The following is a 57,671-nucleotide window of genomic DNA, read 5'->3' on the forward strand; positions in this document are numbered from 1 at the left end:
TGCATTTTGACCAAGTAGTCAAGTTTTTGATTGTGCCAGAGGTTCAATCATTCGGGAACATAAAACAAGCGGTAACATCCGCAATCTGGAGGCCTGATCACATGTCGCAACCGGCATTGGGAACCAACAACCTTGATGCGTTCTGGATGCCGTTCACGGCAAACCGGCAGTTCAAGCAAAATCCCCGTCTCCTGGTCAGCGCCAAGGATATGCATTTCAAGTCGCATGATGGCCGCGAGATTCTCGATGGAACGGCCGGGCTCTGGTGCTGCAACGCCGGACATGCCCGACCAAAGATCGTCGAGGCCGTACAGAAACAGGTTGCCGAACTCGACTACGCGCCCGCTTTCCAGATGGGCCATCCCAAAGTGTTCGAGCTCGCCGCCCGGCTCGCGGCCATGCTGCCATCGCCGATCGACCATGTATTCTTCACCAATTCCGGTTCGGAATCGGTGGATACGGCGCTGAAAATCGCGCTTGCCTATCACCGCGCCAAGGGTAACGGCACCAAGACCAAGCTGATCGGCCGCGAACGCGGCTATCATGGTGTCGGCTTCGGCGGCATTTCCGTCGGGGGCATTTCCGGTAATCGCAAGACTTTCGGCAATGCGCTGGGCGGCATCGATCACATTCGCCATACGCACGATCCGGCGCGCAATGCCTACACGCGCGGCGAGCCGGAATTTGGTGTCGAGTTTGCCGATGATCTGGAAAAGGTTATCGCCCTGCACGATGCCTCCAACATCGCTGCGGTTATCGTCGAGCCGGTGGCCGGTTCGACCGGTGTGCTCATCCCGCCGAAGGGTTACCTGAAGCGCCTGCGCGAGATCTGCACCAAGCACGACATATTGCTGATCTTCGACGAGGTCATCACCGGTTTCGGCCGTCTTGGAACACCGTTTGCCGTCGATTATTTCGGCGTCATCCCCGACCTCGTAACCACGGCCAAGGGCATTACCAGCGGTGTGATTCCGATGGGCGCGGTCTTCGCTACGAAGGAGATCTATGAAGCGTTCATGACTGGCCCGGAAAACATGATCGAGCTGTTCCACGGCTATACCTATTCCGGCCATCCGATCGCCTGCGCCGCGGCACTGGCGACGCTCGATACCTATGAAGACGAAGGCCTGATGACGAGAGCTGCCGATCTTTCGGAATATTGGGGCGACGCCCTGCACGCGCTGAAAGGCCTGCCGCATGTCATCGACATCCGCAATCTCGGTCTGATCGGCGCCATCGAGTTGCAGCCTATCGACGGCGCACCGACCAAGCGCGCGTTCCAGGCCTTCCTCGACGCCTACGAAAAAGGTGTGCTCATCCGTACGACCGGCGATATCATCGCGCTATCGCCGCCGCTCATCATCAGCAAGGGCCAGATCGAGCATCTTTTCGACACGCTGGCCGACGTTCTGAAGAACCTCGCATAAGGAGCTGCGCCATGACGCTCACGGGAAATCTCAGGATCAACGGCGACCGTCTCTGGGACAGTCTGATGGAGATGGCGAAGATCGGACCGGGCGTTCGTGGCGGCAACAACCGCCAGACACTGACCGACGAAGACGGCGAAGGCCGCCGGCTGTTCCAGTCCTGGTGCGAAAAGGCAGGCCTTGCCATGGGCGTCGACACCATGGGCAATATGTTCTTTACGCGTGCGGGGACCGATCCCGACGCATTGCCGGTCTATGTCGGCAGCCATCTCGATACCCAGCCGACCGGGGGCAAATTTGACGGCGTGCTTGGCGTCCTCGGCGGGCTCGAACTGATCCGTACACTGAATGATCTCAACATCCAGACCAAACATCCCATCGTCGTGGTCAATTGGACCAATGAGGAAGGCACACGCTTTGCGCCTGCCATGCTGGCCTCCGGAGTTTTTGCCGGCATCCACGAACAGGATTGGGCCTACGATCGCGAGGACGCCAAGGGCAAGAAGTTCGGCGACGAACTCGATCGCATCGGCTGGAAGGGCGACGAGAGTGTAGGAGCGCGCAAGATGCATGCGCTGTTCGAGCTGCACATCGAGCAGGGCCCTATTCTCGAAGCCGAGGGCAAGGATATAGGCGTCGTCACCCATGGCCAGGGCCTGTGGTGGCTGCAGATCACCCTGACCGGCAAGGAAAGCCATACCGGTTCGACGCCCATGCCGATGCGCAAGAATGCCGGGCTCGGCATGGCGCGCATCACCGAGCTCGTGCATACCATCGCCATGGCGCACCAGCCGGGTGCCGTCGGGGCAATCGGCCATGTGGACGTCTATCCGAACTCGCGCAACGTCATTCCGGGCAGGGTGGTTTTCACCGTTGATATCCGCTCGCCGGACCTTGCCACACTCAGCGCAATGAAGGCGGAAATCGAGGAGAAGGCGCCGCGGATTGCCAAAGAGCTCGGCCTTGAGATAGCAATCGAGGAGGCCGGTCATTTCGATCCGGTCACCTTCAATGAAGGCTGCGTGACCGCCGTTCGCAACGCCGCCGAACGGCTGGGTTACACACACCGCAATATTGTTTCCGGCGCGGGTCATGATGCCTGCTGGATCAATCGCGTTGCGCCAACTGCCATGGTCATGTGCCCCTGCGTCGACGGACTCAGCCACAATGAGGATGAAGATATTTCGAAGGAATGGGCTGCGGCGGGTGCAGACGTCCTGCTGCATGCGGTTCTGGAGACGGCGGAGATCCAGTCCTGAACAGTTAGCTCAAACATACGGCAACATGTTCGGAAAAAGACCAAGAAGGGGAACGGACACATGGCGACGAAAGTGATCAAGGGCGGTACAATCATTGCCGCCGACCGCACCTATAAGGCGGATGTCCTGATCGGCGGCGAAACCATCGCCGCCATCGGTGCTGATCTTTCCGGCGATGAGACTATAGACGCGACGGGATGCTATCTGATGCCGGGCGGCATAGATCCGCATACCCATCTTGAAATGCCTTTCATGGGCACGCATTCCTCCGACGATTTTGATACGGGCACGGCTGCCGCCCTCGCGGGTGGCACAACCATGGTCGTCGATTTCGTTCTGCCGGGCGCCGATGGTCTGCTCGTTGCCCTGCAGGATTGGTTCCAGAAGGCGGGCAAGGCCCGCACCGACTATTCCTTCCACATGGCGATCACCAGCTGGAACAAGCAGGTTTTCGACGAAATGCCGAAAGTGGTCGAGCGCGGTATCAACACCTTCAAGCATTTCATGGCCTATAAGGGTGCGCTGATGGTGGATGATGACGAGATGTTCGCGTCGTTCATGCGCTGCGCCGAGATCGGCGCCATGCCGCTGGTGCATGCGGAAAATGGCGACGTGGTTGCGCATCTCCAGCAGAAACTGCTGGCTGAAGGCAATACTGGTCCGGAAGCCCATGGCTATTCGCGCCCGCCGGAAGTCGAGGGTGAGGCGGCCAACCGTGCCATCATGATCGCCGATCAGGCCGGGGTGCCGCTCTACATCGTGCATGTCTCCTGTGAGCAGGCGCATGAAGCCATTCGCCGTGCCAGGGCAAAGGGCATGCGGGTCTATGGCGAGCCGCTGGTGCAGCACCTGACGCTCGATGAAAGCGAATACAAGAATGAGGACTGGGACTATGCGGCGCGCCGGGTGATGTCGCCACCTTTCCGCGACAAGATCCATCAGGATGGTCTGTGGGCTGGTCTTGCCTCGGGCAGCCTGCAGGTTGTCGCAACCGACCATTGCGCCTTTACCACGCAGCAAAAGCGCTTTGGCGTGGGCGATTTCACCAAGATCCCGAATGGCACGGGCGGGCTCGAAGACCGCATGCCCGTGCTGTGGACCAGGGGCGTGCGTACCGGGCGCCTGACGCCAAATGAATTTGTGGCTGTTACCTCCACCAATATTGCCCGCATTCTCAATATCTACCCGCGTAAGGGGGCGATCCTCCCGGGTTCCGATGCGGATATCGTCATCTGGGATCCGAACGCATCAAAGGTTATTTCGGCCAAGACCCAGAAATCCGCCATCGACTACAATGTCTTCGAGGGTATCGAAGTAACCGGCCTGCCGCGCATGACGCTGTCACGCGGCCAGATCGCCTTCAAGGATGGCGAGGTGCTGGCGCCAACGGGCAGCGGCCGCTTTGTCGAACGCGAAGCCAATGCCCCGGCAAATCGTGCACTTTCCACTTGGAAGGAATTGACGGCACCGCGTAGAGTGGAACGCGATCCGAAGAATATTCCGGCAGGCGTCTGATGACAGTCGTCGCGCTCCGACCCAAGGCGAAGACGATGGCAGATGCGGCGCCGAAAAATGTGATTGACGTCAAGGACCTGTCGCTGGTCTTCCAGACCAATGACGGACCCGTCAATGCTTTGTCCAACATCAATCTCGCCGTAAACGGCGGCGAGTTCGTCTCCTTCATCGGCCCGTCCGGCTGCGGCAAGACTACGCTGTTGCGAGTGATCGCCGATCTCGAACAGCCGACTTCGGGTACGATCTCCGTCAATGGCATGACGCCATCCGAGGCGCGGCAGAAACGCGGCTATGGCTATGTGTTCCAGGCTGCGGCACTTTACCCGTGGCGCACGATCGGGGGCAATATATCGCTTCCGCTGGAAGTGATGGGTGTGCCCAAGGCGGAACGCAAGGAGCGCATTGCCAGGAACCTGGAGCTGGTCAATCTTTCCGGTTTCGAGAAGAAGTTTCCGTGGCAACTTTCCGGGGGCATGCAGCAGCGCGCCTCCATCGCGCGCGCGCTTTCCTTCGATCCCGATTTGCTGCTGATGGACGAACCGTTTGGTGCGCTCGACGAAATCGTTCGCGATCACCTCAATGAGGAACTGCTGAAGCTCTGGGCGAAGACGCAAAAGACGGTGATCTTTGTCACCCACTCCATCCCGGAGGCGGTTTTCCTTTCCACCAAGATCGTGGTCATGAGTCCTCGGCCCGGCCGGATCCACGAGATCATCGATTGCAACCTCGGTTCGGAACGCACCCTCGATATCCGCGAAACCCCGAAGTTTCTCGAAATCGCCCACCGGGTGCGCGATGGGCTGCGCCACGGTCATTCCTACGACGAGGCGCATCTATGACGCCGAAGCGGGGCGCAGAATGATTATCCGGGCCGCCAAATTGCGCGACATGCCCGAATGCGCGGAGATCGTCAATGCGTGGATCGACGCCACCAACTGGATGCCCCGCGTTCATCCTCGAGAAGAAGTGGTTGAGTTTTATCGGGACACCGTCTTTTCGCGGTTCCAGGTCTTCGTGGCCGAGAATGACAATCACATCGCCGGCATGATCGCCCTTGCTCCGGATAACACTGTCAGCGCTCTCTATGTGCATGACGACTACCGGCATAAGGGGGTCGGCAAGGCGTTGCTCGATCGTGCGAAGACGGAAGCCACCGGGCCGGTGCAGCTATGGACCTTCGTCGCCAACCGCGACGCGCGAGCATTTTATAAGCACGAGGGTTTTGCGGAAGTCAGGCGGACAGAAGGCGATAACGAAGAGAAATTGCCGGATATTCTTTATCGCTGGCAACCGGATAGTGCTGAGGCAAAGCCATGAACTTCATTCGCAACAGTGTCATTCCGGTGGGCACCGTTCTCATTGCAATTCTCGCGCTCTGGTATGTCTTTGCTGTCATTCTCAACGCGCCTTTCGAGCGCGACCAGGCCGCACGCGCCAACACGACGATTTCGACTCGCCAATTGATCGCGAACACCATGGCGCAGGAGCGCCCCGTCCTGCCCGCGCCGCACCAGGTGGCAGCGGAGATCCGCAAGACCGTATTCGATATCAGCCCGACGTCGAAACGCAGCCTTGTCTACCATGGCTGGGTGACGCTTTCCTCGACGCTGCTTGGCTTTGGTCTCGGAACGCTTCTGGGCATTTTGCTGGCGATCGCCATCGTTCATTCGCGCACGCTCGACAAGAGCCTGATGCCGTGGATCATCACCTCGCAAACCGTGCCGATCCTTGCCATCGCGCCGATGATCATCGTCGTGCTCAACGCCGTGAACATCACCGGGCTTCTGCCCAAGGCAATGATCTCGACCTATCTGTCCTTCTTCCCTGTCGCTGTCGGCATGGTGAAGGGCCTGCGCTCGCCGGAGATCATGCACCTCGACCTGATGCGCACCTACAACGCCTCGAAGGCGCAGCTATTCTGGAAGTTGCGCTGGCCGGCATCCATGCCTTACCTCTTTACCTCCATGAAGATTGCCGTTGCCATCAGCCTCGTCGGCGCCATTGTCGGCGAATTGCCGACAGGCGCCGTGGCGGGCATTGGCGCGCGCCTGCTCGCCGGTTCCTATTATGGTCAGACAGTGCAGATATGGGCGGCGCTGATTGCGGCGGCCTTGATGGCGGCTGTTCTTGTCAGTTTGATCGGGCTCATTGCGAACATGGTCAACCGGCGTATGGGGGTGCGGCCATGAAACGCTCACCCCTTGCCATCATCGCCTTCATCCTCGCGGCGGGTTCCCTGGTGCTGCCAACGGGGGCGGATGCTCCGGGGCTCTTCTTCTTTTCGGCGCCCGCCATACTCTTTGCTGCGGCGGCTGTCGCGTTGTTCGTGCCACCTTCAAATACGTCATTGGTCGCCCTGCTTGTGCTGGTTCACGTCGCGGCGTTCTGCCTGATAGGCCTGCTTGGCTCCTTTGAAATTACCGGTCCTGCGGCCGGTTACTGGTGCATGGTGGCGGCCGCGTGGCTCCTGGCCTGGCTCGGCGTGCAAAGGCTTGCTGCACTGAGACTGGCATCGCCCGACGCACAGCGTCTGGTCAATCTCGCCCTGCCCGTGCTGTTCGGGGCATGGCTTTTGATCCTGTGGGAAATCGTCGTGCGCGGCTTCGGCGTACCGGCAATCCTTCTGCCGCCGCCATCGATGATTGCATCGCGCATCGCGTCGTCGGTGCCGACGCTGTGGGCTGACTTCCAGCAGACCTTTTTGAAAGCGGCGATTGCCGGTTATGTCATCGGCTGCGGCTCGGGTTTTCTGGCGGCGATCATCGTCGACCGTGTGCCCTTCCTGCGCAAGGGCCTGCTGCCGATCGGCAATCTCGTCGCGGCGCTTCCCGTCGTCGGCATCGCACCGATCATGGTCATGTGGTTCGGCTCCTACTGGGAATCGAAGGCCGCCGTGGTGGTCATCATGACGTTCTTCCCCATGCTGGTGAACACGGTGGCGGGACTCGCTGCATCGGGCGCGATGGAGCGCGATCTGATGCGCACCTACGGCTCGAGCTATGGCCAGACGCTGCTGAAACTGCGGCTGCCCGCGGCAATGCCGTTCATCTTCAATGCGCTGAAGATCAATTCTACGCTGGCACTGATCGGCGCCATCGTCGCCGAGTTCTTCGGGTCGCCCATCGTTGGCATGGGCTTTCGCATATCGGCCGAGGTTGGCCGCATGAATGTCGACATGGTCTGGGCTGAGATCTTTGTCGCAGCGCTCGCCGGTTCACTGTCCTACGGACTGATTACACTCATAGAAAGGGCTGTCACGTTCTGGCACCCATCCTATCGAACCTAACAACAAGAACAGAGGAGAACTAAACATGAAGAAAACGGTTGCACTCTCACTCGGCCTTGCCATGACCTTGATGGCAAGCTCGGCACTGGCAGCCGACAAGCTGACCTTGCAGCTCAAATGGGTCACGCAGGGCCAGTTTGCCGGCTATTACGTGGCCAAGGACAAGGGTTTCTACGAGGAAGCCGGCCTCGATGTCGAGATCAAGCCAGGCGGTCCGGATGTGGCTCCGCCGCAGGTGATCGCCGGTGGCGGCGCGGATGTGGTGATCGACTGGATGCCCTCAGCTCTGGCAACGCGCGAAAAAGGCCTGCCGCTGGTCAATATCGCCCAGCCCTTCAAGCGTTCCGGCATGATGCTGACCTGCCGCAAGGAAACCGGCATCACCAAGCCGGAGGACTTCAAGGGCAAGACGCTCGGTGTATGGTTCGGCGGCAATGAATATCCGTTCCTGTCCTGGATGAACCATCTCGGTCTCAAGACCGATGGCGGGCCGCAGGGCGTGACCGTTCTCAAGCAGGGCTTCAACGTCGATCCATTGATCCAGAAGCAGGCCGACTGCATCTCGACCATGACCTACAACGAATATTGGCAGGTAATCGATGCCGGGATTCCGGAGGACCAGCTGGTGACGTTCAAATATGAGGACGAGAAAGTCGCTACGCTGGAAGACGGGCTTTACGTACTGCAGAAGAGCCTGGATGATCCCAAGATGGTCGATAAGCTGGCGCGTTTCGTCAAGGCCTCGATGAAGGGCTGGGAATACACCCGTGCCAATCCGGATGAGGCCGCAACGATCGTACTCGACAACGATGCGAGTGGTGCCCAGACCGAAAAACACCAGAAGCGGATGGTGGCGGAAATCAACAAGCTGACGGAAGGCTCCGATGGCGTGCTGGATGTGGCAGCTGCTGACCGCACCGTGGAAACGCTGCTCGGTGGCGGTTCCGATCCGGTCATCACCAAGAAGCCGGAAGGCGCCTGGACGACAAAGATCACCGACGCGGCGAAGTAGGGTCTTATCTCCCCCCTTGTGGGGAGATAATCCAAGAGAGGGATTTGCAGTCATTTCGAAATCCCTCTCTTGCGATTTCCAGCACTTAGCAAGGGCTAAGATGCTGAGATCGCTTTCTCTCCCACAAGGGAGAGATAATGGCACGCTAGTTACTCAGTTCCACTCATCCGGGATTTGACGTACCGCACCCTTTGCGGCACTTGTCGCCATGGCGCCATAGGCGCGCAGCGCTGTGGTAATCTTGCGCTTACGCTTCTCGGACGGCTTCCATGCAGCCGCGCCCCTGGTTTCCATATGCGCGCGCCGGTCGGCCAGAACTGCATCTTCAACGGCAAGATGGATCTTGCGGTTGGGGATGTCGATATCAATGATATCGCCTTCCTCGACGAGGCCGATCAAGCCGCCTTCCGCCGCCTCCGGCGAAACGTGGCCGATGGACAAACCCGAAGATCCTCCCGAGAACCGCCCGTCGGTGATCAGGGCGCAGGCTTTGCCCAGGCCCTTGGACTTCAGATAGCTGGTCGGATAGAGCATTTCCTGCATGCCGGGTCCGCCGCGCGGACCTTCATAGCGGATCAGCACGATATCGCCTGGCTTGATGCCGCCATTGAGGATGCCGAGCACGGCGCTGTCCTGGCTTTCGAAAATGCGGGCAGGGCCGGAGAATTTCAGGATCGATTCGTCGACCCCTGCGGTTTTGACGATGCAGCCGTCTTCGGCGAGATTTCCATAAAGTACCGCCAGTCCGCCGTCCTTTGAATAGGCATGTTCCGCGTTGCGGATGACGCCCTTCTCACGGTCGAGATCGATATCGGCGAAGCGGCGTTCCTGGCTGAATGCGACCTGTGTCGGCACGCCGCCCGGTGCTGCCATGAAGAAATCATGCACGGACTTGTTCTTGGTGCGAACCACATCCCAGCGATCGAGCGCCGCACCCAGATTGGCCGCATGCACCGAATAGACCGAGGTGTCGATCAGACCGGCACGGTCGAGTTCGCCGAGAATGCCCATGATACCGCCCGCATGGTGCACGTCTTCCATGTGCACATTGGCGACCGCAGGCGCCACTTTGCACAAGACAGGCACGCGGCGGGACAAGCGGTCGATATCGCTCATGGTGAAATCGACCTCGCCTTCATGGGCGGCGGCCAGCAGATGCAGGACCGTATTCGTCGAGCCGCCCATGGCGATATCGAGTGTCATGGCGTTTTCAAAAGCTGCAAAGGATGCAATCGAGCGCGGCAGTACGGTCTCGTCGTCCTGCTCGTAGTAACGGCGGGCGAGATCCACCACCAGATGCCCGGCCTCGACGAAGAGACGGCGGCGATCCGCATGGGTTGCCAGTGTCGAGCCGTTGCCCGGCAGCGACAGGCCAAGGGCCTCGGTCAGGCAGTTCATCGAGTTCGCCGTGAACATGCCGGAACAGGAGCCGCAGGTCGGGCAGGCAGAGCGTTCGATCGCCTTGACTTCCTCGTCGGATATACGGTCGTCGGCAGCCGCGACCATGGCATCAACCAGATCGAGCTTCCTTTCCTTGTCTTCCCAGACAACCTTGCCGGCTTCCATCGGGCCACCGGAAACGAACACGACAGGGATGTTGAGGCGCAATGCCGCCATCAGCATGCCGGGGGTGATCTTGTCACAATTGGAAATGCATACCATTGCGTCCGCGCAATGCGCGTTGACCATGTACTCGACGCTGTCGGCGATGATCTCGCGGCTCGGCAGCGAATAGAGCATGCCGTCATGGCCCATGGCGATACCATCATCAACGGCGATCGTGTTGAATTCCTTGGCCACACCGCCAGCGCTCTCGATTTCACGGGCGACGAGCTGGCCAAGATCCTTCAGATGCACGTGACCGGGCACGAACTGGGTGAACGAGTTGACCACCGCGATAATCGGCTTGCCGAAATCCTCGTCCTTCATGCCGGTCGCGCGCCAGAGCCCGCGGGCACCGGCCATGTTTCGACCATGTGTGGTTGTGCGTGAACGATAGGGAGGCATCTTGTGAAAATCCTGATGGTGAATTGCGAGTTGGACAGCATCTCTACAGAAAAACCGCTTCCATGGCAAAGAATGGAATTTTGTTACCCGGATGAGAGCTTTTCATTGCGATGATTACATAGGGGAGCTCATTGCCGCATGAAACGGGACGTAATGTCTCGGTTCTCGTGCGGACCTAGAACGCTGTGAAGGTCATTGTCGTCAGCGAACGGGCAATGCCCTGGATGTCGAGCACATTGTCATTGATGAACTTGCCGATATCCTGATCCTCGGGAATGTAAATCTTCATCAGCAGATCGTAGTCGCCGCTGGTCGAATAGAGTTCCGAGACGATTTCGCGTTCGAAGAGCGCAGCCGCTACCTCATAGGTTTTGCCGGGGAAACATTGCAGCTGCAGGAAGACGGGTTTCATGAATTTACTCCGGAAGGACAGGTTTTGTGCTTCGCCAACATAATGGGTTGGCTCGAGCTTAGCCAGTTGTTCTCTTCTCGCAACTGCGATATAAGCGGCACCGTTCGCACAGGCTATCTGGGAGAGACCGGTAAAACCGGCGCCGATGGAGCAACCGCCCCGGAAACTCTCAGGCAAAAGGACCAGACTAGCGTCGGACATCTGGAGAGAGGCGTGGCCAATTTGGTTTCGCCCACCGAAGGAGAAAGCCCTGACCGGTGATGCACCGGTTACGCTGCCAACGACATGGGTGACAAACACCCGGCGGGCGCGTGAGGGCCAAACTCTCAGGTTCCGTGACAGATGGGGTTTCGTGCCGTTTTGAACGGCGAAACTGAAACCATGTGTTGCTGAAGGACTTCGTCTGTCATGACCAATATCGCCATTATCGGCGCCGGTATCACCGGCGTTACGACCGCTTATGCGCTCGCCCGTCAGGGCTACTCCGTCACTGTTTTCGACCGCAACCGCTATGCCGCGATGGAAACTTCCTTCGCCAATGGCGGTCAGCTTTCGGCGTCGAACGCCGAGGTGTGGAACAGCTGGTCAACCGTTCTCAAGGGCATGAAGTGGATGCTGCGCAAGGATGCGCCGCTGCTGATGAACCCGAAACCATCCTGGCATAAATATTCCTGGATGGCGGAATTCGTGATGAATATTCCGCATTACGAGAAAAACACGATTGCAACGACGAAGCTCGCCATCGAAGCGCGCAAGCGCATGTTCGAGATCGCTGCCGAAGAGAAGATCGATTTCGACCTCGAAAAGCGCGGCATACTGCACATCTACCGCTCGAAATACGGTTATGATCACGCCGTCAAGGTCAACAGGCTGCTGCGGGCTGGCGGCCTTGACCGCCGTGCTGTGACCAATGAGGAAATCAGCTCGATCGAGCCGGCTCTTGATGGTTCGTTCTATGGCGGCTTCTTCACCCCGTCGGATTCGACTGGCGACATCCACAAATTTACCCGTGGGCTTGCCGATGCGTCGGTCCGGCGCGGAGTCCTCTTCGCCGGCGATGCCAATGTGCAGACGCTAAAGCACGGTGCTGACGGCGTCGTCGTTTCCTGGAACAAGGCTTCCGTCACGCCGTCAAAAGTCCAGACAGCGCGCTTCGATGCCGTCGTCATCTGCGCGGGCATCGCCAGCCGCAGGTTCGCGGCGCAGCTTGGTGACCGCGTCAATATTTATCCGGTCAAGGGATACTCGATCACCATCAATCTCAATGACGATGAGAGCCAGAAGTCTGCGCCCTGGGTCAGCCTGCTCGACGATGATGCGAAGATCGTCACCAGCCGTCTCGGCGCCGGGCGCCTGCGCGTTGCCGGAACCGCCGAGTATAATGGCGAGAACCGCGACATTCGCCACGACCGCGTCAAGCCGCTGGTTGACTGGAGCCGGGATCTGTTTCCGGGGATGGACACATCCAACGTCGTGCCATGGGCGGGCTTGCGTCCGATGATGCCGGACATGCTGCCACGGGTCGGCAGCGGCAAGCGCCCCGGCGTATTCTACAATACCGGTCACGGTCATCTGGGCTGGACATTGTCGGCGGCAACGGCGGAGATCGTTGCAGGTCACATCAGTGCCGCAATGCCGGTTGATACAAAGCCGCAAACCGAATGGTTGGCGGCTGCGGAGTAGACAAGATAGGAGCGCCTGTGGATTCAGGCGCTCCTTTTGCTTTTACGCAGCATCAATATCTGTCCTGGAAAAATCATTGCCCTTGTAAAGTAGGGGCAGGCGGTAGTGCCGTGCGCACGCATAGGCAAAACAGTCGCCGAAATTCAGATCGGCGGGATGGCGGTTCTTGCCAAAACGATCAAACGCGGCGATGGCGATGAATGCTGCCTCCGGTGGTATTGAAACCAGTTGGATTTTCATTGCAGTTAGAAACGCCTGTACGGCATTCGCCGCCTCGGCGATCCCGATACCAAGAATGCGAGCAACATTGATCGCAGTTTCCCAGACTGCCGACGGCGAGGTCATGCGATTGTCGGAAGCTTGTAAGCGCGCTGCGAAGTTCCGTGCGTCGTCCTCGTCGGTCATCATGGCCACCATGGCCGAAGCATCTACGAACATCGGGCCCGCCCTGTGTTAGTCGTAAAGACTGTCTCGAAATGCCTTGTCTGCAGGAAGACCTCTATTGAGATTGGCCTTGGACTTGAGGTCGCGGCAGAAACTCGCGGCTATTTCGACGAGCGTAGGCTGACTGAGCTGTTCGTCGAGCGCTTGTTGCAAAGCAAGCCTTACAGCCTCGGTTTTGGAGGGCGCCTTGACCGCTGCCTGATAGCGGCGTGCCAGATCGTCTATCCTGTCGTCTTTAATGTAAAGCGGCATAGGTATATCCTTAACGGTATATATAGTATATAAGTAAGGGATATCTTCTGGGACTGCAACAGGGACATGAAATTTCACGTGAATAACAAAAAGTGATCCGCAATTCGGGCAGGATACGGGCGGTATTGTGGCCTTAAGGTCACAAGCCGCGCCTTGCACAGCCGCGCCAGGGCTATGGCGGGTTGGCCAGCCAGTACCGGCATGTTATCGTTTTCTTAAGCTCGGGAGGCGAATTTTATCGATCGCAGGTAATGTTTCTCCGTTCCTGCGGCGTATTTGTGTGTTTTTCGTGAGTAGGGATTTAACTGGTTGATCGACTTGAGGCGCCCACAGGCCAGTTTTTTCGGCGCCGCTCTGCTGGCATTTACCGCTCTTGTTTCGCCAGCGCAGGCTTTCGACCTTTTCGGCATTCATCTCTGGGGCGAAAGGAAAGATGCGGATGCGGATGCGGTAATCGCCGATCCGCACAAATACACCGTAGACATTTCAGCCATTGACAACAAGGAAACGAAAAAGCTTGTCGAAGGGGCATCCAGCCTCATAGCCGACGAGGACAAGCCGGCGTCCGGCGCTGCGGGCCTGCTTGCGAAGGCAAGGGGCGATTATCGCCGCATCCTTGGCGCTCTCTATGCTGATGGCCGCTATGGCGGAACAATCAGCATCAAGGTCGGTGGAAAGGAAGCCAGCGATATCCCGCCGGATGCAACGCTGCCAAACCCCGCGCCGGTGACGATCTCTGTCGATCCGGGTCCCCAGTTCCTGTTCGCCACCGCCCGCGTCGAGAACATGGCGCCCCCGCCGATCGATCCGAAGGACGTGGTGGATCGACCGGAAGACCAAGGTTTTGCTCCCGGTGATGTCGCCAGATCGACGGCCATCGTCAAGGCTGAACGGCTCGCTGTCGATGCGTGGCGTGAACAGGGGCATCCCAAGGCAAGAATTGTCTCGCGCGAAGTGCTTGCCGATCATAACAACAACAGGGTCGATGCCACAATTGAGGTCGATCCCGACCGGCGCGCTGTTTTCGGGCCGGTGGGGGTGACGGGGACAGAGCGCATGGACCCGGAATTCGTCGCTTTCATCACCGGCTTGCAGCCTGGGGTGGAGTATGACCCCGATGAGATCGAACGCGCCAGGAAGCGCCTGTCGCGTCTCGAGGTCTTCCGGTCGGCCCGCATCGAGGAAGCCGAGGCTATCACGAGCGGCGGCCTCCTGCCGATTACAGTCGCCGTTCAGGAACAGAAGCTCCGGCGTTTCGGTTTGGGCGGCTCCTATTCGACGCTGGATGGCGCCGGTTTCGAAGCATTCTGGCTGCACCGCAACCTGTTCGGCAGGGCAGAGCGGCTGCGCTTCGACGCGAGGATCAGCGGCATCGGGGATCAGTCCTACGATCCGCAGGATTATAGCTACCTGCTTGGCGTCAGTTTCACCAAGCCGGGCGTCTTTACGCCCGATACCGATTTCATCTCGTCGCTGATCGGCGAGCGCAAAGTTCTCGACGCTTATACCCAAACGTCGGTTACCGCCGATGCCGGCTTCACCCACGTTTTCTCCGATGAACTATCCGGCAAGATCACTGCGAATATCTCAAAATCCCGCTTCGACGATGATTTCTTTGGCAAGCGCGACTTCCTGACAGCTGGTCTGCTTGGCGGTCTGACCTATGACAGCCGCGACAGCAAGGTGGATCCCTCCCGCGGCTATTTTCTCGAAGGGCTGCTGTCGCCATTCTACGAGTTCGAGTACGGCAATTTCGCCACCAAGTTCACCGCCGAAGGCCGCACCTATTACAGTTTCGATGCAGACAGCCGCTTCATTCTCGCTGGCCGCTTGAAACTTGGCACGATCGTGGGAGCCGAGGTCGCCGAACTGCCGCCTGACCAGCTCTTCTTCGCCGGTGGCGGTGGCTCCATACGTGGTTATGCTTATCGGAACGTGGGCGTTAACGTGACGAGGGATGGCGAGGACTTTGTCATTGGAGGACGCTCGCTGATCGAAAGCTCCGTGGAGGCACGCATCCGCATGACCGAGACGATCGGCGTCGTTGGTTTTGTCGACGCAGGCTATGTTGGCGAGGAGTCCTTCCCGGATTTCGCCGAGAACATGCGAGTGGGTGTGGGCGCCGGTCTGCGTTATAATACCGGCCTCGGCCCCATTCGGCTCGATTTCGCCGTGCCGCTCGACCCGACGGACGACGATCCGGATTTTGCATTTTACGTTGGCATAGGACAGGCGTTTTGACCAGGATCATAGCAGTCATATTTCTGCTGCTGTTTGCAGCCCCGGCTGTGGCGCAGGATAGTTCCGAGGCTGAGAAGTCCTACTTCCTGAGCTTTGTCCAGAATCAGCTCTCGACGCCCAATCGCCAGATCGTCATCTCGGATATCCGGGGCGTTCTCTCGTCCGAGGCCAGCATCGGCAGTATTACGGTCGCCGATCGCGAAGGCATCTGGCTGAGGGTCACCAATGCGAAAATCGTCTGGAGCCGCCTCGCGCTTTTGCGTGGCCGCCTCGACGTCAACACGCTTGCCGCCGATCGCATCGACATATTGCGCAAACCGCTGCCCGATGAGAGCCTGCCTTCACCCGAAGCAAAACCCTTCAGCCTGCCGGAACTGCCATTGGCCGTGATCCTGCAGGACTTACAGGTAGGGCGTATCGCATTCGGTGATGGAGTTTTTGGTCTGAAATCGGAAATCTCCCTGGCTGGCAATGTGAGGCTTGAAGGTGGTTCGCTGGATTCCAACCTGCAGGTGCAACGCCTCGACGGCCCGGGCGGCGAGTTCAAGATCAAGGCCGCCTACGCAAATGAAAGCCAGAAGCTCGATCTCGACCTGACGCTGAACGAGCCGGAAAATGGCATCGTCGCCAACCTCCTGAACATCGAAGGCAAACCACCCGTGGCGCTGGCTCTGAAGGGCTCAGGTCCCTTGAGTGACCTCGCTCTGCAGTTGACGCTCGATGCGGCCGGCAAGCGTGTGTTGACCGGTGAAACGAAGCTTGATCGCCAGACTGACGGGCTTGGCTTCCAAACCACTGTGAATGGTGAGATCGCCGGACTGATACCGCCAATCTTCCGTGACTTTTTCGGCAATGAAACAGCACTCATCGTCAATGGGGTATTGCGTGACGCCGGAGGTGTGGCGCTTGACCGATTGAATATCAAAAGCAATGCATTGGCTCTGGATGCAACGGGCGAGACCACGAATGATGGTTTCCTCCGCCGCCTCAAGGTCGATGCGACCATTGCCGACCCGACCGGCAAGAAGGTGATCCTGCCTGTGAAGGGCGGCGAGACGACGGTCGACAAGGCTGTGCTGGCTGTCGCCTATGGAACCAACCGGGGTGACGACTGGACGAGTACAGTCGAGATAACGAATTTCACATCGGACAGCTTCGCTTCGAAATCCATCAATCTGATTGGCCGGGGCCTTGCCCAGAATATCGACAACCCGACGGAGCGTTCGCTGACTTACGACGTGACGGGCGATATCTCGGGCGTCACCGCCAAGCGCGCGGACATCGCTGAAGCGCTGGGTGAACTCATTCAGCTCAAGATCAATGGTGACTGGAAGGCAGGAAACCCGGTCAATCTCAAGCAGGCGCTGATCGCTGCCAATGGCTTGAGCGCGTCGCTGACCGGCACCATCAACGACTTTGCCTATAGCGGCGACATTTTTGTGAAGGCATCGAGCATAGCGCCATTCTCCGCGCTGGCGGGTCGCGATCTCGCCGGTTCGATCGATCTGAAGGCCAATGGCCTGGTCGAGGCATTGACGGGCGGCTTCGACCTGATGCTGGACGGCTATGCCACCGGCATGCAGCTCGGCATCGATGCGGCCGACAAGGTGCTTGCGGGCGAGACGCGCATCACCGGCGGGCTGGCGCGCAACGCGAACGGCCTCACTGCCAGGAACTTCAAAGTCGTGAACCCGCAGACGCTGGTCACGGCCGACGGCACCTTTGCGAGCGGCGCGGCAAACTTTGATTTCGGGCTCAATCTCACCGATCTCGCGCTGCTTTCCGAAAAGGCCGGTGGCGCGCTCAAGGTCAGGGGCAGTGCACGCGGTCAGGATAATATCATCGCGCTTGCCTTCAATGCCGGCGTACCCGAAGGCACCCTGTCCGGGCGCAAGCTGACGCAGGGTGATCTGACCTTTAACGGCACGCTTTACAAGGGCATCGTCGACGGCAAGGTGTCGGGCCTCGCCTTCCTGGATGGTATCCGCGCCGACCTTGCAACGGAAATCGCCGTCCACGATGATGAAAAGCGTCTCAGCAATATCCAGTTCATTGCGGGCGGCACCCGCCTTCGCGGCGACGTCACTCAAGATAAAAAGGGATTGCTACAGGGCAATCTGACGCTCGCTTCCAGCGACGTGTCGACGGCCGCAGCATTGTTTCTGGTCGAGGCGACAGGCAAGGCAGATGCGACGATCGCTCTCGCGCATGACGGAGAGAAGCAGAATGTCGATATCAAAGGTCAGATCGACGGCTTGAAAGCCAATGACATTGTCATCGGCAAGGCGGCGGTTGCGCTGGCGGCGCAGGATATTTTCAAGGTTCCATCGGCCAACGGATCAGTGACGGCATCTGACGTATCGGCATCGGGCATCGACATAACCGGCCTCGACGCCCAGGCGACGCAGGACGGCAAGACCACCAATTTCAAGATGAATGCCGGCCTGAAGAATGGCGCCAGGACGTCCGTGGGCGGCTCGCTGCAGCCGACCGACAAGGGTTATCTCCTGTCTCTCGCCAATGCGGATCTGACGCGTGGGGCACTGAGCGCCAGACTCGTCCAGCCCGCCACAATCAACGTTGCGGGCAGTAATTTCACGCTCAGCGACATCATCCTCGACGTCGGCCATGGCAAGGTGACGGTCAGCGGCGAAATTGCAGAGACGCTTAACCTGGCAGTTGCCATTCAGAGACTGCCGCTCGATATCGCCAATACGATCAAGCCGGATCTTGGGCTTGGCGGCGAGATCAACGGTACGGCAAGGATCGGTGGCACGCGCGTGAAGCCGGATGTCAATTTTGACATGCAGGCTCGTGCCATCACAGCTGCCGCATTGAAAAAAGCCGGGCTCGACGCGCTCAACCTCGACGCGAAGGGTACCTCCACGACGGACCGGCTCAATGTCGATGCGCATCTCACCGGCGCCGGTGGGCTCGATGCTTCCGCCAAGGGTTCGATACCCCTTGCGCAGGGCCAGCTCGGCGTGGATTTCGATCTGAAGAGTTTTCCGCTGAACGCATTGAATGACGTTGTGAAGGGCCAGAACCTGGCCGGGAATATTTCCGGGCGTGGCCGGGTCACCGGTACTTTGCAAAGGCCCAATGCCGAGTTCGATCTGAAAGGCGCAGGGCTTTCCGCCAGGCCGCTGCAGGAGGCAGGCCTTGCACCATTGCAGCTTGCCGCCGCCGGCCGCTTTGCCAACAATACGCTGACCCTCTCCTCCGCCAAAGCGGATGGACCGCAGGGCTTCACCGTTTCGGCCAGTGGCAACGTCCCGCTGTCCGGGTCGGGCCTCGGCATCAATGTTACCGGCAATATCCCGCTGTTCCTTGCCAATCGCTTCATGGCCGATCGCGGGACCCAGGCAAAGGGTGTCATCGAAGTGACCGCGTCGGTGACGGGTAGTTTTGCACAACCGCAGATACGCGGCATGTTTTCGACCAATGGTGCGGAGGTCCTCGATCCGGAAGCCAATATCAGGCTGCAGCGCATAACGCTGCTTGGCAGCATGGACGGAACGACCATCACCATCCGCACGCTCAATGCCGCGCTGTCGACCGGAGGAACGATCAGTGCCACCGGCACGATTTCTACGGATGCCGCTGCTAATTTCCCGGCAAATATCGACATCAGGCTGGACAAGGCGCGCTATGCCGACGGCAATCTCGTGGTCGCTACGGTTACCGGTGCACTTGCCGTCAAAGGTCCTCTGACCCGCGACCCCGTCATTTCCGGCAACATCAATATCGATCGTGCCGAAATCACGGTTCCGGAAAGCTTCGGCGGCTCGAACGCGGTCATCGACGTCAAGCACAGGGATCCGTCCAGGGCCGTGGAGCAGACACTGAAGCGGGCAAGGGCGGACCAGCCGCAAGTGGCGACACCGACGGCCCGCCCCAGCGTCGTGCGGCTCGACATAAACGTTACCGCCCCCAACAGGATCTTCATCCGCGGCCGCGGCCTCGATGCGGAAATCGGCGGCTCCGTTCGCCTGACCGGGCCCGCTACCGATATTCAGCCGGTCGGTGCATTCGACCTCATCCGTGGCCGCCTCGGCATTCTCGGCCAGCGCATTACTTTCACCGAAGGTCAGGTCACGCTGGTCGGGGATCTCGATCCCGAATTGAACTTCGTTGCCAGCACGCAAGGTACCGATATCACTGTGAACGTCACCGTCCGGGGCCGTGTTTCGGACCTGCAAATCAGCTTCTCGTCGCAGCCTGAACTGCCCCAGGACGAGGTCATGGCGCGGCTGATCTTCAACCGGTCGATCAGCGAATTGTCACCGCTGCAGGTGGCCCGTCTGGCGGCCGCCGCGGCCGAGCTTGCGGGCGGCTCGAATTCCTCCCTGCTCGAAAGCTTGCGCAAGAGCACCGGCCTCGACGATCTTGATGTGGTGACCGACAGTCAGGGCAATGCCGGTGTGCGGGCCGGACGCTATATCCGCGACAATGTCTATCTGGGTGTCGAAGCTGGTGCCGCCGGCAAGACGAAGGGCACCATTAATCTGGACATCACCCCCAGCCTGAAAGCCAAGGGTTCAATCGGTAGCGATGGCGATTCCGGCGCGGGATTGTTCTTCGAAAAGGACTATTGACCGGCCCCGGCACCGTGGATGAAGCTACATCGAGGCAGCGGCCCGGCAGGCTTGGTCGTAATGGCCGGAAAGCGCGCGAATGCGTGCTGCGATCACCGAGAGTGTTTCGCCGGAAACTTCCGTGGCGAGCACGGATTTGACCAGGAGTGCCTCCCGGATCGCCGCGTAACGCGCGCAGGCCGCCTCTCCCGCGCTTGTGGCCATCACCAGTTTTTCCTTGCCGCGTTTGCCGGCCTTGATCAGCTTCAATCGCTCCAGTTTCTTCAGCGCATAGTTGACCACATGCGTGTCTTCGATGTTGAGGACCAGGCAAATATCGGCGAGCGTCTTCGGCTTGCCGCGACTGTTTATGTTGTGAAGGACCAGAACATCCAGCGGCGAGAGATCGGGAACCCCTGCCGCCGCCATGCAGCGCACCATCCAGCGGCTGAAAGCATGGTTCAGCATGATCATGCCGAACTCGATCTCAGAGAGTGCGGGAAGGGCGCCCGTCGCAAGATGCCCCGATGAAACAATGGGTCCGAGCGTTTCTTCGTCACTTGCCACGATCAAGCCTCTCCTGCCGGAATTCAGATTTTTTCAAACGCCGCCGGCCGGCGGCGTTTGAATGCTCTCCGCTCTATTACATTTTCTTGTAGGCATCCAGAATGGCGGTACCTTTGTCGCCTGCCTTAGTCAGCCAGTCCTGGGTGAGCTTGGAACCTATTTCGCCGAGTCCGTTTTTCAAGTCGTCGCCCGGTGCTTCGACGGACATGCCATTGGACTTGAGCTGGTCCATGTAGCTTGCGGTCTTTGCGGCCGCGAGCTCCCAGCCGCGCGTCTCGGCGTTGGCTGCTGCCTCCAGGACCGCCGTTTGCACCGCCGGATCGAGAGCTTCGAAGCTCGCCTTGTTGACGAAGATCACGTTCTTCGGAATCCAGGCCTGCGTATCATAATAGTGGGTCAGCGACTCCCAGATCTTGCTGTCGACACCGGTGGCGCTCGATGTCATGAGCCCGTCGACCACCCCCGTAGCAAGAGCCTGCGGCAATTCCGCTGCCTGTATGGTAACTGGCTGAGCGCCGACAAGTTCGGCGATCCGCGAGGTGCCGACATTGTAGGCGCGCCATTTGAGGCCCTTCATATCGGCGACGGTCACCAGGTCCTTCTTCGTGAAAATGCCCTGTGGCGGCCAGGGGGTCGCATAAAGCAGTTTCAACCCTTGAGCATCCAGCGCGGCGGCCACGGTCTCCTTTGATGCGGCCCAGAGCTTCTTCGACTGATCGAAGCTGGTGGCGAGGAAGGGCACCACGTCGACACCGAAGACGGGATTTTCGTTCTCGTGCAATGACAGCAGGACTTCGCCAGCCTGGGCCTGGCTCGTCTGCACCGCCCGCTTGATATCCGGCGCTTTGAACAGAGCCGCATTGGGGTGAATGGTAATCTTCAATTCGCCTTTCGTGGCCGCATCCACGTCGGCGGCGAACTGGGTCAGATTCTGTACGTGATAGTTGGCCGGTGGATAGGCCGACGGCAGGACCCATTGCGTTTCCGCTAATGAGGGTACGGCGGTTGCGAGCAAAGCCGCGGCAGCAAAGCCAAGACCGGCGAGCGTGGATGTTCCCATTTCCTATCTCCTTTGATTATCCCGGGAATGCCATTCGCGGCAGAACCATCACGATTTCCGGGAAGATGGTGATGATGGCGACAGTCGCCATGAGCAGAAAGAAGAAGGGCAGCGCCGCGCGTGCCACCGTCAGACTGTCTCGCCCGCTCATGGTTTGCAAAACGAAAAGATTGAAGCCAACCGGCGGCGAGACCTCCGCCATTTCGACGATCAGCACCAGGAAGATGCCGAACCAGACGAGATCGAAGCCGGCTTGCTGAATCATCGGCAGGACGACGACGGTGGTCAGCACGATCATCGAGAGGCCGTCGAGTGCGGCGCCCAGCAGGATATACATGATCGTGAGTACAGTGATCAGCGCATAAGGGCTGAGATGAAAACTGTCGACCCAGGCGGCAAGCGCATTCGGTATGCCCGTATAGCCCATGGCGATCGACATGAAGCCGGCGCCGGTCAGGATCAGCATGATCATGCAGGTGAGCCGGGTCGCGCCCATGACGCTCTCCCAGAAGGCGCTCCGTGTCAGTGTGCCCGACCATGCCGCGATTCCCAGCGAGCCGAGCACGCCCCAAGCGGCACATTCGGTTGCCGTCGCCCAGCCAAGCAGCAGCGTGGCGAAGACGAGTACGATGAGCAGCATGACCGGGATGAGGTTGACGGATTCGCTCAGCTTCTGTTTCAACGTCATTTTTGGTGGTGCCGGGGGCATTTTGTCCGGATTCATGAGTGCCCAGATAGCGATATAGCCGGAGTAGAGCACCATGACGACGGCGCTCGGCAGGAAGCCCGCGAGGAATATCTGGATGATGGAAACATTCGCCGCGACGGCATATACGACCATGGTGATCGAAGGCGGAATGAGAATACCAAGCGTCCCTGCGCCCGCCAGCGAACCGAGACTTACCATCTCGTCATAGCCGCGCTTCTTGAGTTCGGGCAAAGCAATCTTGGCGATCATTGCGGTCGTCGCCGCCGACGATCCGGAGATAGAGCCGAAAAGTCCGCAACCAATCACATTTACATGCATCAGCCGTCCGGGCAGCCAGCCGAGCCAGGGCGCGAGGCCGCGGAACATTTCTTCCGAGAGGCGCGTACGAAACAGGATCTCGCCCATCCAGATGAAGAGCGGCAGTGCTGCGAGACTCCATGAGGCGCTGTTGCTCCACGAATTTGTGGCAAGCACCGAACCGATAGGAATACCGCCCGGTACGAACAGCATGGCAATCCAGCCACAGACGAGGAGTGCGATACCGATCCAGACGCCGCTGGCAAGCAGCGCAAGCAGGACGACCAGAACAACACCGGCAATTTCAACCAGTTGAAGCGTATCCATTGTGTTACGCTCCGCTCTGCATGGCGCGTTCGATGATCTCCTCGGGGGTTTCCGCCGGCGGTCTCTCATAGCGCGGGGCGCCGCCGAGGAGCACGTGGATCAGTTCGTCGATGAAGGCGATCGCAAGGACCACCAGCCCGCCGGCGAATCCGAGTTGCGGTATCCAGAGAGGGACCGCTATCACACCCTGAGACAGATCGTTGAAGCGCCAGGAAAAACTCGTCATCTGCACCGCGTGCCAGGCGAAATAGAGTGTCGAGGCCAACCCGATCAGAAGGCAGACTATCTCGATCGCCTGCCGCGTGCGTCCACTGAATCGATCGATCAGCAGCCCGACGCGGATGATCTCACCGGAGCGGAATGTGTGCGCCAGTCCGAGAAACGCCGTGGCCGCCATGCACCAGGAGGCAAAATCGTCGGCCGCCGGCAGATCGATGCCAAGAGGCCGTCCGGCGGACAGGGCCAGCATGATAAGGAAAATGGCGATCAGGAAGGCGCCGGCCAGGTAGCCGGACCAGAGATAGAGGCCATCGAGAAGTTTGCGCACAATCGTCACCGAAGCGGCGCTGCGTGAAGTCTCAGAGGACATATGCTGCCCTCCGCATGACCAATGTGTACATTGTTCGGCTCCCCTCGGTTGCCGGTTGCCGGGTGGCGTTCTCTGTCGCCTTGCCCATTCTGTAAGCATGATGCATTAGGAGGCATTTTCTTGTCAACTAATCATTGACGTTTTATCGACAAAATGTTTTTGTTGACGTCAGGGCAACCGCAGGCTGCAATTTCTGGAAGGTGGAACAACGGTCATGGCAAACGGAAAATGGGATTTCTGGATAGATCGCGGCGGCACGTTCACGGATGTTGTCGCCCGGCAGCCGGATGGTACGCTTGTTGCGCACAAGCTTCTGTCCGAAAATCCGGAAGCTTATCGTGATGCCGCAGTTCAGGGGATCCGCGAACTTATGGGGCTGTTGCCAGAGGAGAGCATTGCACCGGGCTCCGTCGACACAGTAAAAATGGGAACTACCGTCGCGACGAATGCACTCCTCGAACGCAAGGGGGAACCGACGCTGCTGCTGATCACGCGCGGCTTCCGCGATGCACTTGAAATCGGATATCAGGCGCGCGCGGACATCTTTGCCAAGGAAATCATCAAGCCGGAGCTCCTCTACAGCGCCGTTGCGGAAATCGATGAACGCGTACGCGCAGACAGCACCGTGGAGATAGCTGTTGATCCCGGTGCCATCCGCGCCGAACTCGAACGGCATTTCGCTTTGGGCCTGCGTTCTGTCGCCATCGTCTTCATGCATGCCTTCCGCTACCCCGATCATGAGAGGATTGCGGCCAGCCTCGCCCGCGAGGCCGGTTTCACACAGGTCTCGGTCAGCCATCAGGTTTCGCCATTGATCAAGCTCGTCGGACGCGGGGACACGACCGTCGTCGACGCCTATCTCTCGCCCATTTTGCGCCGTTACGTCGAGCAGGTGGCAGGCGCACTGGGCGCGGACGGCGAGAACGGGGCAAAGCTGATGTTCATGCAGTCTTCGGGTGGCCTCACCGCGGCGCAGCTTTTCCAGGGAAAAGACGCAATCCTTTCCGGACCCGCGGGTGGAGTGGTCGGCGCTGTCGAAACCTCCAGGCTCGCCGGCTTCGGCAAAGTGATCGGTTTTGACATGGGCGGCACCTCTACCGATGTCTCGCATTTTGACGGCGAACTCGAGCGCTCCTTCGAGACGGAAGTAGCCGGTGTCAGGATGCGCGCTCCGATGATGTCGATACACACGGTTGCAGCGGGTGGCGGCTCCATCCTCCACTTTGACAACGGCCGCTTTCGTGTCGGGCCCGATTCTGCCGGCGCCAATCCCGGTCCGAAGGCATACCGCCGTGGCGGACCGCTGACTGTCACCGACGCCAATGTCATGCTTGGCAAGCTCGATCCGGCACTATTTCCCTCCATTTTTGGCCCGGACCGGAATGAGCAGCTGGACGCCGTCTCCGTTCGGGCCGCTTTCGAGGAACTTGCATTGGCGATTGGCGATGGACGCACGGCGGAAGAGGTCGCCGACGGTTTCCTCGCGATCGCCGTCGAGAACATGGCGAATGCCGTCAAGAAGATCAGTGTTCAGCGCGGTTACGACGTGACCGACTATGTACTGACTTCCTTCGGGGGTGCCGGGGGACAGCATGCCTGCCTGACCGCGGATGCGCTGGGCATATCGACGGTCCTCATTCATCCGTTTTCCGGCATTTTGTCCGCCTATGGCATGGGGCTCGCGGATATCCGCGCCACGCGACAGCGCACGATCTCCGATCCGCTTGAACGCGCCCTTGCAACGCTTCAGCCGTTGACGGACGAGCTGACGGAGGCTGTTGTCGCTGAACTGCGGACCCAGGGCGTTCCTGATCCGGAGATCGCGATCATTCACCGCGCCCACATCCGCTACGGCGGAACGGACACGACGATCCCGATTACCGTATCCGACGTCACGACGATGACGAGGGATTTCGAGACGGCGCACCGGAAACAGTTTGGCTTCGTGTTCGAAGGCCGTGAGATAATCTTCGAGGCTTATGAGATCGAAGCGATCGGCGGCGGTGCCGATTCAGCTGAGCCGAGCCTGCCACTCGACACCTCGCCACCGCAGTCTTCGCGCAGTACGCGCTTCTTCTCCGGTGGCAAATGGCACGACGCGCCGGTGTTTCTCCGCAAGGATCTGCGTGCCGGTGCAACGGTCACCGGTCCGGCACTGGTGGCGGAGCCGCATCAGACGATCATCGTGGAAGATGGATGGGCGTTTGAGATCACCGGATTCAATCATGTAGTTCTTCGCCGCATACGTGCGTTCGAACGTGGAAAGGCGATCGGGACGGAGGCCGATCCGGTGCTGCTCGAAGTCTTCAACAATCTCTTCATGTCCATTGCCGAGCAGATGGGCGTCACGCTCCAGAACACGGCGTCGTCGGTAAACATCAAGGAGCGGCTTGATTTTTCCTGCGCGGTTTTCGATGCGAATGGCGCGCTCGTGGCGAACGCACCTCATATGCCGGTGCACCTCGGCTCCATGGACCGGTCGGTCGAAACCGTCATTTCCGCCAATCACGGCCGCATCCGGCCGGGCGATGTCTTTGCGCTCAACGCACCATATAATGGCGGCACCCACCTCCCGGATATCACGGTCGTCACCCCGGTATTCGATGACGCGGGTACGCATATCCTCTTCTACGTCGCGTCGCGTGGTCATCATGCCGATGTTGGCGGAACGGCGCCGGGTTCGATGACGCCATTGGCGACAAGCGTCGACGAGGAGGGCGTCCTGCTGGATAATGTGCTCCTCGTCGACCGCGGACGCTTCGACGAAGCAAAGATCGCTGGTCTCCTGACCCATCATCCCTATCCTGCCCGAAACGTCGCCCAGAACATCGCCGATCTCAGGGCGCAGATCGCCGCCAATGAAAAGGGCGTGCACGAAATGCGCAAGATGATCAACCAGTTCGGCCTCGACGTGGTCACGGCCTATATGGGCCACGTGCAGGACAACGCGGAGGAAAGCGTGCGGCGGCTGATCGCGACGCTGAGCGATTCCTCTTTCGAATACGCGACCGACCAAGGCAGCGTCATCAGGGTCAGGTTGTCAGTTGACCGCCGGAAGCGTGAAGCGACGGTTGATTTCACCGGCACCAGCCCGCAGCAGAAGAACAATTTCAACGCACCGGAGCCAGTAACACGCGCTGCCGTTCTCTACGTCTTCCGCGTGATGGTCGAAAGTGCGATTCCGATGAATGCCGGATGCCTCCGGCCCATCCGTATAATCGTTCCGGAGGGGTCTATGCTAAGGCCGGTCTATCCGGCGGCTGTCGTTGCCGGTAACGTGGAGACGAGCCAGCATGTCACCAACGCCCTCTTCGGCGCGCTTGGTGCGATGGCCGCGAGCCAGGGAACCATGAACAACCTCACCTTCGGCAATGCGACCTACCAGTATTACGAGACGATCTGTTCAGGTTCACCGGCGGGCCGCTATAATGACGGACGCGGATTTGCCGGGACGGATGCGGTTCATGTCCATATGACGAATTCGCGGCTGACTGATCCGGAGATTCTCGAAACCCGTTATCCCGTCCTTTTGGAGGACTTTCATATCCGCTCCGATTCTGGCGCGAAGGGCGAATTTGCGGCCGGCAATGGCACGATCCGTACGATAAGATTCCTCGAGGAGATGGACTGCGCCATCCTGTCGTCGCACAGAACCATCCGGCCGCATGGTCTTTCCGGTGGTGAAGCCGGGGAATTCGGTAAAAACGCTGTGCGGAGGGCTGATGGTGGGATCGAAGACTTGGCTGGCTGTGCGCAGACAACGCTGGCGGCGGGTGAAGCCATTATTATCTCGACGCCAACAGCTGGGGCATATGGTACGCGGCAGACGTGATAACGCTCGGGAAAACGAGGGTTTACATGCGGGCTGCCTGGAAACTTCCCTCCCGGTGAACCGGGAACAGGCGCTCCACGGGCGCCTGTTCCCGAAGATTTTTATGCCGCCCCTTCGCAGCAGGCCGCACGGGCACGGCCGGCAAGGGAAAGAACGCCGTTATGCTTCAAGGCTTGAAGCGATTGTCCCCAGTCCCGGGAGGGTGCGGTTTCGAAGTTTTCCCGGGCTGCAGTTTTGAGAAGGAGCTCGAGATCGCGACGGGTTACATGATCAGCGCGCATGACGGCGTTGATCATGGGATCCGAAAGTACCTCGGAAATGCTAAGATCGGCATATGTCTGTGGCATGATGCTCTCCTTCTCGACAGGTATGAGGGCGTGGGCCCAAGAATAAGTGGATAGGCTTTGGCGGCTTCGGTCAGAATGTCCGGTCAGAATTGACACCCGAGCCAAATGCGTGTTACCGGTAAGTAACAGGCCAATAGTTACTGGACGGTAACATTCATGTCAAGCACCCTTACCCAGAAAATGTCGAATCCTGGTGATGCCGCGATTGGTATCGCGGAATGTAGCGATCGACGTGTGCCTCCGCGCGACCGGATCATTACAAGCGCCATCGAGCTTTTCCGCCAGCACGGTATCAAGGGAATAGGTGTCGATGCGATCGCGGACGCCGCGGATTCCAACAAGATGACGCTCTATCGTCACTTCGGATCGAAAGACGATCTGGTGTGCGAATGCCTTAGACAGGTTTCCGCACGGGGCGAGCAGACTTGGCGTGATCTGGAAAATGCCTATCCGCAAGACCCCATGGGTCAGTTGCATGGCTGGGTGCAGCAAGCGGCCGAAGGCGTCTTTGATGACCCGCACGGCTGCGATCTGGCCAATGCAGCCGTCGAACTGAAAGAAGCCAGCCATCCTGCCCATAAGGTGATTATGGAAGCAAAGAAAGCGCATATGGAGCGTTTGAGCGATCTCTGCCGCAGGGCGGGGATCGAACAGCACGAGCGGCTGGCGGATGCGCTTGTGCTTCTCGCCGAAGGCGCGCGTGTCTGCCGCCAGAGCGTTGGTTCCAACGGTCCTCAGCAGCGGCTGAAGCAAACGTGCGAAGCAATGATAGCCGCGTTCTCGCCGAAACCATAAGAGTACCACCGGTCGAATGGCAATGGTCTGCGCAATCGCGCAAGCAGGTAATGCAGGCGGTGCGCTCGCCCGGCCGGCCGATTGCCGTGAAGCTGTCGTGCCTTTTTCCGGGCTGACGAGCTGGACGACCTCCTTTTGGCTGACCCTGCTGCGCCGAACGGGGCCTGCATCGACGTAGAGATGCGGCATGTGCGCCGAATTGGGTATTGCAGTTCCAACTCAAATCTGAGATCGTTTGGACAGCCCTGAACAGCAAACAAAAAAGAATGGGGTATAAGGAGGAAACATAGTTCGCAATTCTCTTTGAGGAGTTCAACTATGCTTTCACGTTCCGGTCATACCGACATCATTTCTTCGAATACGGTTTCAGGTCCTGCTTTTGGCGGGATACTATTCCGGCGGACAGCTGCGGACAATAACCCGCCATTATCATCGGCGCGGTTTTGGCGAACCTCTGCGTGCCGCGTTCGGGGGCAGAACGAACGGGAGGGGGCGTCATGAGCGACAAGACATTTTCATCGCCGGTAAGGGTCAGTGTTGGCGCTATGGGTCTGCGGTTTGTCGCCTCCGCATGGGAGGCGCTGGAGTGCTTGAAGAATCAATGGCCGCAACAGGACGGCCTTGAATACAAGCGCGCCGTCCGCATCAATCGTGATGCTCTCGAAGGGTGGATGACGCCTGCAAAGGCGAGGCAGGCTTTTGTCAAGGCCGCCCAGCGTGCAGGTGTTTTCATCGATGATTCGCCGCCAAAGTAAATCGAATCGCTGTTTGCTCCGCATGGTGCAAGAATCGGGTTGAATTTCCGGCCCGGCTGCACGATTCTCATGGCGGATCAAACGTGAGGGCCAAGCGATGGGCCAGGCAATGCATCACTATTCTGTCTTCGAGACCGCTGGCGGCTTTTGCGCCATCGCCTGGAACAGCGTCGGCATCACGCAGTTCCAGCTGCCGACAAGGAGTGAGGAAGCGACGGAGCGTAATTTGTTGCGCCGGCTGCCTGGGGCCGAACCTGCCACTCCCACCGCAGAAATTGTGGAAGCCGTCGCTGCCGTGAGGCGCTATTTCGACGGCGAGGAAACGGATTTTTCTGCATTCAAGCTCGACTTGGGTGAACAGGACGCGTTCTTTGAACAGATCTATGCGGCGGCGCGGCGTCTCGATTGGGGCCATACGACCACCTATGGCGCGTTGGCAAAGCAACTGGGCGCTGGACCGGAAGCGGCACGCGACGTCGGCCAGGCGATGGCCAGGAACCCGGTGCCCTTGATCATCCCCTGCCACCGCGTGTTGGCGGCCGGCGGCAAAGTCGGCGGTTTCTCGGCGCCAGGTGGCTCCGTCGCCAAGGCCCGCATGCTCGAACTGGAAGGTGTTCACGTCGAGCCGCCACCACCGGCACAGCAGTCGTTCGGGTTCTAGCCACCCGTACATGCTCGACTGTTGCTATTGCCTCTTTTATCCCAAGATGACGGGTCGTATGATGGCGGGGCCATAGAGCCCTGATCTTCTGCTGCGCCTTCAGACCTGCGGTCTGTTCGCTTATCGAAGGAGATACCCATGACCGAAAACCCGTCCCCCAGCGGCCCTGACCTGACCCAGGGCATTCCGGTTTCTGCCCTCGACGGAGGGAAGCTCCTCGGTCATGTCGGCAAACAGGATGTGCTCCTGCTGCAGATAGCCGATGAGATTTTAGCAATCGACGCTTTTTGCAGCCACTATCACGGTCCGCTCATTGATGGCCTGGTGGAGGACTACACTGTGCGCTGCCCCTGGCACCACGCCTGCTTCGACCTGCGCAGCGGGGAGGCGCTCCGGGCTCCCGCCATAAGCCCGCTGTCCAGCTGGCGGGTCGATCAGCGAGATGGCCATATCTTCGTCGAGGACAAACGCGACGAGCCTGGCGGTATGCGGCCAGCATCCCGAACGGCCGCGCCCGAAAAGATCGTCATCATTGGTGGCGGCGCGGCGGGGTTCGCTGCGGCGGAAATGCTTCGACGGCATGATTTCCAGGGCAGTATTGTCATGTTGAGCGCGGACACCGCCGGACCGGTCGACCGGCCAAACCTCTCCAAGGACTATCTCGCCGGCAGCGCCCCTGAAGAATGGGTGCCGCTGCGGTCCGAGAAATACTACACCAGGATGAAAATCGATCTCCGCCTTCGAACCGAAGTGACTTCGATCGACAGCAGCGCGCGAAATGTCGTCACCGCGAACGGCGACCAGATCGCCTATGACCGGCTCCTGTTGGCAACTGGCGCGGAACCTGTGCGCCTGACCATTCCCGGCGCGGATCAGCCGAATGTTTATACCCTCCGCACCCTCGATGATTGCCGCGCCATAATTGCAGCGGCACAAGGCGCCCGATGTGCCGTGGTGATCGGCGCCAGCTTTATCGGACTGGAGGTCGCCGCTTCTCTGCGCGCCCGCAATATCGATGTTCGTGTCGTCGCTCCAGGCAAGCGGCCGATGGAGCGGGTCCTCGGACCGGAAATGGGTGATTTCGTCCGCGCACTCCATGAGGAGCATGGTGTCATTTTTCATCTCGAAGATACGGTCGTTGCAATCGAAGGCTCGAAAGTCCGGCTCAGGAGCGGCGCCGTGTACGAGGCTGACTTCATCGTTGCCGGCATTGGGGTACGACCGCGCCTGGCATTGGCCGAGCAGGCAGGACTCACGATCGATGATGGTGTCGTGGTGAACGCCCACCTCGAAACAAGCGTGCCGGGAATTTATGCCGCGGGCGATATTGCGCGCTGGCCAGATCCCTATTCCGGTGAAAACATCAGGGTCGAGCATTGGGTCGTCGCACAACGCCAAGGGCAGGTCGCCGCACGTAACATGCTGGGGCAGCAAGAAAAATTTGATTCGGTGCCGTTCTTTTGGAGCCAGCATTACGACGTCCCGATCAACTACGTGGGGCACGCAGAAAAATGGCAGGAGATCGACGTCGATGGCGACATCAACGCGAGGGACTGCAGCGTGCAATACAAGAAGGACGGACGCATTCTCGCTACAGCCACCATTTATCGAGACCTTGAAAGTCTGGATGCCGAGATTCGCATGGAACGCGCCGGGTCACCCCCGGGGCTGACCCGAGGATAACCGGACGTGAAGTGATGTCAGCTCACCCTTGCACAACTTCCTGGCGCTGCTCGCCCAGGCCTTCAATGCCGAGGGTAATCACATCGCCTGCCTTCAAGAATACGTTGGGCTTCTGGCCAAGGCCGACGCCGGGCGGCGTGCCGGTGGAGATGATGTCGCCGGGATGCAGGCTCATGAATTGCGACAGGTACGAAACGAGATATTTGACGCCGTAGACCATCGTCGCGGATGTGCCGTTCTGATAGCGGTGGCCATTCACCTCGAGCCACATCTTCAGGTTCTGCGGATCCGCGATCTCGTCCTTGGTCACCAGCCAGGGTCCGGTCGGACCAAAGGTGTCGCAGCTCTTGCCCTTGGTCCACTGGCCCTGACGTTCTGCCTGGAAGGCGCGTTCGGACACGTCATTGATCAGGCAATAGCCCGCTACATGGTCCAGCGCCTTGTCTTCGCTAACATATTTCGCATGCTTGCCGATAACCACGCCGAGTTCGACTTCCCAGTCAGTCTTCAGCGACTCCCGTGGGATTTCGACATTGTCGTTCGGGCCGACGATGGCCGATGTAGCCTTCATGAAGATGATTGGTTCCGGCGGAACCTTGGCCCCGGTTTCCGCCGCATGGTCGGAGTAATTGAGGCCGATGCAGATGAACTTGCCGGTCCCCGCCACGCAGGGTCCGTAGCGGGTCACGTTGACCAATGGCAGCGAAGCTGCGTCGATAGCCGCGAGTTTCTTCAACCCCTCCGGAGAAATCGCCTCGCCGGCAATGTCCTTCACATGGGCAGACAGATCACGTACCTGGCCGTCCTTGTCGACAAGACCGGGCTTTTCCTGACCGGCAGGACCATAGCGCAACAGTTTCATGGAATAACCTTTCTAGCTTGGAATCAGTAGGTGGCACGGCCACCGGAAATGTCGAAGACGGCGCCGGTCGTGAACGAGCATTCCTCGCTGGCGATCCAGGTGATCAGCGACGCAAGCTCTTCAACCTTGCCGAAGCGCTGCATCGGGATCTTCGAGAGCATGTAATCGATGAATGACGGCTGCAACTGCTGAAGGATCGGTGTATCGACCGTGGCAGGGGTGATCGCGTTGACGGTGATGCCATCGTTTGCAAGTTCCTTGCCCAGCGATTTTGTAAGGCCGATCACCGCAGCTTTCGATGCGCTATAGGCAGAGGCGTTGGGGTTGCCTTCCTTGCCAGCGATCGACGCGACATTGACGATGCGGCCATAGCCGTTCTTCTGCATGATGGGCACGACGAAGCGATTGCAATAGAACAGTCCGTTCACATTGATGTCGAAGACACGCTTCCACTGGTCGATTGGATAATCGGCGACCTTTGCATTGGGTCCCGTGATACCGGCAGAGCAGACCAGCACATCGATCTTGCCGAATGCCTTCGCCGTTTCCTGTGCGGCATTCGCCACTTGGTCCGGATCGGAGACATCGAGCCTCACGCCATGCGCCGCGGCACCGAGCGCCTTCTTAGCCTCATCGATCTTTTCCGCATCGACATCCCAGAGGCTGACCGTGCCGCCTTCCGACACGATCCGCTCCGCCGTCTTGAAGCCAATGCCCGAGGCGCCCCCGGTTATGACCGCGTGCCGCCCCTCATAGCGTCTTATGGAATTCGCCATGCTGCTTCCGTTCCTCCCGTGGCAGATCAATGATTGTCGCGCGGCAATCCCTTCGTCTGCGCGATGCGCTGGAACTCGACTGCGGGCTTCAGGACCATGCCTTCGTCCAGCTGTCCGACCATGCCGCGCTGGATTGCCTGCCATGGCGTCTGGCTGGCCGGGTATTTATAGCCGCCCGCGGCGATCAGGTCGTCCTTGCGCTTCTGCAGTTCCTCGTCGTCGATCAGGATATTGGCCGTTCCCTTTCGCAGGTCGATACGCAGGTGATCCCCGGACTTCACGAGTGCCAGCCCGCCATTGACCGCCGCCTCCGGAGAGGCGTTGAGGATGGAAGGCGATCCGGAAGTGCCTGACTGGCGCCCGTCGCCAAGACAGGGCAGGGCATGGATGCCTTTCTTCAGCAGGTATGCCGGAGGCTGCATGTTGACGACTTCCGCAGCGCCTGGGTAGCCGATCGGTCCGGTGCCGCGCATGATCAAAATACTGTTCTCGTCGAGCGCAAGGTTCGGATCGTCGATGCGGTGATGATAGTCTTCCGGTCCGTCGAAGACTTCGGCAATGCCTTCGAAAGCCTCGGGATCGTCCGGGTTCGAGAGATATCGCGCGCGAAACTCTTCGGAGATCACGCTGGTCTTCATGATGGCGCTGTCGAAGAGGTTGCCTTTCAGGTTGATGAACCCGGCTTGTCTTTTCAGCGGCGCATCATAGGGTTTGATGACGTCGGTGTTGAAATTTTCCGCATTCTCGCAGTTCGCACCGATGCTCTTGCCATTGACGGTCAAGGCGCCCGGATGCGGCAATTTGCGCGCCTTCATCAGTTCGGCAACCACGGCAGGTACCCCGCCAGCCCGATGATAGTCCTCGCCGAGATACTCGCCGGCGGGCTGCAGATTGACCAGCAGCGGCACGTCGTGGCCGATCGCCTGCCAATCATCATTGTCGAGCGGAATGTCGAGATGGCGGGCAATTGCATTCAGATGGATCGGCGCATTGGTCGAACCGCCAATGGCCGAGTTGATGACGATCGCGTTCTCGAAGGCCGCGCGCGTCATGATATCGGATGGCTTCAGGTCTTCGCGTACCATGTCAACGATGCGCTTGCCGGTGTCATAGGCCGTTTGTCCGCGTTCACGATAGGGCGCAGGAATAGCCGCGCCGCCCGGCAGTTCCATGCCAAGCGCTTCGGCCAGCGAATTCATCGTGGTCGCCGTGCCCATTGTGTTGCAATAGCCGACAGAGGGCGCCGAAGACGCGACGATGTCCATGAACTCGTCATAGTTGATTTCGCCCGAGGAAAGCTTCTCGCGCGATTTCCATACGATCGTACCGGAACCGGTGCGTTCGCCGCGATGCCAGCCATTGAGCATCGGGCCGACCGAAAGCGCGATCGCCGGGATATTGACGGTTGCTGCGCCCATGAGCATGGCGGGCGTGGTCTTGTCGCAGCCGATGGTCAGCACAACGCCGTCGAGCGGATAGCCGAACAGCACCTCCACCAGGCCGAGATAGGCGAGATTGCGGTCGAGCGCGGCACCGGGGCGCTTGCCGGTCTCCTGGATCGGATGCACCGGAAACTCGAAGGGAATGCCGCCTGCCGCAATGATGCCGTCGCGCACGCGCTTGGCGAGTTCGATGTGGTGCCGGTTGCATGGAGAAAGATCGGAGCCGGTCTGCGCGATACCGATGATCGGCTTGCCAGACTGCAATTCTTCCCGCGTCAGGCCGTAATTCAGATAGCGCTCCAAATAGAGCGCCGTCATCCCCGGATTGTCAGGATTGTCGAACCATTCCTGCGAGCGCAGCTTTTTCGGGGCTTTGGTGGTGGTCATCGAATGGAAACTCCAGCTATTCCTTGACCGCGCCGGTCATGGAAGAAACGTAATAATCGACAAAGAACGAGTAGAGAATGACGACAGGAAGCGATCCAAATAGCGCACCTGCCATCAGTGAACCCCACTCGAAGACATCCCCTCGCACCAGTTCCGTCAGGACGCCGACCGGGACAGTCTTGTTTTCCGAGGATTGGATGAAGGTCAGTGCATAGATGAACTCATTCCACGACAAAGTGAAGGCAAAAATGCCGGCCGAGATCAATCCTGGCACCGCCAGCGGCAATATGATCCGGATGAGGATCTGCCAGCGCGATGCGCCGTCGACCAGGGCGCTCTCTTCCAGCTCGAACGGGATAGAGCGGAAGTAACCCATCAGAAGCCAGGTGCAAAACGGAATGAGGAAGGTCGGGTAGGTGAAGATCAATGCCAGCTTGCTGTCATACATCCCGAACTTGAAGACGATGACCGCCAGTGGGATGAACAGGATCGACGGAGGCACCAGATAGGCCAGGAAGATCAAGAGGCCGACGGGCCGCGACCCGGAGAAGCGCACGCGCTCGATGGCGTAGGCGGCAAAGACCGAGGCTGCAAGCGACAGCACGGTTGCGCAGACGGCAACGACAAGGGTGTTCCAGAGCCAGCCAGGATAGGAGGTTTCGAACAGGAGATATTTGATATGATCGAGCGTCGGCTGCACCACCCAGAACGGGCTGTAATTGCTGTAGTCGGTCAACTGCGAATTCGGCTTCACGGCCGTGATCGCCATCCAGTAGAACGGGAACAGCAGAACGAAGACGAAGACGGCGAGCGGAAGGTAGAGGACGACGATCCGCCTTGGCAGCCGGTTGAGATAGCTCATGCCCTGCGCGTCGTCGGTGAGCGGCTGGGTGGTGGTCTGTTCGGAAATGCTCATTGTAATTCTCCTCCTCGCCGCGCTCAGTCTTGTCCGCCCTGTTGCCATTTGCGGCGTTGCAGGCCGAAAAATGAGAACAGGATCGAGGCAAGCAGGAAGGGGATCATTGCGACGGCGATTGCGGCGCCTTCGCCAAGCTGGCCCCCGGGTATGCCGCGCTGGAACGACAATGTTGCCATCAGGTGTGTGGCGTTGACCGGTCCGCCCTTGGTCAGCACATAGATCAGCTGGAAATCGGTAAAGGTGAACAATACCGAGAACGTCATTACCACGGCGATGATCGGCGTCAGCATTGGCAGGGTGATGAAGCGGAAACGCTGCCAGCCGGTCGCGCCATCCAGCGATGCGGCCTCGTGCAGCGATTGCGGAATGGTCTGCAAACCGGCGAGCAGCGAGATGGCAACGAAGGGAATACCGCGCCAGACATTGGCGGCGATCACCGAAGCGCGCGCATTGTTGGGGTCGCCGAGAAAATTGATCGGGCCGTCGATCCAGCCGAGTTGCATCAGCGACCAGGAAATGATCGAGAACTGTGCGTCGTAGATCCACCAGAAGGCGAGTGCCGACAGCACGGTCGGAACGACCCACGGCAGCAGGATGATGGCGCGAAAGAACGACTTGAACGGCAGGTGCTCGTTGAGAATGAGCGCCAGCCACAGGCCGAAGCCGAATTTAAGGATCGAAGCGATGAGCGTGTAGAATACGGTGTTGTAAACCGCCATCCAGAAAACAGAATCGCGGGCAAGCGCCTGGTAGTTTTCCAGCCCGATGAAAATGCCATCCCTGCCAATTGTCGCATCGGTAAAGCCGAGCCAAACCCCAAGTCCGAGCGGGTAGGTCAGAAAGCACAGCAGGAAAACTGCAGCTGGCAGCATGAAGAACAGGCCGACGGCAGTGTTGCTCCGGGCGATATTGCCGAAGGCCGAAGGCTGCTTCGCAGTTGACGTCATTGTCATCGGATATCTCCGGTTGCTTCGTTAGCGCTGGGTGGCCTTCCGCCGCCAGGGCAGCGAAAGGCCAGTTGTTCGGTTTATACCGCGTAGTAGCGGTTTGCCCGCTTTTCGGCCTGGGCGATGGCGTCTTCCGCCGTCATCTGACCGGTCACGGCTGTAGCGTACATGTCGACCAGAACGTAGTCGGCCATGACACCGGCCGAGGCTGCGCCGAGCGGGCCAGCGTAACCGTTGGGACGCAGGGTGCTCGAGGCCTTGGCATACGCTGCGTGGATGGGGTCCGACTTCCACACCGGATTGTCAGCAAATGCTTTCAAAGGCTGGCAGCAATAAGCGCTGGCGCCTTCGATCCACGCATTCATGTTTTCTGCCTGATACATGAACTGCAGGTAAGCCTTGGCTGCTTCCGGATATTTTGTGTGCTTGAAGATGGAGATTGTGGAAGTCTGGTGCAGTTCGACCGACTGGCCAACCGGGCCGATCGGCAGGTTTGTCGAACGCATATCCTCAGCGATCGCAGCCATGGCTGGATCCTTCTTGGCAGCGTAATATACCGAAACACCATTGGCGGTCAGTGACACCTGTCCGGCAAGGAAGGCGCGGTTGTTGTTGACGTCCTGCCAGCTTTCCGTGCCCGGAATGAAGGTCTTGTAGAGTTCTTGCGCGTATTTGACCGATGCCAGCGTCTCGGGGCTGTTGATCACCACCTTGCCGCTTTCATCGACCATCTTGCCACCATGGCTCCACAGCAGCCAATGCGCATAATTGTTGCCGTCGCCAACCGCCTTGCCATGCGGGAAGCCTGCAGGCGTACCCTTGGCATGCATCGCCTTGCACAGTTCGAGGAAGCCGGCTGTATCTTTCGGGAACTCGCTGAAGCCGGCGGCCTTCATATGGCTGTCGCGATAGACGACAGCATTGCCGATAGCGCAGAGCGGCACGGCGATGAACTTGCCGTCGCGTTTTGCATAGCCTTCGAGACCCGGATACCAGCCGCCATTCGCCTTGCCGAGATATTCGCCAAGCTCAGTCACGTCGACGAGCTTGTCCGGATATTGCTGCGGATCGTCAAACCAGCTCATGACCATATCCGGTCCCGAGCCTACATTGGCGGCAACGGCGGCTTTCGGGCGAACGTCCTCCCAGCTTTCCTTGTCGATACGTACCTGGACGCCGGTAGCATCGGTAAACTTCTTGGTGTTGGCCAGCCACGCTGCCTCTTCCGCGGGAACGAATGGTACCCAGCGCAACAGGCGAAGGGTTGCACCCTCTTCCGGCTTATAGGCCGGCGCGGATTGCGCGAAAGCCGGGGTAAGGCCGAACCGGTTGAGCCCGGCGGCGGCGACGAGCCCGGCAGATGCGCCGAGAAGATGTCTTCTGTTGATAGTCATTGATGCTCCTCCATATAACGACCGAATGGACACAGGCCTCTTTTCAAAATGCTCCCACATTCTGGGCCAACCGTTGTCGGGGATCTTATGACCGGCACCTGCTCCCCGACTGGCAGGCGCGGCTTAGGTACGTCTCAGACCAGGCGTTTGCCTGTCTCCGCGTCGAACAGATATGTCGCCTCCGCATGAATGGAGAGGCCGACGATTTCGTCTGGGCGGGCGTTGATGCGCTGATGGAACACGCCCGTAATCAAATCGCCGCCAACCCGCATGATCATTTGCGTCTCGGAGCCGGTAGGCTCGATCACCACGACCTCGGCCGGTATGCCGCCATTTGCGATCGTCATATGCTCTGGGCGCAGTCCGTAGATCAGTGCGCGCCCCTTGGCGCTTTCCGGCGCCTTGGCAACCGGCAGCACCACACCATTGTCGGTGATGAATTTCTGGGTGTCGTTCGGGTCGAGCTTGCCCTTGATCATGTTCATCGCTGGCGAACCGATGAAGCTCGCCACGAAGAGGTTGGCTGGCTGGTCGTAGAGCTCCAGCGGTGCACCGATCTGCTCGACAAGGCCATCATGCATGACCACGATCTTGTCGGCCATGGTCATGGCTTCGATCTGGTCATGGGTGACATAGACGGTCGTGGTCTTCAACCGCTGATGCAATTCCTTGATCTCGGCACGCATGGCAACACGCAGCTTGGCGTCAAGGTTTGACAGGGGTTCATCGAACAGGAAGACTTGCGGATCGCGCACGATAGCACGGCCCATGGCCACACGCTGGCGTTGACCGCCGGAAAGCTGACGTGGAAAGCGGTCGAGGAGATGCGTGAGCCCGAGAATCTCCGCCGCTGGTTTTACCCGTTTGTCGATCTCGGATTTGGGTGCACCCTTCAGCGTCAGCGAGAAGGCCATGTTGTCCGCGACGGTCATGTGCGGATAGAGCGCATAGTTCTGGAACACCATCGCGATGTCGCGTTCCTTGGGTGCAAGGCCGTTGACCACCTGGCCGCCGATGCGAATCTCGCCGGCGGAAATATTCTCCAGCCCGGCCAGCATGCGCAGCAGCGTGGACTTGCCGCAGCCGGACGGGCCGACGAGAATGACGAATTCGCCATCGGCAATTTCGATATCGACGCCCTTGATTACCGGATGCGTTCCGAATGATTTTCGTACATCGGCGAATTCGACAGATGCCATGCCTGTTCCTCTCAAATTGTCATGACGATGCTTCTCCCAAAGCCTCGTCCAAATCCTTCTATCCTCGTCCGACCAGCGGCATTTTCGTCGCCATGATCGTCATGGTCAGCACATTTGCCTCAAGCGGCAGGCTGGCCATATGAACCACCGCATCGCCGATGTAGTGCGCCGGAATTGTCGGCTCGCTCGCGGTCTCGCCATTCGCCTGGAGCACGCCAGCCGCCATCTTCGATGTCATCTCGGTCGTCGCATTGCCGATGTCGATCTGGCCGCAGGCAATGTCGAATGGCCTGCCATCCAGCGCGGTTGATTTGGTGAGACCGGTAACTGCATGTTTCGTCGCCGTATATGGCGCGGAATACGGGCGCGGTGTCTGTGCCGAAATCGAACCATTATTGATGATGCGCCCGCCGCGTGGCGATTGTGCCTTCATCAGTTTCATGGCCTGCTGCGTGCAGAGGAAGACACCGGTCAGATTGGCGCCTACGATAGCGTTCCAATGATCGAACGTAAGTTCTTCCATCGGGATGTTCGGTACATTGACCCCTGCATTGTTGACGAGCAGGTCAAGCCGTCCGAATTCGGATTTGATCGCCTCGAACAGCGCTGCAACCGAGTCCGGATCACTCACATCGGCAGTGATTGCCTTGACCGTGCCCCTTGTCTCGCCGGCGAGTGCCCTCGCTGCCTCATCGAGAACGTCCCTGCGCCGGCCAGAGATCACGACCGTATAGCCCGCTCCGAGCAAGGCGCTGGTAATTGCCTTGCCGATGCCGGTGCCGCCGCCGGTCACCAATGCAATCTTGCCCCTGCCTGAATCTTCTTTGGTCATGCTGGAACGTTTCCGCCAAGTTCGTCTTCAATATGCGCCTTGATGATGTCATCAAAAGCCGTTTCGGCCCTAAAGCCAAGCTCTGTTGCGCGTGCCGTGTCGAAATCTGTCGCCCAGCCTGCCACGATCTTCTGGATCGTCGGATCCGGTTCGCGGCGGATCAGCTTGACTGCTTTTTCACCGGCGACGCGCTTCAGGGCGGCAATCTCCTCGCCGACCAGTGCAGAGAGGCCCGGCATGGACAGATTGCGCCGCGGGCCCACCTTGTCGAGGTCAAGCGTTGCTGCATGAATGAAGAACCCGACGGCCGAGCGCGGGCTGGCAAACCAATGGCGAACATTTTCGTCCACGGGCAGCACGGCTTCCTGTCCGGCCAACGGCTCACGCAGGATGTTCGAGAAGAAGCCCGAGGCCGCCTTGTTAGGCTTGCCGGGGCGAATGCAGATTGTCGGCAGGCGAATGCCGATTCCGTTGAAGAAGCCGCGGCGGCTATAGTCGGATAGCAGAAGTTCGGAGATTGCCTTCTGCGTGCCGTAGCTGGTCAGTGGCGTTGTGAAGAACTCGTCGCCGATCTTGTCGGGGAACGGCGTGCCAAACACGGCAATTGATGAGGCGAATACCACGCGCGGCCGGTAGGGGGCCTTATTGCTCTCCAGACGGATCGCTTCGAACAAGGCACGTGTGCCGTCGAGATTTACCTTGTAGCCTTTTTCGAAGTCGGCTTCGGCTTCCCCGGAAACAATGGCCGCCAGATGGAAGATCATGTCCGGGCGGCTGGAGATCAGCGAGTCAGCGACCCCGGCGTCGGAAAGGTCTGCCGCTCTGGATACGGAAATGCTGGAGAACGCGGTGGGCGCCGCGGGTTCAATCACATCGACCAGCGTCAGCTTGTCGATGTCTGCACCCAGTAAACCAGGCTCAGCGGCAATTTTGTCCAGCAATTTGCGGCCAACCATTCCGGCTGCACCGATAACGAGCACATGCATATGCGATAGACCTCCCTGCAAGCCTCTCCTCAGGCTTATGGGCGCTATCAAAACCAACCTATGACAGCGCTGTCATAAAGTTATGCATAATGACTAGCATTCATCAAGCGTTTTATGGTAGCGCTGTCATTATTCTTTCAGCCGCACTGGATCGGGAGGCCATGTCGCGCAAACGCAACGCTCATCGAAGTCCCGACATGCCGACCTTGGCCGACGTCGCCCGGCTGGCAGGCGTGAGTGAGATTACTGCGTCGCGCGTCGTCCGTGCCCAGGGGCCGATTGCCGATGCAACCCGCACACGCGTGCTGAACGCCATTGCAGAACTCGGCTATATTCCAAACCGCGCAGCAGGCAGCCTCGCTTCTGCCGGCTCCACATTGATGAGCGTTCTTTTGCCCTCGCTCTCCAATATCGTTTTTCCGGATGTGTTGCGAGGCATTCATACCGCTCTCACGCAAACGGCGTTTCAGCCCGTGATCGGCGTGACCGACTATGATCCGCTGGTCGAAGAGCGCATTCTTGTCTCATTTCTAGCCTGGCAGCCAGCAGCGATCATCCTCGCCGGGCTTCACCATACACCGACGGCCCGCCGCCATCTGGAGCATGGGAGGTTCCGCGTTGCCGAACTCATGGATATTGACGGTGATCCCGTTGATATTGCTGTTGGCATGTCGCACCGCCAGGCTGGCTATGACACCGGCCGGCACCTCATCCAGCGTGGCTATCGCCGCTTCGGCTATGCCGGGCATAGTGTCGTCTTCGATGATCGCGCCACCGCCCGTTACGAGGGACTTTGCACGTCGCTGCGTGAGGCCGGGCTCTCGCTGGTTGCCGAGCATCGTCATCCGGGCCCAAGCTCGACTATGGCGGGGCGTGATTCGCTGGAGATTCTTCTCGCGACCGAGCCCGGTCTCGACGTGGTGGTGTTTCCGAACGATGACATGGCGATGGGCGGAATTTTCCACTGCATGCATGTCGGGATTACCGTGAAGCAGCAGCTTGGAATATTCGGCTTCAATGGGCTGGATATCGGGCAGGCGATGTCCATGCCGTTGTCGACGATCCTGTCGAAGCGCTTTCTCATCGGCAAGACGGCAGCTGAAAAATTGCTCGAAAGCCGTGAGCGCCCCGAGGAAAAGACCATCATCAATACCGGTTATGAAATCATCGAAGGTGCGACCGCATAGGTCAGAGTGGTTCATTTTCGCTTTTGCGCCGATTGACATAAGTTCATTTTCGTTTTCGAATGGCGTCACAGAAAACGAAAATGAAAGTTGACACGATGTTTCTGCCCCCCAGACATGCCGAAATTCTGGAGATGGCCAAGGAACATGGCCGCGTCCTCGTTGACGATCTCGCCGTTCACTTCAATTTGACGCCGCAGACCATTCGCAAGGATCTGAACGATCTGTGCGACCAGCGCCTGCTTACCCGCATTCATGGCGGTGCGCTGTTTCCTTCCGGAGTGCAAAATCTCGAATATGAGGCGCGCCGGCTCATCGCGGCAGGTGAGAAGGAGGCGATCGGCCGCGCGGCCGCCAATCTCATTCCGGATAACGCTTCGCTCTTCGTCAACATTGGCACCACCACCGAGGCGGTGGGGCAAGCCTTGCTTGATCGCAAAGGCCTGATGATTATCACAAATAATATTAATGTTGCCAATAAGTTACGTATTTACCCCGACATTGAAGTGGTCATCGCAGGTGGCGTGGTTCGTGGCTCCGATGGAGGTATTGTCGGCGAAGCCGCAGTGGATTTCATTCGCCAGTTCAAAGTGGATTTCGCGGTGATCGGCACCTCTGCCATCGACAGCGACGGGGCTCTGCTCGATTTCGATTTTCGCGAAGTGAAGGTTGCCCAAGCCATCATGGCCAATGCGCGCCATGTGATCCTCGTTTCTGACTCGACCAAATTCGAGCGCACGGCGCCCGTGCGCATCGGCCATCTCTCGCAGGTCCACACTTTTATAACCGATCGCTGCGAAAGCGCGGCAATCCGGCAGATTTGTGCCGATGCCGACGTACGGCTCATCGAAACCTCGGCCTGATTGGGCACTTGTGCCGTTTTGCAATGCGCAGTATAGTTCACTTCAGTTTCGTATTGCTTTCGTAATTCATTTGTGTATCTTTCGCAATTGCGAGGAAATGGTGCGTTGCGAAAAATCGGGAGGATGGAATTGCCAGGTTTGGCCGAACACGTCTTCGACATCTTCGTTATTGGCGGTGGCATCAATGGATGCGGCATCGCGCGGGACGCTGTTGGCCGCGGCTATTCGGTGTTCCTTGCGGAAATGAACGATCTCGCCAGCGGCACTTCTTCCGGCTCCACCAAGCTTATTCATGGCGGGCTGCGCTATCTCGAATATTATGAATTCCGGCTGGTGCGCGAATCATTGATGGAGCGCGAAGTGCTGTGGGCCAATGCGCCGCATATCATCTGGCCGATGCGCTTTGTCCTGCCGCATCATGCCGGCCTGCGCCCGGCCTGGCTCCTGCGGCTTGGCCTCTTCCTTTATGACCACATCGGCGGCCGCAAGAGGCTCCCTGCGACGCGGACGCTCGACATGACCCGCGATCCGGCGGCCAAACCGCTGAAATCGCTCTACACCAAGGCTTTCGAGTATTCCGATTGCTGGGTCAACGATGCGCGCTTCGTCGCCTTGAATGCCCGTGATGCCGCCGATCGCGGTGCCGTCATCCGTACCCGCACGAAGGTGGTCAGTGCCCGGCGCGATGCAAATGTCTGGACCCTGACCCTGCAGGACGACCTGACCGGCACCACGGAGGAAATCCGCTCGCGGCTCGTGGTCAATGCTGCCGGTCCCTGGGTGGATGAGGTGCTGACCGGTGTCGTTGGCAGCAACAATGCGCACAACGTCCGCCTCGTGCAGGGCAGTCATATCGTCGTGAGGAAGAAGTTCGACGATCCGCGCGCCTACTTCTTCCAGAACACCGACGGCCGCATCATTTTCGCCATTCCCTACGAACAGGATTTCACGCTCATCGGCACCACCGATCAGGATTATCACGGCAATCCTGCGGAGGTAAAAATCAGCGATGCCGAGATCGATTATCTCTGTGCAGCGGCCAGCGAATATTTCGTCGAGCCAGTCAAGCGGGAACATGTTGTGTGGACCTATTCCGGTGTGCGCCCGCTCTATGACGATGGTGCGTCCAAAGCCCAGGAGGCCACGCGCGACTATGTGCTGAAGGCCGACGCACCGCATGGCCAGGCGCCGCTGCTCAACATATTCGGCGGCAAGATCACGACCTACCGGCGTTTGTCGGAACACATGCTGGAGAAAATCGAGGATCAGCTTGGCAAAAAGGGGAAGCCCTGGACCGCCACTGGCACTTTGCCGGGCGGCGATTTTGCGGCAACCGCCTTCGATGCCGAGTTGCACAAGCTCAAGGTCGATTATCCTTTTCTGCCGGACGTTCATGCGCACCGCCTGTTCCGGCTTTACGGTACGAAAGTCCGGACATTGCTCGGGCGCGCAGCATCGATCGACGATCTTGGCAGGCACTTCGGCTCTGATCTTTACGAGGCGGAGGTTCGCTACCAGATCGATCATGAATGGGCCGTGACGGCGCAGGACGTGCTGTGGCGCCGCACCAAGAAGGGTTTGCATTTGAACGCTGACGAGGCAGCCGCGCTTGATCGCTTCATGGAAGATGCGGTCGACCGGCGGCGCAAGCTCGCAGCCGAATAGTTTTGGATTGAGCGATGTGGACAAATGTCCGCATTGTCTCTGGGAGGAGAGCATATGTTGGAATTGCGGAATGTATCCAAAGTGGTGGGCGGTAAGCCCCATCTCAGCGATATTTCGCTGACTTTGGAACATGCCACGCTGAATGTCCTGCTCGGCCCGACCTTGTCCGGCAAGACCAGTCTCATGCGCATCATGGCTGGCCTCGATGCGCCGACCTCGGGCTCGGTCTGGTTCGATGGCAAGGATGTGACCGGTGTGCCGGTGCAGAAGCGCTCGGTAGCCATGGTCTATCAGCAGTTCATCAATTATCCGGCTTTCACGGTCTATGAGAACATCGCCTCGCCCATGCGCGTTGCCGGCGCCGATAGTGCGACCATCGACCGCGAAGTGCGCAAGGCCGCGGAACTGCTGAAACTCACGCCGTTCCTTGACCGCACGCCGCTCAGCCTCTCCGGCGGTCAGCAGCAGCGCACGGCGCTGGCGCGTGCCATCGTCAAGAATGCCAAACTGGTTCTGCTCGATGAGCCGCTGGCCAATCTCGACTACAAGCTGCGCGAGGAATTGCGCCAGGAACTGCCGAAGATATTCGCCGAATCCGGTACGATCTTCGTCTATGCCACCACCGAACCGCATGAGGCGCTGCTTCTTGGTGGCAATACCGCGACCCTTTCGGAAGGCCGCATCACCCAGTTCGGGCCGACCATCGATGTCTTCCGCAAGCCGGACGACCTGATCACCGCGCAGACTTTCGCCGACCCGCCGCTCAACACAATTGCGCTGGCCAAGTTCGGCAAGGTGTTCCAGCTGGAGGGTGGTGTCGCTCTGCCGGTGCCCGCGCATCTCGCCGAATTCGCAGATGGCACTTACACCATCGGCTTTCAGCCGCACCATGTCGCGACAGTTCGGACGAATCCCGGCGAGATCGGTCTGAAAGCGACGGTCACCGCGACGGAAATCACCGGTTCGGAAAGTTATGTGCATCTCTCTTTTGCAGATGCGCGCTGGACCATGCTGGCGCATGGTATTCACATCTACACGCCCGATGAGGAGATCGAGATCTTCATCGATCCGCGCAATCTGATGATTTTTGACGCGAGCGGCAATTCCGTCACCCGCCGCCAGAAGCTGGCGGCATAGGAGCGATCATGGCACGCATCGACCTCAATCACATCCGCCATGCCTACGGCCCCAACCCGAAATCGGACAAGGACTATGCGCTGAAGGAAGTGCATCACAGCTGGGAGGATGGCGGCGCCTATGCTCTGCTTGGGCCGTCCGGTTGCGGCAAGACCACCCTGCTCAATATCATTTCAGGGCTGATCCATCCTTCGCACGGTCAGTTGCTCTTCAACGGCGAGGATGTAACGAACCTTTCCACCCAGGAACGCAATATCGCGCAGGTATTCCAGTTCCCGGTCATCTACGACACCATGACCGTCTACGACAATCTTGCCTTTCCCTTGCGCAATCGCGGTGTGCCCGAAGCGGAGATTGACCGCAAGGTGCGCGAAACGCTGGAAATGATCGATCTCGCCAGCTGGGCCAAAAAGAAGGCGCGCGGTCTCACCGCCGATCAGAAGCAGAAGATATCGCTGGGCCGTGGCCTCGTTCGATCCGACGTCAATGCCATCCTGTTCGATGAGCCGCTGACGGTTATCGATCCCCACATGAAGTGGGTGCTGCGCTCGCAGCTGAAGCAATTGCACCAGCGCTTCGGCTATACCATGGTCTATGTCACGCACGACCAGACCGAAGCCCTGACTTTCGCCCAGAAGGTCGTTGTCATGTATGACGGCGAGATCGTGCAGATCGGTACGCCCGAGGAACTGTTCGAGCGGCCGAAGCACACCTTCGTCGGTTATTTCATCGGCTCGCCCGGCATGAACGTCATGCCGGTAAAGCTCGCCGGCGGCATGGCTCAAATCGGCAGCCACCAGATTCAGCTGCCATCACCTGCCATGCCTGTCGCCGCAGGCAAGATTGAACTTGGAATTCGCCCGGAATATGTGCGTCTCGGACGTCTTGGCATACCGGTCAAGATCGCCAAGGTCGAGGATATCGGCCGGCACAAGATCGTCCGCACCCGGCTCGAAAATCAGGAGATCGCCGTCATCGTCGGCGAGGGTCAGGATATTCCGGCCGAACCGCATGTCGCCTTCGATCCGAAAGGCATCAATATCTACGCCGATTCCTGGCGGGTGGAAGGACAGTAACCATGGAAAAAACCTGGAACAACAAAGCTTGGTTCATGGTCCTGCCGGTGCTGCTGCTGGTGGCCTTTTCCGCCGTCATCCCGCTGATGACCGTGGTCAACTATTCGGTGCAGGATACGTTCGGCAATAACCAGTTCTTCTGGGCCGGCACGGAATGGTTCGAAGAGATACTTCACTCCGAACGCTTTCATGCCGCGCTCGGGCGTAACCTTGTCTTCTCGTTCATCATTCTTGCCATCGAGGTGCCGCTTGGCATCGTCATCGCGCTCAACATGCCGCGCAAAGGCTGGGGCGTTCCGGTCTGCCTGGTGCTGATGGCCCTGCCGCTGCTTATCCCGTGGAATGTTGTTGGTACCATCTGGCAAGTATTCGGTCGTGTCGACATCGGCCTCCTCGGCTACACACTCGCCAAGCTTGGCATCAATTACAATTACGTTCAGAACCCGATGCATGCCTGGTTCACGGTCATCATCATGGATATCTGGCATTGGACCAGCCTGGTGGTGCTTCTCTGCTATGCCGGTCTTGTGTCGATCCCCGATGCCTTCTACCAGGCGGCCAAGATCGATGGTGCGTCGCGCTGGGCGGTGTTCCGTTACATCCAGTTGCCGAAGATGAATCGCGTGCTGCTGATCGCCGTGCTGCTGCGCTTCATGGATAGTTTCATGATCTATACCGAGCCTTTCGTCGTCACCGGCGGCGGCCCCGGCAATTCGACGACGTTCCTGTCGATCGACCTCGTCAAGGTGGCTGTCGGCCAGTTTGACCTTGGTCCGGCAGCGGCCATGTCGATCATCTACTTCCTGATCATCCTGCTGCTGTCATGGGTCTTCTATACGATCATGACCAATTACGATGCGGAGCGCTGATATGTCGGTGAGACAGGAAACACTTGCACGCACCAGCGAGCGGCCCGAAGCCGAGCAGCGGCAGATCGACAAGGCGCTTGCCCGCAAGATGCGCAAGCGCGGCGACGAGTCGAAGTTCTGGTGGCTCATTCCGACGCTCTACATCATCTTCCTGATGCTGCCGATTTACTGGCTCATCAATATGAGCTTCAAGACCAACCAGGAAATCCTCGGTGCCTTTTCGCTCTGGCCAAAAAGCCCGACGCTGCACAATTACGCGGTCATCTTCACAGATCCGTCCTGGTACAAGGGCTACATAAATTCCATCATCTATGTGGTGATGAACACGGTGATCTCGGTGCTGGTGGCGTTGCCGGCGGCCTATGCGTTCTCGCGCTACCGGTTCCTCGGCGACAAGCACCTGTTCTTCTGGCTGCTGACCAACCGCATGGCTCCGCCCGCCGTATTTGCGCTGCCGTTCTTCCAGCTCTATTCGGCATTTGGGCTGATTGACACGCACATCGCCGTGGCGCTTGCCCATTGCCTGTTCAACGTGCCGCTTGCCGTTTGGATCCTTGAAGGCTTCATGTCGGGCGTTCCGAAGGAAATCGATGAGACCGCCTATATAGACGGGTACTCCTTCCCCCGCTTTTTCGTGAAGATCTTCGTTCCGCTGATCGCAAGCGGTATTGGTGTTGCCGCCTTCTTCTGCTTCATGTTCTCGTGGGTGGAACTGCTGATCGCCCGCACCCTGACGACGACTGCCGCAAAGCCAATTGCCGCCATCATGACACGCACGGTCTCGGCCTCGGGTCTGGATTGGGGTGTGCTTGCCGCAGCTGGCGTGCTGACCATCATTCCGGGCGCGATCGTTATCTATTTCGTCCGCAACTACATTGCCAAGGGCTTTGCCCTGGGGAGGGTATAATGGAAACGACAAGGCGTTGGCCCGTGGTGCTGGCGGTTGTCGCAGCCGCTTTCACAATCATGGTCGGGCTTCTCGTTGCGGCTGTGCCTGTCAAGGATGGCGCGCGCGACTGGTTCGCACCTCTGGTTGCCGGCGGTTGGATGGCCTGGACATTCCCGACTGCGCTGTTCTTCCTCACCATCTTTGCGCTCATGTCGCTTATGGCCGTATGGGAATATGCCTCTCCAGGTGGCAACCCAAGGGTTGGCATCTTGCGCTTTGAAACCACGCGCGGCGACCGGCTGTTCGTGTCGCTGCTCGGCAGCGCATTCATTCACCTCGCCTGGCTCGGCCTTGTCGGCCCGAACCTTTGGTGGGCTCTGGCTCTCTCTGTGGTCTACGCAATCGGCGTATTCCGCTTTGTCTAGGAACAAGGTGCAAGGCATTCCGCCACGCACCTGACGATGCAATCGCAACTCTGGGAGGACTAAAATGCGAACGCGAATATTGACGACAACGACAGCTCTCGTACTGCTCTTCGGTGCAGGCAGTGCCTATGCCGGCATGGACGAGGCCAAGGCATTCCTCGACAAGGAAATCGGCGACATGTCGGCGCTCGATCGGGCGGCGCAAGAAAAGGAAATGCAGTGGTTCGTGGATGCGGCAAAGCCTTTTGCCGGCCTGGACATCAAGGTGGTCTCGGAAACCATCACCACGCATGAATACGAGTCGAAGACCCTCGCCAAGGCGTTCACCGATATCACCGGTATCAAGATCACACACGATCTGATCGGCGAAGGTGACGTCGTGGAAAAGCTGCAGACACAGATGCAGTCGGGTGAAAACGTCTATGACGCCTACATCAACGACTCGGACCTGATCGGCACCCACTGGCGCTATCAGCAGGCGCGCAGCCTGACCGACTGGATGGCGAATGAAGGCAAGGATGTCACCAACCCGGATCTCGACATCGACGACTTCATCGGCAAATCCTTCACCACCGCGCCGGACGGCAAGCTTTATCAGTTGCCCGACCAGCAGTTCGCGAACCTCTACTGGTTCCGCTACGACTGGTTCAACGACGAGAAGAACAAAGCAGACTTCAAGGCGAAGTATGGCTACGACCTCGGCGTGCCGGTCAACTGGTCGGCCTATGAGGATATTGCCGAGTTCTTCACCGGCCGCGAGGTGGACGGCAAGAAGGTCTACGGCCATATGGATTATGGCAAGAAGGATCCGTCGCTGGGCTGGCGCTTCACCGATGCCTGGCTCTCCATGGCCGGCAATGGCGACAAGGGCATTCCGAACGGCAAGCCGGTCGACGAATGGGGCATCAAGGTCGACGAGAATTCGCGTCCGGTCGGCTCCTGCGTTGCGCGCGGCGGTGACACCAACGGTCCGGCTGCGGTCTATTCCATCCAGAAATACCTGGATTGGATGAAGGCCTATGCTCCTGCGGCGGCTCAGGGCATGACCTTCTCCGAATCGGGCCCGGTACCGTCGCAGGGCGAAATCGCCCAGCAGATGTTCACCTATACGGCGTTCACCGCCGACTTCGTCAAGCCAGGCTTGCCGGTGGTCAACGAGGACGGCACGCCAAAGTGGCGTTTCGCCCCGTCTCCGCATGGCGTGTACTGGAAGGACGGCATGAAGCTTGGCTATCAGGACGCCGGTTCCTGGACGTTGCTGAAATCCACCCCGGATGATCGCGCCAAGGCCGCATGGCTCTATGCGCAGTTTGTGACATCCAAGACCGTCGATGTGAAGAAGAGCCATGTCGGCCTGACCTTCATCCGCCAGTCGACGCTCGACCATAAGTCCTTTACCGACCGCGCGCCAAAACTTGGGGGCCTGATCGAGTTCTATCGCTCGCCGGCTCGCTTGCAATGGTCGCCGACCGGAACCAATGTTCCGGACTATCCGAAGCTGGCTCAGCTTTGGTGGCAGGCGATCGGTGATGCGTCCTCGGGTGCCAAGACTGCACAAGAGGCCATGGACTCGCTGTGCGAGGAACAGGAAAAGGTGCTTGGACGCCTCGAGAAGTCGGGCGTTCAGGGCGACATCGGCCCGAAATTGGCCGAAGAGCATGATCTTGCTTACTGGAATGCCGAAGCTGTGAAAGCAGGCAATCTGGCACCGCAGCTCAAGGTCGAGAACGAAAAGGAAAAGCCGCAGACCATCAATTATGATGAGCTGGTCAAGAGCTGGGTAAAGTAAGCTTCAAACAGTTGGAGCGGGGAAGGGGTGGCGCTTGGGCGCCGCCCCTTTTATTTGGATGGCCATTCGTCAACAGGCCAATCTCGTGCCGTATGAATGATGCGCACGATGGATACTGTTTCTCGCCCATGGATAAGGTTGATCGAATAATCGATAATGTAAGGCAGGCGCGGCACCGATTTTTCATACGTTCCGGCTACTCGTCCATGGCGGCCTTTCGCAAAACTGCCAAGATCGTTGCCGGCGTCTCGAATTCGGTCTGCTATTCGCCTTGCTGCTTCTGGATTATCGGCAGCAATATATGAGACCTGTTGTTTGAGGTCATCCAGTGCTGGACGGAACCATCCGACAGGCCGCGTCAAGCCTTGCGTCTTTCGACAGCGTCAATCACGGCATAAATTTCTGCCATGGCATCTTCATGCGACATGAAACTGTCGGTGTCTCCTGCGGTGATGGCGTCAAGGCCACGCTGAATACCCTCTACGATCTCGAGTTCATGGTCGACATAGGCAGAAACCGCTTCCGCAGCGAGAAAGGATTTGCTGCGTCGCGTGTCCTTTGCCAATCGGCCCAGCTTGTCTTTCATCTCAGAACTGATGCGTATAGTCAGAGTTGTATCAGTCATGGTTACAGCCTTGTGTTGTTTTGTACACAATCTAACACAGAAGTGCTTGTCGCCAATCGAATGAGGTACGTGTGCGAACTTAAAGCCCGTAGACCTGCAAAAGGTTCATCATGCGACTCACGGCCAGCTCAGGCTTGTCGAGAACATTGGCCTGATCAGCCAGCCGGAAAATATCCGCATAGTGGACGATCCCGCGTGCCGATTGCATGCCTGCTGGCATGGTGAAATGGCTTTGGTGGCCGTTGAGCCAGGCGAGGAACACGACGCCTGCCTTGTAATATTGGGTCGGAGCCTCGAAGATCTTGCGGGACAACGGAACCGTCGGCTCGATCACCGCGCGAAAAGCTTGAGTCTCGCCTTTGGCGAGGAGACTCAACGCCTTCGACGCCGAAGGTGCCACCGCGTCGAAGATACCGAGCAGCGCATGGCTGTAGCGTGTGCCGTCGCCTTCGATCAATTCGGCATAGTTGAAATCGTCGCCGGTGAAGCACAGCACACCCTCGGGCAGCCGCTTGCGCAACTCGACTTCCTTCCGGTTGTCGAGCAGCGAAATCTTGATACCTTCGACCTTGTCCCTGTTGTCGTTGATGATGGCGAGAACTGTTTCCAGAGCCGTGTCGAAGGAATGCGAACCCCAGTAGCCGGCTAACTGGGGGTCGAACATGTCGCCGAGCCAATGCAGAACGGCCTTCTCCCGGGTCTGGCTCAGGAGCTCGCCATAGACGGTGCGATAGTCGTCACCGGAACGTGCGACCCGCGCCAGTGCGCGGCTTGCCATCATTACCGCCCGTCCGCCCTCGGCCTCGACGAAACCGATCTGCGTCTCATAGGCGTCAATGACGTCTTGAAGATGCTTGGTGTCGTTCGGTGCCAGCTGGTCAGTGCCTGCACCGCAGGCGAGATCTGCGCCCGCAACGGAGCGCGACTCTGCGAGCGAGCGGCGGATCAGCTCGCGCGCTCCAGCCCAGTCCAAACCCATGCCGCGTTGCGCCGTATCCATGGCCTCGGCGATCTTGAATCCGAGCGACCAGAGGTGATGGCGGAAGGCCATCGTCGCATCCCAATCTATAGCCGGAGCGCCCCATGGCTGGACATCGCGCAAGGGATCGGAAACCACATGGGCGGCTGCATAGGCGATGCGGTTGAAGACAGGCATCGTGGCCGGTGTACCAATCGGTTCGCCTGTCAGACGATAATCGGAGGTTGTCCCGTCTGCGTTGGGCAACTTTAGGGTAAGGGTCATAGCTATCGCTCCCGATCAAACACGCAACTTCTATTTTGGAACGTTCCAAAAAACAAGAGATAAAACGAAAAATCACTAGATTCGCTCAAAATGCCCGCAAATTAGTCTGCAAAACACTGAATCTGTCCCAAGAAAATCAACCAGGACGGGTGTAATTGGCGCAAAAAATTGTGGTGTAAGAAAATGCTTGACTAATTTGGAACGTTCCAATTAAAGTTGCCGCAACTTGGGAGATACGCCTTTGAACCGGACCCGGACCAGCATTGTGGACATAGCGCGCGCCGCCGGCGTGTCGAAATCCACCGTGTCCCTGGTTCTCCAAGGCAGCCCGCTCGTCAATGACAAGACCCGCGAGAAGGTCAGCGGGCTCATCGATGAGCTTGGCTATGTCTATAATCGCGGCGCCGCAAACTTGCGCCAGGCCAGGTCCAAAATCGTCGGCATCGTCGTCAATGACCTGACCAACAGCTTCTTCGCGGAATTGGCTGTTGGCATGGATCTGGTGGTCCAATCGGCAGGTTATGTGCAGTTTCTCGCCCACAGCGGTGAGAGTGTGGACCGGCAGCGCCAGGTCATTGCATCGATGCGGGAAAATGGCATTGCCGGACTGATCCTGTCGCCGGCGCGGGGCACGGAAGCCAATGATATCAAGTCCTTGGCAGACAGCGGAATCCCGGTTGTGGTTGTTGTCCGAAACCTCCCCGGCGCCAAGGTTTCAACGCTTTTGTCCGACAATTATGCCGGTGCCAAGGCTGCCATCCGGCATCTGATCGGCCTTGGTCATCGCCGCATCGCCTTTATGGGCGGCTTCGTCGACACTGCGGTTTTCTCCGACCGGGTGCGCGGTTATCGCGATGCGCTGGTCGAGGCGGGTATCCCGCTCAACGACAATTTCATCATTCATTCCGCTCCATCGCGCGCCGGCGGTGTCGCAGCGGTCGAGCGCATGATGCTCTTCGCGGAGCGCCCGACTGCAGCCCTCTGCCTCAACGACGCGGTGGCATTCGGCGTTTGCGACGGCCTGCGCTCGAACAATATAGAGCCGGGAAAAGGCTTTGGAATCATAGGCTTCGATGACGTCATCGAAGCCAAGACCGCTGTTCCTGCCCTAACGACCGTTTCAGTTGACCCGCAGGGAATGGGCCAGCGCGCGGCCCAGCTGCTCTTGAAGCAGATCAACGCAGGACAGATCGATCAGGAATCCATCGTGACGTCAGTGCGGCTTGTGGTGCGGCAAAGCTGCGGTGCGCCCGTGAAACAACCGGAGGAAATGGCATGACACGCTGGGGATTGATCGGGGCAAGCACCATTGCGCATGAATGGGTGATCGATGCGATCCGCGCGAACGGCGGCGAGATCGTTTCGGTGATGAGCACGAATGCCGAACGCGGCGCGAAATACGCGACGGATCACGGGATCGCCCGTTCCGTGACGAGTGTCGATGCACTACTGAACGACCAACCCATTGATGCGGTTTACATTTCCACCACCAACGAATTGCACAAAGATCAGGTTCTTGCCGCTGCAAAAGCTGGAAAACATGTGCTATGCGAGAAGCCGCTTGCAACCAGCCTTGCCGATGCGCGCGTCATGGTCGAAGCGTGCCGCGCCGCCAATGTGGTATTTGCAACTAACCATCACCTGCGCAATGCGGCAAGTCACACGGCGATGCGCGATGCGATTGCGGCCGGCAAGATCGGCACTCCGCTTGCTGCCAAGGTTTTCCATGCGGGTTATCTGCCGCCGCATCTGCAGGGCTGGAGGCTCGACCGTCCGGAAGCGGGCGGCGGGGTTATCCTCGACATCACTGTCCACGATACGGATACGCTGCGGTACGTGCTCGGTGATGATCCTGTTGAAGCTATTGCGTCCACTCAAAAAAGCGGGCTTGCCAAGGCCGGGCTTGAGGATGCGGTCATGGGTGTGATGCGGTTCAAGTCGGGGCTCATCGCCCTGTTCCATGATGGCTTCACCACCAAATATTCCGAAACCGGCTTCGAGGTGCACGGCACCGAAGGCTCGCTCGTTGGTCGCAATGTGATGACACAGAGACCGGTTGGTACCGTGACCCTGCGCAATGCCGATGGCGAGACGGAACTCAAGCTCGATCACAAGAACCTCTACGAGACCGGAGTCGCCAGGTTCCACGCCGCGATTGCCGGAAATGGCGTTCCATCGGCGAGCGGCGAGGATGGTGTGTGGTCGCTCGCTGCAGGTATCGCTGTTGCCGAGGCGGCAAAAACCGGAACCGTCCAGCATATCAACCCAGGCCTTTGAAAAATAGAAATACAAGAATGAACAAGCACATAACTCCTGAGGAGGCCGCGAACCTCATCCCCGACGAAGCCATTGTTTCGGTCTCTTCATCGAGTGGTCTCGGTTGTCCGGATCTGATGTTGAAGGCGATTGGGGCGCGTTTCGATGCGACCGGTCATCCCCGCGATCTGACGACCTTGCACCCTATCGCTGCCGGGGACATGAGCGGCATCAAGGGTGTCGATTACATCGCCAAGAAGGGGCTTCTGAAGAAAATCATCGGCGGCTCCTACCCGTCTGGCCCCTCCACCGCCGAGCCGCCATTGATCTGGCAGATGATCGGCAATGATGAGGTCGCGGCCTACAACATCCCGTCCGGCATTCTCTTCGACATGCACCGCGAGGCGGCCGCGAAACGCCCGGGCGTGCTGACCAAGGTCGGGCTCGACACCTTTGTCGATCCGGACCGGCAAGGTTGCGCCATGAACGCTTTGGCGGCCAGGGAGCCGGTTGTTCGCAAGATCGACTTCGAGGGCGAGGAATGGCTGTTCTTCAAGCCCATAATTCCGCAGGTGGCCATCATTCGCGCCACCACGGCCGACGAGCGCGGCAACCTCACATACGAGCACGAGGGCGCCTACCTTGGCGGCTTCGATCAGGCGCTGGCGGTCCGCAACAATGGCGGAATCGTTATCGCGCAAGTGAAACGTATCACCAAGAGTGGTTCGATGAAGCCGCATGACGTGCGTGTTCCGGGCATTCTGGTGGACTATGTCGTCGTCGATCCTGATCAGATGCAGACGACGCAAACCGGCTATGACCCAGCGATCTCCGGTGAAATTTTCCATCCGTTGGAAGATTTTGCCCTGCCGGATTTCAATATCCAGAAAGTCATCGCCCGCCGTGTCGCCATGGAGCTTGAGGCGGGAAGCGCCGTCAATCTCGGTTTCGGCATCTCTGCCAATGTGCCGCGCATTCTTCTCGAAGAGGGACTGCATGGCGCGGTCACCTGGGTGATCGAGCAGGGTCCTGTCGGTGGCGTTCCGTTGCTCGACTTTGCCTTTGGCTGCGCTTCCAATGCCGAAGCCTTTGTACCGTCCCCGCACCAGTTCACCTATTTCCAGGGCGCAGGTTTCGATGCCTCACTTCTGTCCTTCCTTGAAATCGATCAAACCGGCTCGGTCAACGTGTCGAAGCTGAGCTTCCGTCCGCATGTCACTGCGGGTGCCGGCGGCTTTGTCGATATCACGGCCAGGGCACGCAAGATCGTCTTCTCGGGTATGTTCAATGCCGGCGCGAAAGTGCAGGTGGAGGACGGCAAGCTCGTGATCGAGAAGGAAGGCAAGCTGAAGAAGCTGGTCAGGGAGGTCGAGCACGTCACCTTCTCAGGCCGCCGTGCCGTCGAGCAGGGTCAGGACATCACCTATGTTACCGAGCGCTGCGTCATGGTTCTGCGCCCCGAGGGTCTTGTACTGACTGAAATTGCGCCGGGCATTGATTTGCAAACGCATATTCTCGACCAGTCGGAATTCCCGCTGGTCGTTGCCCGCGATCTTAAACTGATGGAGATTCAACTGTTTGGTCCGCAGCCATTCGGTTTGAAACTACCGCAGAAACCGCAAAGGACACTCAATGGCTGATCGGCGTATCGAAGTAACCTTCGCCGGCCCTATCGCCACGATCACGGTGTCGCGGCCGGAAAAACTCAACGCTTTCGACCTCGACATGCTGAAGGAATTAAGCGCTGCCTGCGATGCTGTCGAAGCCAACGCGGAGATACGGGTTGCGATCCTGACCGGTGCGGGCAAGGCTTTTTCTGCGGGCGGCGACATCAAGGCCTGGGCGGCGATGACGCCGAACGAATTCGGTCATGCCTGGGTGCGCTTCGGCCATCGCGTTTTTGAGCGTTTGGCTACACTGAGAGTCCCCCTCATCGCAGCGCTCAATGGCCATGCGCTGGGCGGCGGGCTGGAACTGGCCGCGGCCGCCGATATCCGCATCGCCGAAACCCAGATCAGGCTAGGCCTGCCGGAAACCGGGCTTGGCATGGTGCCTGGCTGGTCCGGAACGCAACGTCTTGTCCGCCGGTTTGGCGCACAGGTTGTCCGCCGCATGGCATTGGGCGGCGAGATCTTCAGTGCGAACGAGGGGCAAGCCGTCGGTCTGGTG

General features: G+C 58.9%; 50 protein-coding genes and 1 riboswitch (1 of these 51 cut by a window edge). Of the genes, 29 read left to right on the plus strand and 21 right to left on the minus strand.

Annotation, left to right across the window (positions count from 1 at the left end; all coding sequences use genetic code 11):
• Nucleotides 1-101 precede the first annotated feature (101 nt).
• From aptA to CU103_RS02590, 8 genes are read left to right on the plus strand one after another with little or no spacing between them, the layout of a single operon-like run.
• Nucleotides 102-1,427 carry an omega-aminotransferase AptA gene (aptA, locus tag CU103_RS02555; RefSeq protein ID WP_106662322.1) on the plus strand — a complete coding sequence of 442 codons (1,326 nt, stop codon included), beginning with the start codon at nucleotides 102-104 and terminating at the stop codon, nucleotides 1,425-1,427.
• 11 nt (nucleotides 1,428-1,438) lie between these two features.
• Complete coding sequence (locus CU103_RS02560) at nucleotides 1,439-2,686, plus strand: Zn-dependent hydrolase (RefSeq protein ID WP_106662323.1); 1,248 nt, start codon at nucleotides 1,439-1,441, stop codon at nucleotides 2,684-2,686.
• A 60-nt stretch (nucleotides 2,687-2,746) separates the two neighbouring features.
• Nucleotides 2,747-4,201 carry a dihydropyrimidinase gene (hydA, locus tag CU103_RS02565; protein WP_106662324.1) on the plus strand — a complete coding sequence of 485 codons (1,455 nt, stop codon included), beginning with the start codon at nucleotides 2,747-2,749 and terminating at the stop codon, nucleotides 4,199-4,201.
• Complete coding sequence (locus tag CU103_RS02570; RefSeq protein ID WP_106662325.1) at nucleotides 4,201-5,040, plus strand: ABC transporter ATP-binding protein; 840 nt, start codon at nucleotides 4,201-4,203, stop codon at nucleotides 5,038-5,040. The genes hydA and CU103_RS02570 overlap by 1 nt, the downstream gene beginning before the upstream one ends.
• A gap of 19 nt (nucleotides 5,041-5,059) precedes the next feature.
• On the plus strand, nucleotides 5,060-5,518 hold the full coding sequence (locus CU103_RS02575; RefSeq protein WP_245448552.1) for a GNAT family N-acetyltransferase: 459 nt from the start codon (nucleotides 5,060-5,062) through the stop codon (nucleotides 5,516-5,518).
• On the plus strand, nucleotides 5,515-6,390 hold the full coding sequence (locus CU103_RS02580; protein ID WP_106662327.1) for an ABC transporter permease: 876 nt from the start codon (nucleotides 5,515-5,517) through the stop codon (nucleotides 6,388-6,390). Before CU103_RS02575 ends, CU103_RS02580 begins: the two co-directional genes overlap by 4 nt.
• On the plus strand, nucleotides 6,387-7,487 hold the full coding sequence (locus CU103_RS02585) for an ABC transporter permease (RefSeq protein ID WP_106662328.1): 1,101 nt from the start codon (nucleotides 6,387-6,389) through the stop codon (nucleotides 7,485-7,487). Before CU103_RS02580 ends, CU103_RS02585 begins: the two co-directional genes overlap by 4 nt.
• Nucleotides 7,488-7,512: 25 nt before the next feature.
• Nucleotides 7,513-8,499, plus strand: a complete 987-nt coding sequence (locus tag CU103_RS02590; protein ID WP_106662329.1) for an ABC transporter substrate-binding protein — start codon at nucleotides 7,513-7,515, stop codon at nucleotides 8,497-8,499.
• 153 nt (nucleotides 8,500-8,652) lie between these two features.
• Here CU103_RS02590 and ilvD read toward each other — a convergent pair whose 3' ends face one another.
• Both ilvD and CU103_RS02600 read right to left on the minus strand, forming a co-directional pair.
• The gene (gene ilvD, locus CU103_RS02595) at nucleotides 8,653-10,506 is read right to left on the minus strand and encodes a dihydroxy-acid dehydratase (protein ID WP_106662330.1); all 1,854 of its coding nucleotides are present in this window, start codon (nucleotides 10,504-10,506) and stop codon (nucleotides 8,653-8,655) included.
• 175 nt (nucleotides 10,507-10,681) lie between these two features.
• Nucleotides 10,682-10,918: an Lrp/AsnC ligand binding domain-containing protein gene (locus CU103_RS02600; protein ID WP_100000660.1), complete on the minus strand. Its 237-nt coding sequence runs from the start codon at nucleotides 10,916-10,918 to the stop codon at nucleotides 10,682-10,684.
• 108 nt (nucleotides 10,919-11,026) lie between these two features.
• A riboswitch (glycine riboswitch) is annotated at nucleotides 11,027-11,113 on the plus strand.
• 213 nt (nucleotides 11,114-11,326) lie between these two features.
• Between CU103_RS02600 and CU103_RS02605 the strand changes: the two genes are divergently transcribed.
• Nucleotides 11,327-12,601: a D-amino acid dehydrogenase gene (locus CU103_RS02605; RefSeq protein WP_106662331.1), complete on the plus strand. Its 1,275-nt coding sequence runs from the start codon at nucleotides 11,327-11,329 to the stop codon at nucleotides 12,599-12,601.
• Between the two features lie 42 nt (nucleotides 12,602-12,643).
• Here CU103_RS02605 and CU103_RS02610 read toward each other — a convergent pair whose 3' ends face one another.
• Complete coding sequence (locus tag CU103_RS02610) at nucleotides 12,644-13,039, minus strand: type II toxin-antitoxin system VapC family toxin (protein WP_106662332.1); 396 nt, start codon at nucleotides 13,037-13,039, stop codon at nucleotides 12,644-12,646.
• A 15-nt stretch (nucleotides 13,040-13,054) separates the two neighbouring features.
• Nucleotides 13,055-13,297, minus strand: coding sequence for a type II toxin-antitoxin system VapB family antitoxin (locus tag CU103_RS02615; RefSeq protein ID WP_106662333.1), 243 nt, complete (start codon nucleotides 13,295-13,297; stop codon nucleotides 13,055-13,057).
• A gap of 312 nt (nucleotides 13,298-13,609) precedes the next feature.
• Here CU103_RS02615 and CU103_RS02620 point away from each other — a divergent pair, with 312 nt between their 5' ends.
• Together CU103_RS02620 and CU103_RS02625 are read left to right on the plus strand one after the other, a co-directional pair.
• Nucleotides 13,610-15,538 carry an autotransporter assembly complex protein TamA gene (locus CU103_RS02620; RefSeq protein ID WP_106662628.1) on the plus strand — a complete coding sequence of 643 codons (1,929 nt, stop codon included), beginning with the start codon at nucleotides 13,610-13,612 and terminating at the stop codon, nucleotides 15,536-15,538.
• The gene (locus CU103_RS02625) at nucleotides 15,535-20,136 is read left to right on the plus strand and encodes a translocation/assembly module TamB domain-containing protein (protein WP_106662334.1); all 4,602 of its coding nucleotides are present in this window, start codon (nucleotides 15,535-15,537) and stop codon (nucleotides 20,134-20,136) included. The genes CU103_RS02620 and CU103_RS02625 overlap by 4 nt, the downstream gene beginning before the upstream one ends.
• A 24-nt stretch (nucleotides 20,137-20,160) precedes the next feature.
• On the opposite strand, the gene CU103_RS02630 is transcribed toward CU103_RS02625, so the two are convergent.
• The 4 genes from CU103_RS02630 to CU103_RS02645 form a co-directional block, all read right to left on the minus strand.
• Nucleotides 20,161-20,682 (minus strand): winged helix DNA-binding protein, encoded by a 522-nt coding sequence (locus tag CU103_RS02630; RefSeq protein ID WP_106662629.1) that lies wholly within the window; start codon nucleotides 20,680-20,682, stop codon nucleotides 20,161-20,163.
• A 76-nt stretch (nucleotides 20,683-20,758) separates the two neighbouring features.
• The gene (locus CU103_RS02635) at nucleotides 20,759-21,742 is read right to left on the minus strand and encodes a TRAP transporter substrate-binding protein (RefSeq protein ID WP_106662335.1); all 984 of its coding nucleotides are present in this window, start codon (nucleotides 21,740-21,742) and stop codon (nucleotides 20,759-20,761) included.
• Nucleotides 21,743-21,758: 16 nt separating this feature from the next.
• Nucleotides 21,759-23,075, minus strand: a complete 1,317-nt coding sequence (locus tag CU103_RS02640) for a TRAP transporter large permease (protein ID WP_106662336.1) — start codon at nucleotides 23,073-23,075, stop codon at nucleotides 21,759-21,761.
• Nucleotides 23,076-23,079: 4 nt separating this feature from the next.
• On the minus strand, nucleotides 23,080-23,664 hold the full coding sequence (locus tag CU103_RS02645) for a TRAP transporter small permease (protein ID WP_106662337.1): 585 nt from the start codon (nucleotides 23,662-23,664) through the stop codon (nucleotides 23,080-23,082).
• A 214-nt stretch (nucleotides 23,665-23,878) separates the two neighbouring features.
• On the opposite strand from CU103_RS02645, the gene CU103_RS02650 reads away from it, so the two are divergent.
• Nucleotides 23,879-27,496, plus strand: coding sequence for a hydantoinase B/oxoprolinase family protein (locus tag CU103_RS02650; RefSeq protein WP_106662338.1), 3,618 nt, complete (start codon nucleotides 23,879-23,881; stop codon nucleotides 27,494-27,496).
• A 101-nt stretch (nucleotides 27,497-27,597) separates the two neighbouring features.
• Here CU103_RS02650 and CU103_RS02655 read toward each other — a convergent pair whose 3' ends face one another.
• On the minus strand, nucleotides 27,598-27,843 hold the full coding sequence (locus CU103_RS02655) for a hypothetical protein (RefSeq protein WP_106662339.1): 246 nt from the start codon (nucleotides 27,841-27,843) through the stop codon (nucleotides 27,598-27,600).
• Between the two features lie 156 nt (nucleotides 27,844-27,999).
• On the opposite strand from CU103_RS02655, the gene CU103_RS02660 reads away from it, so the two are divergent.
• The 4 genes from CU103_RS02660 to CU103_RS02675 all read left to right on the plus strand — a co-directional run bounded on the left by CU103_RS02660 (nucleotide 28,000) and on the right by CU103_RS02675 (nucleotide 31,737).
• Nucleotides 28,000-28,638 carry a TetR/AcrR family transcriptional regulator gene (locus tag CU103_RS02660; RefSeq protein ID WP_106662340.1) on the plus strand — a complete coding sequence of 213 codons (639 nt, stop codon included), beginning with the start codon at nucleotides 28,000-28,002 and terminating at the stop codon, nucleotides 28,636-28,638.
• A gap of 497 nt (nucleotides 28,639-29,135) precedes the next feature.
• Nucleotides 29,136-29,393, plus strand: coding sequence for a DUF982 domain-containing protein (locus tag CU103_RS02665; protein WP_106662341.1), 258 nt, complete (start codon nucleotides 29,136-29,138; stop codon nucleotides 29,391-29,393).
• A gap of 97 nt (nucleotides 29,394-29,490) precedes the next feature.
• Nucleotides 29,491-30,054 (plus strand): methylated-DNA--[protein]-cysteine S-methyltransferase, encoded by a 564-nt coding sequence (locus CU103_RS02670; protein ID WP_106662342.1) that lies wholly within the window; start codon nucleotides 29,491-29,493, stop codon nucleotides 30,052-30,054.
• A gap of 138 nt (nucleotides 30,055-30,192) precedes the next feature.
• On the plus strand, nucleotides 30,193-31,737 hold the full coding sequence (locus tag CU103_RS02675; RefSeq protein ID WP_106662343.1) for an FAD-dependent oxidoreductase: 1,545 nt from the start codon (nucleotides 30,193-30,195) through the stop codon (nucleotides 31,735-31,737).
• Between the two features lie 22 nt (nucleotides 31,738-31,759).
• On the opposite strand, the gene CU103_RS02680 is transcribed toward CU103_RS02675, so the two are convergent.
• The 9 genes from CU103_RS02680 to denD form a co-directional block, all read right to left on the minus strand.
• The gene (locus CU103_RS02680) at nucleotides 31,760-32,599 is read right to left on the minus strand and encodes a fumarylacetoacetate hydrolase family protein (RefSeq protein ID WP_106662344.1); all 840 of its coding nucleotides are present in this window, start codon (nucleotides 32,597-32,599) and stop codon (nucleotides 31,760-31,762) included.
• A 23-nt stretch (nucleotides 32,600-32,622) separates the two neighbouring features.
• On the minus strand, nucleotides 32,623-33,375 hold the full coding sequence (locus CU103_RS02685; RefSeq protein ID WP_106662345.1) for an SDR family NAD(P)-dependent oxidoreductase: 753 nt from the start codon (nucleotides 33,373-33,375) through the stop codon (nucleotides 32,623-32,625).
• A 26-nt stretch (nucleotides 33,376-33,401) separates the two neighbouring features.
• Nucleotides 33,402-35,204 (minus strand): IlvD/Edd family dehydratase, encoded by a 1,803-nt coding sequence (locus CU103_RS02690; RefSeq protein ID WP_106662346.1) that lies wholly within the window; start codon nucleotides 35,202-35,204, stop codon nucleotides 33,402-33,404.
• Nucleotides 35,205-35,220: 16 nt separating this feature from the next.
• A complete protein-coding gene (locus tag CU103_RS02695) occupies nucleotides 35,221-36,120 on the minus strand; it encodes a carbohydrate ABC transporter permease (protein WP_106662347.1) in 900 nt (299 codons plus the stop codon).
• 23 nt (nucleotides 36,121-36,143) lie between these two features.
• Entirely contained in the window at nucleotides 36,144-36,995 is an 852-nt protein-coding gene (locus tag CU103_RS02700; RefSeq protein ID WP_410010364.1) for a carbohydrate ABC transporter permease, read from the minus strand.
• 155 nt (nucleotides 36,996-37,150) lie between these two features.
• Entirely contained in the window at nucleotides 37,151-38,464 is a 1,314-nt protein-coding gene (locus CU103_RS02705) for an ABC transporter substrate-binding protein (protein WP_106662349.1), read from the minus strand.
• 134 nt (nucleotides 38,465-38,598) lie between these two features.
• Nucleotides 38,599-39,663 carry an ABC transporter ATP-binding protein gene (locus tag CU103_RS02710; protein WP_106662350.1) on the minus strand — a complete coding sequence of 355 codons (1,065 nt, stop codon included), beginning with the start codon at nucleotides 39,661-39,663 and terminating at the stop codon, nucleotides 38,599-38,601.
• A gap of 58 nt (nucleotides 39,664-39,721) precedes the next feature.
• Nucleotides 39,722-40,495 (minus strand): SDR family oxidoreductase, encoded by a 774-nt coding sequence (locus CU103_RS02715; protein ID WP_106662351.1) that lies wholly within the window; start codon nucleotides 40,493-40,495, stop codon nucleotides 39,722-39,724.
• The gene (denD, locus tag CU103_RS02720) at nucleotides 40,492-41,481 is read right to left on the minus strand and encodes a D-erythronate dehydrogenase (protein ID WP_106662352.1); all 990 of its coding nucleotides are present in this window, start codon (nucleotides 41,479-41,481) and stop codon (nucleotides 40,492-40,494) included. Before denD ends, CU103_RS02715 begins: the two co-directional genes overlap by 4 nt.
• A gap of 161 nt (nucleotides 41,482-41,642) precedes the next feature.
• On the opposite strand from denD, the gene CU103_RS02725 reads away from it, so the two are divergent.
• The 9 genes from CU103_RS02725 (at nucleotide 41,643) to CU103_RS02765 (ending at nucleotide 51,378) form a co-directional block, all read left to right on the plus strand.
• A complete protein-coding gene (locus CU103_RS02725; protein ID WP_106662353.1) occupies nucleotides 41,643-42,668 on the plus strand; it encodes a LacI family DNA-binding transcriptional regulator in 1,026 nt (341 codons plus the stop codon).
• A gap of 95 nt (nucleotides 42,669-42,763) precedes the next feature.
• Complete coding sequence (locus tag CU103_RS02730; RefSeq protein WP_106662354.1) at nucleotides 42,764-43,528, plus strand: DeoR/GlpR family DNA-binding transcription regulator; 765 nt, start codon at nucleotides 42,764-42,766, stop codon at nucleotides 43,526-43,528.
• A gap of 138 nt (nucleotides 43,529-43,666) precedes the next feature.
• Nucleotides 43,667-45,193, plus strand: coding sequence for a glycerol-3-phosphate dehydrogenase (gene glpD / locus CU103_RS02735; protein ID WP_245448584.1), 1,527 nt, complete (start codon nucleotides 43,667-43,669; stop codon nucleotides 45,191-45,193).
• A 54-nt stretch (nucleotides 45,194-45,247) separates the two neighbouring features.
• Entirely contained in the window at nucleotides 45,248-46,330 is a 1,083-nt protein-coding gene (locus CU103_RS02740) for an ABC transporter ATP-binding protein (protein ID WP_106662356.1), read from the plus strand.
• An 8-nt stretch (nucleotides 46,331-46,338) separates the two neighbouring features.
• Nucleotides 46,339-47,406: an ABC transporter ATP-binding protein gene (locus CU103_RS02745; RefSeq protein ID WP_106662357.1), complete on the plus strand. Its 1,068-nt coding sequence runs from the start codon at nucleotides 46,339-46,341 to the stop codon at nucleotides 47,404-47,406.
• A 2-nt stretch (nucleotides 47,407-47,408) separates the two neighbouring features.
• Nucleotides 47,409-48,275 (plus strand): carbohydrate ABC transporter permease, encoded by an 867-nt coding sequence (locus CU103_RS02750; protein ID WP_106662358.1) that lies wholly within the window; start codon nucleotides 47,409-47,411, stop codon nucleotides 48,273-48,275.
• 88 nt (nucleotides 48,276-48,363) lie between these two features.
• A complete protein-coding gene (locus CU103_RS02755; RefSeq protein WP_106662630.1) occupies nucleotides 48,364-49,182 on the plus strand; it encodes a carbohydrate ABC transporter permease in 819 nt (272 codons plus the stop codon).
• Entirely contained in the window at nucleotides 49,182-49,589 is a 408-nt protein-coding gene (locus CU103_RS02760; RefSeq protein ID WP_106662359.1) for a DUF2160 domain-containing protein, read from the plus strand. Before CU103_RS02755 ends, CU103_RS02760 begins: the two co-directional genes overlap by 1 nt.
• 64 nt (nucleotides 49,590-49,653) lie before the next feature.
• Nucleotides 49,654-51,378 (plus strand): ABC transporter substrate-binding protein, encoded by a 1,725-nt coding sequence (locus CU103_RS02765; RefSeq protein WP_106662360.1) that lies wholly within the window; start codon nucleotides 49,654-49,656, stop codon nucleotides 51,376-51,378.
• A gap of 50 nt (nucleotides 51,379-51,428) precedes the next feature.
• On the opposite strand, the gene CU103_RS02770 is transcribed toward CU103_RS02765, so the two are convergent.
• The 3 genes from CU103_RS02770 to CU103_RS02780 all read right to left on the minus strand — a co-directional run bounded on the left by CU103_RS02770 (nucleotide 51,429) and on the right by CU103_RS02780 (nucleotide 53,246).
• Entirely contained in the window at nucleotides 51,429-51,740 is a 312-nt protein-coding gene (locus CU103_RS02770) for a type II toxin-antitoxin system RelE/ParE family toxin (RefSeq protein ID WP_106662361.1), read from the minus strand.
• Nucleotides 51,737-52,003 carry a CopG family ribbon-helix-helix protein gene (locus tag CU103_RS02775; RefSeq protein WP_106662362.1) on the minus strand — a complete coding sequence of 89 codons (267 nt, stop codon included), beginning with the start codon at nucleotides 52,001-52,003 and terminating at the stop codon, nucleotides 51,737-51,739. Before CU103_RS02775 ends, CU103_RS02770 begins: the two co-directional genes overlap by 4 nt.
• A 79-nt stretch (nucleotides 52,004-52,082) precedes the next feature.
• A complete protein-coding gene (locus tag CU103_RS02780; RefSeq protein ID WP_106662363.1) occupies nucleotides 52,083-53,246 on the minus strand; it encodes a dihydrodipicolinate synthase family protein in 1,164 nt (387 codons plus the stop codon).
• 241 nt (nucleotides 53,247-53,487) lie between these two features.
• Between CU103_RS02780 and CU103_RS02785 the strand changes: the two genes are divergently transcribed.
• The 4 genes in view from CU103_RS02785 to CU103_RS02800 are tightly spaced (at most 17 nt apart) and all read left to right on the plus strand, a layout consistent with a single transcriptional unit that may run on beyond the window.
• Nucleotides 53,488-54,525 (plus strand): LacI family DNA-binding transcriptional regulator, encoded by a 1,038-nt coding sequence (locus CU103_RS02785; protein ID WP_106662364.1) that lies wholly within the window; start codon nucleotides 53,488-53,490, stop codon nucleotides 54,523-54,525.
• Nucleotides 54,522-55,523 (plus strand): Gfo/Idh/MocA family protein, encoded by a 1,002-nt coding sequence (locus CU103_RS02790; RefSeq protein ID WP_106662365.1) that lies wholly within the window; start codon nucleotides 54,522-54,524, stop codon nucleotides 55,521-55,523. The genes CU103_RS02785 and CU103_RS02790 overlap by 4 nt, the downstream gene beginning before the upstream one ends.
• 17 nt (nucleotides 55,524-55,540) lie before the next feature.
• On the plus strand, nucleotides 55,541-57,142 hold the full coding sequence (locus tag CU103_RS02795; RefSeq protein ID WP_106662366.1) for an acyl CoA:acetate/3-ketoacid CoA transferase: 1,602 nt from the start codon (nucleotides 55,541-55,543) through the stop codon (nucleotides 57,140-57,142).
• A protein-coding gene (locus tag CU103_RS02800; protein ID WP_106662367.1) for an enoyl-CoA hydratase/isomerase family protein crosses the window boundary here: on the plus strand, nucleotides 57,135-57,671 show its 5' portion. Its footprint extends 243 nt past the window's final position; the window shows 537 of its 780 coding nt (coding positions 1-537); it begins with the start codon at nucleotides 57,135-57,137; its stop codon lies off the right edge, out of view. The genes CU103_RS02795 and CU103_RS02800 overlap by 8 nt, the downstream gene beginning before the upstream one ends.

The organism is Phyllobacterium sophorae (assembly GCF_003010965.1).
Lineage (GTDB): Bacteria > Pseudomonadota > Alphaproteobacteria > Rhizobiales > Rhizobiaceae > Phyllobacterium > Phyllobacterium sophorae.

Bases quoted from the DNA above. Each gene is read 5' to 3' on its own strand.
- aptA (WP_106662322.1), top strand. From the start codon at position 102: ATGTCGCAACCGGCATTGGGAACCAACAACCTTGATGCGTTCTGGATG.
- CU103_RS02560 (WP_106662323.1), top strand. From the start codon at position 1,439: ATGACGCTCACGGGAAATCTCAGGATCAACGGCGACCGTCTCTGGGAC.
- hydA (WP_106662324.1), top strand. From the start codon at position 2,747: ATGGCGACGAAAGTGATCAAGGGCGGTACAATCATTGCCGCCGACCGC.
- CU103_RS02570 (WP_106662325.1), top strand. From the start codon at position 4,201: ATGACAGTCGTCGCGCTCCGACCCAAGGCGAAGACGATGGCAGATGCG.
- CU103_RS02575 (WP_245448552.1), top strand. From the start codon at position 5,060: ATGATTATCCGGGCCGCCAAATTGCGCGACATGCCCGAATGCGCGGAG.
- CU103_RS02580 (WP_106662327.1), top strand. From the start codon at position 5,515: ATGAACTTCATTCGCAACAGTGTCATTCCGGTGGGCACCGTTCTCATT.
- CU103_RS02585 (WP_106662328.1), top strand. From the start codon at position 6,387: ATGAAACGCTCACCCCTTGCCATCATCGCCTTCATCCTCGCGGCGGGT.
- CU103_RS02590 (WP_106662329.1), top strand. From the start codon at position 7,513: ATGAAGAAAACGGTTGCACTCTCACTCGGCCTTGCCATGACCTTGATG.
- ilvD (WP_106662330.1), bottom strand. From the start codon at position 10,506: ATGCCTCCCTATCGTTCACGCACAACCACACATGGTCGAAACATGGCC.
- CU103_RS02600 (WP_100000660.1), bottom strand. From the start codon at position 10,918: ATGAAACCCGTCTTCCTGCAGCTGCAATGTTTCCCCGGCAAAACCTAT.
- CU103_RS02605 (WP_106662331.1), top strand. From the start codon at position 11,327: ATGACCAATATCGCCATTATCGGCGCCGGTATCACCGGCGTTACGACC.
- CU103_RS02610 (WP_106662332.1), bottom strand. From the start codon at position 13,039: ATGTTCGTAGATGCTTCGGCCATGGTGGCCATGATGACCGACGAGGAC.
- CU103_RS02615 (WP_106662333.1), bottom strand. From the start codon at position 13,297: ATGCCGCTTTACATTAAAGACGACAGGATAGACGATCTGGCACGCCGC.
- CU103_RS02635 (WP_106662335.1), bottom strand. From the start codon at position 21,742: ATGGGAACATCCACGCTCGCCGGTCTTGGCTTTGCTGCCGCGGCTTTG.
- CU103_RS02640 (WP_106662336.1), bottom strand. From the start codon at position 23,075: ATGGATACGCTTCAACTGGTTGAAATTGCCGGTGTTGTTCTGGTCGTC.
- CU103_RS02645 (WP_106662337.1), bottom strand. From the start codon at position 23,664: ATGTCCTCTGAGACTTCACGCAGCGCCGCTTCGGTGACGATTGTGCGC.
- CU103_RS02650 (WP_106662338.1), top strand. From the start codon at position 23,879: ATGGCAAACGGAAAATGGGATTTCTGGATAGATCGCGGCGGCACGTTC.
- CU103_RS02655 (WP_106662339.1), bottom strand. From the start codon at position 27,843: ATGCCACAGACATATGCCGATCTTAGCATTTCCGAGGTACTTTCGGAT.
- CU103_RS02660 (WP_106662340.1), top strand. From the start codon at position 28,000: ATGTCAAGCACCCTTACCCAGAAAATGTCGAATCCTGGTGATGCCGCG.
- CU103_RS02665 (WP_106662341.1), top strand. From the start codon at position 29,136: ATGAGCGACAAGACATTTTCATCGCCGGTAAGGGTCAGTGTTGGCGCT.
- CU103_RS02670 (WP_106662342.1), top strand. From the start codon at position 29,491: ATGGGCCAGGCAATGCATCACTATTCTGTCTTCGAGACCGCTGGCGGC.
- CU103_RS02675 (WP_106662343.1), top strand. From the start codon at position 30,193: ATGACCGAAAACCCGTCCCCCAGCGGCCCTGACCTGACCCAGGGCATT.
- CU103_RS02680 (WP_106662344.1), bottom strand. From the start codon at position 32,599: ATGAAACTGTTGCGCTATGGTCCTGCCGGTCAGGAAAAGCCCGGTCTT.
- CU103_RS02685 (WP_106662345.1), bottom strand. From the start codon at position 33,375: ATGGCGAATTCCATAAGACGCTATGAGGGGCGGCACGCGGTCATAACC.
- CU103_RS02690 (WP_106662346.1), bottom strand. From the start codon at position 35,204: ATGACCACCACCAAAGCCCCGAAAAAGCTGCGCTCGCAGGAATGGTTC.
- CU103_RS02695 (WP_106662347.1), bottom strand. From the start codon at position 36,120: ATGAGCATTTCCGAACAGACCACCACCCAGCCGCTCACCGACGACGCG.
- CU103_RS02700 (WP_410010364.1), bottom strand. From the start codon at position 36,995: ATGCTGCCAGCTGCAGTTTTCCTGCTGTGCTTTCTGACCTACCCGCTC.
- CU103_RS02705 (WP_106662349.1), bottom strand. From the start codon at position 38,464: ATGACTATCAACAGAAGACATCTTCTCGGCGCATCTGCCGGGCTCGTC.
- CU103_RS02710 (WP_106662350.1), bottom strand. From the start codon at position 39,663: ATGGCATCTGTCGAATTCGCCGATGTACGAAAATCATTCGGAACGCAT.
- CU103_RS02715 (WP_106662351.1), bottom strand. From the start codon at position 40,495: ATGACCAAAGAAGATTCAGGCAGGGGCAAGATTGCATTGGTGACCGGC.
- denD (WP_106662352.1), bottom strand. From the start codon at position 41,481: ATGCATGTGCTCGTTATCGGTGCAGCCGGAATGGTTGGCCGCAAATTG.
- CU103_RS02725 (WP_106662353.1), top strand. From the start codon at position 41,643: ATGTCGCGCAAACGCAACGCTCATCGAAGTCCCGACATGCCGACCTTG.
- CU103_RS02730 (WP_106662354.1), top strand. From the start codon at position 42,764: ATGTTTCTGCCCCCCAGACATGCCGAAATTCTGGAGATGGCCAAGGAA.
- CU103_RS02740 (WP_106662356.1), top strand. From the start codon at position 45,248: ATGTTGGAATTGCGGAATGTATCCAAAGTGGTGGGCGGTAAGCCCCAT.
- CU103_RS02745 (WP_106662357.1), top strand. From the start codon at position 46,339: ATGGCACGCATCGACCTCAATCACATCCGCCATGCCTACGGCCCCAAC.
- CU103_RS02750 (WP_106662358.1), top strand. From the start codon at position 47,409: ATGGAAAAAACCTGGAACAACAAAGCTTGGTTCATGGTCCTGCCGGTG.
- CU103_RS02755 (WP_106662630.1), top strand. From the start codon at position 48,364: ATGCGCAAGCGCGGCGACGAGTCGAAGTTCTGGTGGCTCATTCCGACG.
- CU103_RS02760 (WP_106662359.1), top strand. From the start codon at position 49,182: ATGGAAACGACAAGGCGTTGGCCCGTGGTGCTGGCGGTTGTCGCAGCC.
- CU103_RS02765 (WP_106662360.1), top strand. From the start codon at position 49,654: ATGCGAACGCGAATATTGACGACAACGACAGCTCTCGTACTGCTCTTC.
- CU103_RS02775 (WP_106662362.1), bottom strand. From the start codon at position 52,003: ATGACTGATACAACTCTGACTATACGCATCAGTTCTGAGATGAAAGAC.
- CU103_RS02780 (WP_106662363.1), bottom strand. From the start codon at position 53,246: ATGACCCTTACCCTAAAGTTGCCCAACGCAGACGGGACAACCTCCGAT.
- CU103_RS02790 (WP_106662365.1), top strand. From the start codon at position 54,522: ATGACACGCTGGGGATTGATCGGGGCAAGCACCATTGCGCATGAATGG.
- CU103_RS02795 (WP_106662366.1), top strand. From the start codon at position 55,541: ATGAACAAGCACATAACTCCTGAGGAGGCCGCGAACCTCATCCCCGAC.